Raw genomic sequence first — 53,030 nt, forward strand, 5'->3', positions numbered from 1 at the left:
CGAGGTTTCGCTGCTGGCCGGCACGGGCGCTGGCGGCGACGCGGCGGGTGACACGCTGGTCGAGATCGAGAACGTCGTCGGCTCTTCCTTCGGCGACACGCTCGTCGGCGATGCCAATGCGAATGCGCTCTACGGCCTCGCCGGCAATGACCTCCTGAACGGCGGTGACGGCAATGACCGGCTCGAAGGTTCGGCTGGCAACGACACGCTGGTCGGGGCGCCGGTGCCGACATCATTGGCGGCGGTCTCGGCATCGACACGGCGAATTACGCCTCCTCGGGCGGGCGGTGCAGATCTCGCTGCAGGCAGGCACGGCTGCCGGTGGCGATGCGACCGGGGACGCTCTCTATTCGATCGAGAACCTCGTTGGCTCGACCTTCGGCGACATCCTGGCCGGCGACGGCGGCGCGAACGCGCTCTACGGTATGGGCGGCGACGACACGCTGATCGGCGGCGCGGGTGCGGATACGCTGAATGGCGGCGGCGGCACCGACACGGCCAACTACGCCTCGTCTGGCGCGGCCGTGCAGATCTCGCTGGCGGCCGGCACGGCTTCCGGAGGGCATGCCACCGGAGACGTGCTCACCTCGATCGAGAACCTCGTCGGCTCGGGCTTCGGCGACATCCTGATCGGCGACGGCGGCGCGAACGCGCTCTACGGCATGGGCGGCAGCGACACGCTGATCGGCGGCGTGGGGGCGGACACGCTGGTCGGCGGCGGCGGCATCGACACGGCGAACTACGCCTCGTCCTCGGCCGGCGTGACCGTCGCGCTGTGGAACAACACGGCGGCCGGCGGCGATGCGGCCGGCGACGTGCTGACCTCGATCGAGAACCTCGTGGGCTCGGGCTTCGCCGACCTGCTGGCGGGGGATGCGGGCGCCAACACGCTGTTCGGTCTCGGCGGAAACGACACGCTGAACGGCGGCGCGGGCAACGACTCCCTGTACGGCGGCGGCGGCAGCGACAGTCTGATCGGAGGAGTCGGCGACGACACGCTGGCGGGCGGCGTCGGCAACGACACGCTGAACGGCGGGGCGGGCAACGACGTCTTCCTGTTCGACACGGCGCTGAACGCCGCGACGAATGTCGACCAGATCACGGGCTTCGTCGTCGCCGACGACACGATCTGGCTCGACAACGCGGTCTTCGCCGCGCTGTCGGTCGGTGCCCTGTCGGCCTCCTCCTTCCGGATCGGCGCGGCGGCGGCGGATGCCGACGACCACGTCATCTACAACCAGGCGACGGGCGACCTCTTCTACGACGCCGACGGCTCGGGCGGCGCGGCACAGATCCGCTTCGCCACCCTGAACACCGGCCTCGCCATGACGGCCGCCGACTTCATGGTCGTGTGACGGCCACCCTGCGAATGAAGAGGGTCGGCGCCTCCGCGCCGGCCCTCATCTTGCTGAAGCGCCCGGAGAGGGCGTGTCGACCGGCGGGGAGCCGCCGGGCCTGAATCTTGCCGACGGCCTGCGTGGCCGTCGCGCCAACCGGGGACAGCTGCCGCGCGCGTCTCACCTGTCCTGCCGCACGGACCGGGTCACCGTCGGTGACGCGCCGCAGGGAAGCCCCGTCGTCGTGAGGCGCTCGATCAGTATCTCCCGGAACACGGCCGCGGCGTGGCCCTCGACCGCGTGGTCGGGCCTCAGGAGGCCGAAGCTGAAGCCGATCTCCGGCACGAAGGGCCGCGCCACGATACGCCGCCCGGCGCAGAAGGCCGCGGTGTAGGGCTCGACGAGCGCGATGCCCGTGCCGAGCTCGACCTGTCTCGCCGCCACGATCGACAGCGGGGTCTCCACGCCGGGCTCGAGCCGAACCCCGGCCTCGTCGAACGCCTGCTGCAACCGATGGCGCGTCAGCGAGTTCGACAGCGAGATGATCCGTTCGCCGTCGAGGTCGTCGGCCCGGATCTCGCGCTTGCCCGCAAGCCTGTGCTCGGGATGGAGGATGCAGAGAAGCGGCACCTCCACCGCGAGGTCGCAGGCGACGCCCCGAACGTCGTAGGGCGGCGTCGCAAGGCCGATGTCGGTCTGCTGGGCGATGATCCAGTCGATCACCTGCCGAGAGCTGCGCGCGTGCACCGCGACACGCGCCTTGGGATAGGCCGCGAGGAAGTCCGACACGGCGAGCGGCACCAGGTCGAGGCAGAGCGCCGGCATGGCAGCGACCGCGATCTGGACGTCGCGAAAATCCCGAAGGTCGGCCGCGAACTGAAGGACCGAATCCAGGCTGCGATAGGAGCGCTCGACGGCCTCGAGCAGCCTCAGGCCCTCCTTCGTCGGGGCCACCCGCCCGTGCCGTCGGTCGAAGAGGCTCAGGCCCAGGGAGCGCTCCAGATCGGAGATCATCCGGCTGACGGCCGGTTGCGAGGTCCGCAGCACGCGACTCGCCTCGGTCATCGTCCCGGTGGTCATGACGGCCCTGAAGGCCTCGATCGCGCGGTGGTTCACGGGCAGTCTCGATATATCACCGGCGCATATTACCCGCTGAAGATGATATTCGACAACATGTCCCTGCGGCAGTTAGCATCATCTGCAGCGCGCCGGAGAAGCGCGCGGCCACCCCCCGTCTCTCTGCCCCGGCTGGCGCCCGCACGCGAGAAAACGTGGTGAACTCGCCCGTCGCCCTGGGGAGACGTCGAACTTCCAGGAGAACAGCATGAATATCGGACGTTGCCTTCTTGCCTTCATGATGGTGGCGGGACTCTCGCTTCCCGCCCATGCCGAATGGCCGGAGAAGCCGGTCGAGCTCGTCATCTCGTTCTCGCCGGGCGGCGGCATGGACCAGACGATGCTGCCGCTGAAGCCGCTCATGGAGGCGGAGCTCGGGCAGCCCTTCGTCTTCAACTACAAGGCGGGCGCCGGCGGCCGCATCGGCTTCGAATACGTCTACATGAAGGGCCGCGACGGCCACGTGATCGGCGCGCTGAGCGAGCCGCACTTCACGAACACCACCGTCTTCGACACGCCGCGCTACACGCACGAGGATCTCGTGCCGGTCGGCATCATCGGCCGCGACGTGCCGATCTGGTTCGTGAGCAACGACTCCCCGTACCAGGACATGAACGACCTCATCGAGGCGGCGCGCGAGCGGCCGGGCGAGATCACGGTCGCCACCGGCAGTTTCACCGGCGAGCAGTACCTGTCGCTCGCGATCCTGGAGGAAAAGGCGGGCGTGCAGTTCCGCGCCGTCAATGTCGGCGGCGGCGGCCCGGTGATGTCGAACGTGGTCGGCGGGCATTTCGACGTCGGCATCTCGCGGCCGGCTTCGATCGCCGTCATCAGCGACGAGATCCGCGGCCTCGGCGTCGTCGCGAAGGAGCGCACGGACCTGTTCCCCGACACTCAGATCTTCGACGAGCAGCTGCCGGAGGAGATGAAAATCCCGCATTTCAGCTCCTCGCGCGGCCTGATGGTCACGAGGGTCTTCGCGGAAGAGAACCCGGAGGGCTTCGCGAGGCTCGAGGCGGCCTTCGAGAAAGCGGTTCACTCGCCGGAGTATCAGGAGGCGCTCGAGCGCATGGGCTTCCCCTTCGAGTGGGTGGGCCCCGAGGACGCGCAGACCGAGATGAACGAGACGGCCGAGCTGATGCAGCAGTACAAGGCGCTCGTCGACGCGGCGAAGACCCGCGAGTGACCCTGCCGGTCGCGCGAGCAAGGAGTCAGGTCACGTGGCATGGTTGCGCGAGGCGTTCCTGCCGATCATCGGGATCGTCTACTCGATCCTCTATATCGCCCTGACGGTGGGGCTTCCGGCGGAAAGCACGATCTTCCCCCGCACCATCCTGACGGTGCTCTGCATCCTGGCAGTGCTCATCGTGCTGGCCGAGTACCGCAAGAGAGGAGGGGAGGCGGCGAAGGCCGCGCCCCCCTCGCAGGCGCCGCTCGTCTACGGCCTGGCGGTCGTCTTCGTCATCGGCTTCTGGCTCTTCGGCTTCATGGCTGCCGCGCCCGTGTTCCTCGCCGCCGCGATGCTGCTCCTCGGCCAGCCGGTCGTCAGGGCTCTCGCCGTGGCGGTGCTGCTGCCGGCCGGCATCTACCTCCTCTTCACGTGGACCTTCGGGGTCTCGCTGTGACGGCCGCCATCGCATCGGCCGAGACGAAACCGGACATCCGCCCGTGATCGAGATCCTGTCCAACGTCGACTTCACGACCTTCCTCGTCACCGTCGCCGGCATCTTCGTCGGCATGTTCTTCGGCGCGCTGCCGGGCTTCGGTGGCAGCTCCGCGATGGCGCTCGTCCTGCCGATCGCGATCTCGATGTCGCCGCTGAACGCCATGGTGTTCCTGATCGGCATCTTCGGCGGCACGCATTACGGCGGGGGCATTCCTGCCGTGCTCGTCGGCGTCCCGGGCGACGCGGGCGCGGCCGCGACGGTGATCGACGGCTTCAAGATGACCCGGAAGGGCAGGGCGTCGGAAGCCCTGGCCATGGTCGCGATGGGCTCGGCCATCGCCGGCATCGTCAGTGTCATCTGCTTTCATTTCCTCGCGCCGGTCCTCGCGAAGGCGGCCTTGAGCTTCGGCCCGCCCGAGCTCTTCGTGCTCGTGATCTTCGGCCTGTCGATCGTCGGCTCGATCGACCTGGAGCGAATGCTGAAGTCGCTCTTCGCCGGCGCGCTCGGCCTCGGCATCGCGGCGGTGGGTGTCGACCCCTACTGGGCGGAGCCGCGCCTCGTCTTCGGCTCGCCGCATCTCTACGAGGGCTTTCCGTTCATCCCGGCGCTGCTCGGCCTGTTCTGCATCGCCCAGATGCTGTCGCTGATGGCCGAGAAGGATCTCGTGCAGACCGAGGAGGTGGCGGCGCCGACCTTCCGTCGCACCGTCGTCGGCATGTTCGAGACGTTCCGCTACTGGAAGGCCCTCTTGATCGGCACGATCTCGGGCACCTTCATCGGCGCCTTGCCGGGCGCCGGGGCTTCGATCGCCTCCTTCGTGTCCTACACGATCGCCAAGAGCGTCTCGAGCAAGCCCGAGGAGTTCGGCAAGGGAAGCCCCGAGGGCCTCGTCGCCCCGGAATCCGCGAATAACGCGGTGGTCGGCGGCGCCCTGATCCCGACCTTCGCGCTCGGCATTCCCGGTTCGGGGGCGGCCGCGGTGCTGATGGGCGTCATGATGTATATGGGGCTGCGGCCGGGCCCGCGGCTCTTCGTCGAGCAGCTGCCGCTGATCCAGACGCTCGTGACCTACCTGCTTCTCGGCAATATCGTGATGATCGTGTTCGGCGCGATCGCCGCGGGCACGTTCTACCGCATCACCCGCATCCCGATTCCCGTCCTCGTGCCCTGCGTCATAGCCGCCGCCTCCGTCGGCGCATATGCCTATCGCGGCGAAGCCTTCGACCTCGGCGTGATGATGGGCTTCGGGCTCCTCGGCTTCCTCCTGCAGCGCTGGCAATACCCGTTGAGCGCGGTCGTGCTGGGCCTCGTTCTCGGGCCGATGGCGGAGCAGTACTTCGTGCAGAGCCTCGCGATGTCCGGCTGGAACTTCATGGTGTTCTTCGACCGCCCGATCACGATAGTCCTCTGGCTCCTGATCGCTGGCTCCGTGCTCTCCTCCGTCGTCCTTTATAGGCGGAACAGGTCGGAGCGTCTCGGCGCTGGAGCGGGAGCGGGGTCGTGACCGGGGGCAGGGATCGGACGGGAGAGTATCGGGACATGTCAGCACCACACCGCGCCCGCATCATCGGCCGCAAGCACATGGCGGCGGCCGGACACTATCTCGCGGCGCAGGCGGCCTTCCAAGCCCTCGAGGCCGGCGGCAACGCCGTCGATGCCGGGGTCGCCGGCGGCATCGCGCTCGGTGTGCTCCAGAGCGAGTATGTGAGCTTCGGCGGCGTCGCCCCGATCATGATCCGCATGGCGGAGACGGGCGAGGTCGTCACGCTGAGCGGGCTCGGCCACTGGCCGGCGCTGACCGATGTCGAGCATTTCCGGCGCAATGGCGGCCGCATCCCGAAGGGCATCCTGAGGACCGTCGTGCCGGCCGCGCCCGACGCCTGGATCACGGCGCTCGAACGCTTCGGCACCATGTCCTACGGCGAGGTCGCGCTCGCCGCGCGGCGCTTCGCGCGCGAGGGCTTCGCGGTTCCCTCGCTGATGACCGACATCATTGCCGCTCATGCGGAGGAATATGCGAGCTGGGAGACGAGCGCGCCGATCTTCCTGCCGGGCGGCAAGCCGCCGCAGCCGGGCGATCTCTTCGTCCAGTCCGACCTCGCCGACACGATCGACCACATGATCGCCGAGGAGGCGGCCGCGGCGGCGCGCGGCGGCCGGCTCGCGGGCCTACAGGCGGCGCGGGACGCCTTCTACCGCGGCGACATAGCGAGGACGATCGTCGCCTATCACGAGACGAATGGCGGCTGGCTGCGCATGGACGACCTCGCGAACTTCCGCGTCGAGCAGGAGACGGCCCGCCGCGTCTCGTTCCGGGGCATGGAGGTTCACAGCTGCGGCGCATGGTGCCAGGGGCCGGTGCTCGCCCAGACGCTCGGCATGCTCGACGGGCAGGACCTCGTCTCGCTCGGCCACAACAGCTCAGCCTACATCCACCGCATCGTCGAGACGCTGAAGCTCGCCTATGCCGACCGCCACGCCTATTTCGGCGATCCGAACTTCGTGGACGTGCCGCTCGACGAGCTTCTTTCGCCGGCTTACATGTCCGACCGGGCGAAGCTCGTGGATACGGCACGGGCCGCGCCGGGCATGCCGGAGCCGGGTCTGCCGCGCGATTTCGCCGCCCCGGCGCCGCACGCCGCGCGGCCGGAGGATGCGGTGAGCGAACTCGACACGTCGTATGTCTGCACCGTCGACGCCGCCGGCAACGCCTTCTCCGCGACGCCGAGCGACGGCTCGGCCGCGGCGCCGGTCATCCCGGGGCTCGGTTTCGTCCCCTCGAACCGAGGCATGCAGTCCTGGGTCGAGGCTGATGCGCCGGCGGTTCTGGGGCCGGGCCGCCGGCCGCGCCTGACGCCGAGCCCGGCGATGGCGGTGAAGCCCGGCGAGTGGGTGATGCCGTTCGGCTCGCCCGGCAACGACGTGCAGCCGCAGGCGATGCTCCAGACCTTCCTCAACATCCATCTCTGGGGGATGGCGCCGCAGCAGGCGGTGGACGAGCCGCGCTTCGCGACATTCTCCTACCCCCGCTCCTCCGAGCCGCATTCCTACGATCCGGGTCTCCTGCGCGTCGAGGCGCGGATCGGCCCCGACACACAAGAGGAGCTTCGCGCGCTCGGCCACGACGTGCGCGAATGGCCCGAATGGGAATATGCCGCCGGCGCCGTGTGCACGATCGTCGCGAACGAGCGCACGGGCATGCGCGAGGGTGCCTCCGACCAGCGACGGCCCACCGCCGTCGCCGGGTGGTAGCGGCCGGGCACAGCGGACAACACGACAAATGAGGATGTCTCCGATCATCGTGTCCGGCGCGGACACCCCCTGCCTTTCCTCGTCCGGCTGCGGCCCCGTCCCGGCCGCCGGCCGAAAGGCGTGGCCATGAGGCGATACGACACGATCGTCGTCGGCGGCGGGCTCGTCGGCGCCGCCGTCGCATACGGGCTCGCCCGGGAGGGCGAGAGCGTTGCCGTGCTCGACGAGGGCGACGTCGCCTTCCGCGCCTCGCGCGGCAATTTCGGCCTCGTCTGGGTGCAGTCGAAAGGCGACGGCCGCCCCGAATATGCCCGCTGGACGCGCCGCTCCTCCGATCTCTGGCCCGGTTTCGCCGAGCTTCTGGCAGAGGACACCGGCATCGCGCCCGACTACCACAAGCCCGGCGGCCTGCATTTCTGCTTCAGCGAGGCGGAGATCGAGGCGCGGCGCGCTATGATCCACCGGATGCACAACGTCCATGGCCCCGGCGGCGACGGCACGCGCATCCTCGATCGCAAGGAGGTTCAGGACCTCGTGCCCTCGATCGGTCCAGACGTACTGGGCGCGAGCTATTCGCCGCATGACGGACATGCGAGCCCACTCCGCCTGCTGCGCGGCCTGCATGCCGGGCTCGCGAAGCGGACCGGTGCCTATTTCGCCGATCACCGGGTGCAGCGTATCGAGAAGGATGGCGGCGGCTTCCGCGTCGAGGCGGGCGGCGAGACCTTCTCCGGGGGCAAGGTCGTCCTTGCCGCCGGCCTCGGCAATCGCGAGCTCGGCGCGCAGGTCGGGCTCGACGTGCCGGTGCGCCCGCTCAAGGGCCAGATCCTCGTGACCGAGCGCACGAAGCCGGTGCTGACGATGCCGACCCATGTGATCCGCCAGACGGAGGAGGGCACGATCATGATGGGCGACAGCCAGGAAGACGCTGGCTTCGACACGCGCTCCGGCACGGGGGTGATCTCCGCCATCGCGGCGCACGCCGTGCGGACGCTACCCTGGCTCGCGACTGTCCGCGTCGTACGCTCGTGGGCGGCGCTTCGCGTCATGACGCCGGACGGCTACCCGCTCTACGAGCAGTCGGAGAGCCATCCCGGCGCCTTCACCGTCAACTGCCATTCGGGCGTCACCCTTGCCGGCGCGCACGCGCAGGCGCTCGCGCCGATGATCGCGCTCGGCGCGCTCGGCGAGGAGCTGTCGGCCTTCACCTCGGGGAGGTTCGATGTTCGAGCGAACTGACGCAGGGGCCGGCGGACAGGTCGGATTCTTCTTCGAGGGCAGCCGCGTCGAGGCGCGGGCAGGCGACACCGTCGCCGCGGCGATCCTCGCCCACGGCGAGCGCAGCGTCCGCACGACGCCGGCGAGCGGCGCGCCGCGGGGACCGTTCTGCTTCATGGGCACCTGCTTCGAGTGCCTGGTCGAGATCGACGGCGTGCCGAACCGGCAGGCCTGCATGGTCGTCGTGGCGGAGGGCATGGATGTCCGCCGCCAGGAAGGCGCGCGGGAAGCCACGCCATGAGGAGGGTCGATCTCGCCGTCATCGGCGCCGGTCCCGCAGGCATGGCCGCGGCCGTCGAGGCCCGGACGCACGGTCTCTCCGTCCTCGTCGTGGACGAGCAGCCGACGCCCGGCGGCCAGATCTGGCGCGGCATCGAGGCCGCGAACGCGGCTCGCCTGCAGGTTCTCGGCGACGACTACGCCGCAGGCCTGGCCGCCGTGCGGGCGTTCCGCGACAGCGGTGCCGACTATCTCCCCGGCGCGCTCGCCTGGCAAATCGACCCCGAGGGCCTGATCGACGTCTCGGTCGGCGGCCGCTCCCGCCGGGCCGCCGCCGGCGCGGTCGTGGTCGCGACGGGCGCGGTCGAGCGGCCGACGCCGCTGCCCGGCTGGACGCTTCCGGGCGTCATGACGGTCGGGGCGCTGCAGATCCTCCTGAAGACGAGCGGGCTCGCCGACGACGAGGCCGTGCTCGTCGGCAGCGGGCCGCTGATCTGGCTCGCCGCGAGCCAGCTCTGCGAGGCCGGCCGGCCGCCGCGGGCGATCGTCGAGACTGTGCCGTGCGGCCGCTACCTCGGTGCGGCGAGGCACGCCTCTTCGCTGTTCGGCGCCTCGGACTACGTGTCGAAGGGCTTCAAGATGATGCGCCGGGTGCGGGCGGCCGGCGTGCCCGTCTATCGCGGCGCCTCCGACGTCCGGATCGAGGGACGCGAGCGCGTGTCCCATGTCGCGTTCCGGACAGGGCGGCGGGAGCATCGCCTGGAGACGGCGTGCGTCGCGCTCCATCAGGGCGTGGTGCCGAACCCGCAGGTCGCACGCCTCATGCGCTGCGCCCACGAGTGGAGCCCGGCCCAGCGCTGCTTCCTGCCGCGGCGCGACCGCTTCATGGAAACGAGCGTCCCGAATTTCTTCCTGGCGGGCGACGGCGGGGGCATCGGCGGCGCGAAGGCGGCGGCGCTCGAGGGCCGCATCGCCGGCCTGCGGGTGGCGGAGAAGGCCGGGCGCGCCACCGGCTCGGGCTACGGCGAGATCGAGCGCGCGCTGAAGCGCGACCTCGCCGTGCGGCCGCTCCTCGAGCACCTCTACGCCCCTTCGCCCGAGATCCTCCAGCCCGCCGACGCGACCGTCGTGTGCCGCTGCGAGGAGGTGACGGCCGGCGACATCCGCCATGCGGTCTCGCTCGGCGCGCCCGGCCCGAACCAGCTCAAGTCGTTCCTGCGCTGCGGCATGGGGCCCTGCCAGGGCCGTGTCTGCGGCCTCCCTGTGGTCGAGATCGTCGCGGCCGGGCGCGGCGTGGCCCACGATGCCGTCGGCTATTACGGCATAAGGCCCCCGCTCAAGCCGCTCACGCTCGGAGAGATCGCGGCGGCGGCGGACGACGGGGAAGAGCTCGCCGCGGAATAAGTCACCCCTTCCTCGACCGACCAGATGAAAAGGACCGCCTCGAGATGATCACCCGCCACTTCCAGACGAAGATCAACCACCGCGTCGTGGAGCATAACGGCGTTCTTCATTTCGGCGGGCTCGTCGCCGACGACCTGTCGCAGGACATGAAGGGCCAGACCGCGCAGATCTGCGGCAAGATCGACGATCTGCTCGGCAAGGTGGGCTCCTCGAAGGAGCGCCTGCTGACCGCCATGATCTATATCAGCGACTTCTCCCAGAAGGACGGCATGAACGAGGCCTGGCTCGAGTGGCTTCCGGCCGAGCACCTGCCGACGCGCGCCACGATCGGCGTGGCGGAGCTCGGCAAGGACGTGCTGATCGAGATCGTCGTCTCGGCCGCGAAGTAACGCGGTATGTCCGGCGGCGCGGCAAGGGCGGGCGCGACGGCGCTGGTCGTCGGGGCCGGGGCGATCGGCACCGCCACCGCCCTCTGCCTGTCCCGCAACGGCTTCGCCACCACCCTCGTCGACGGGCTCGATCCCGGCCGCGGCTGCTCCTTCGGCAATGCCGGCTCGCTCAGCGAGCAGGCGATCACACCGATGGCGCTGCCCGGCATGCTGCGCAAGGTGCCGGGCTGGCTGAGCGATCCGGAAGGGCCGCTGCACGTGCGCTGGGGCTACCTGCCGAAGGCGCTGCCATGGCTCGTGCGCTGGGTGCTGGCGAGCCGTGAGAGCAGGGCCGCGGAATCCGCTGCGGGCCTGAAGCCACTGCTCGACGGCGCCGTCGACGGCTACCGCTTCCTCCTCGGCGAGGCACGCTTTCGCGAGCTCGTGACGCGGCGCGGGCAGCTCATCCTCTGGGAATCGCCGGCGCCGTCGCGCTCGGAGGCCGCGGGCCACGCCCTGCGCGAGCGCCACGGTGTCGAGATGCGGTGGGTGAGCCCGCCGGAGATCGCGGAGCTCGAGCCGCGTCTCGCGCCGATCTTCGCCCGCGGGATCTTCCTGCCGCGTCACGGCCAGCTTCTCGATCCCGGCGCGGCGGTGGCCGCGATGGCCGACGGCCTGCGCCGCGGCGGCGGGACGGTCGAGCGGGGCGAGGTCGTCCGCCTCGCGCCGCGGGAGGGCGGCGGCGGCCGCGTGACCCTCGGCGACGGCCGAGTCCTCGGGGCCGACATCGTGGTCGTGGCGGCCGGTGCCTGGTCGCATCGGCTCGTGGCGCAGATCGGAATCGGGGTCCCGCTCGAGACGGAGCGCGGCTACCACGTCCGCTTTCCCGGCGCGACCGGCCTTGCGAGCCGGTCGATCATGAACGCCGATCGCAGCTTCATCGCCGCGCCCATGGCGGAGGGCCTCAGGGTCGGCGGCACCGTCGAGATCGCCGGCGTCGACGCCGCGCCCCGCTACGAACGGGCCCGGCCGCTCGCGCGCGAGGCCTGCCGGATGTTCCCGGACCTGCCGCAGGCCGAGCCACTCGAATGGATGGGCTGCCGGCCCTCGCTGCCGGACAGCCTTCCCGTCATCGATCGGGCGCCCGGCCATGCCGGCATCCTCCTCGCCTTCGGTCACGGCCATCTCGGCATGACGGGGGCTCCGATGACCGCCCGCCTCGTCGCGGACCTCGCCGCCGGCGCGCCGCCCACGATCGACCTAGCGCCCTACCGGGTGACGCGGTTCTGACGCGAGGCGTGCTGTCGCGGGAAGGTTCGGCACCGCTCCCTGTGGGGCCGATCGGCCTCTGTCAGATCAAATCGGCGACAGGAGAAGGCCGCCCGGCTCACGAAAGGGCCCGAATCCCGTATGATCCGGTGTTGCGGCAGGAATTCGTCGGAGGAGGACACAACGCCATGCAGCGCATCGCGATCGGCACGCTGGTCATGCTCGCCTTGATGAGCCAGGCATCAGCGCAGGGCTTCTCGTCCTGTGTCGCCAATCTGCGGGACCAGGCGGCGCGTGCCGGCGTCGACCGCGGCATCATCGCGCAGGCGCTGAACATCCAGGCGCCCGACGAGAAGGTCGAGCGCCTCTCGCAGGTCCAGCCGGAGTTCAAGACGCCGATCTGGGACTATCTCGGATTTCTCGTGGACGACCAGCGCGTGGCCGACGGGCAGGCGATGATGCGGCGCTACGACAACGTCCTGCGGGCCGCGGAGCAGCGCTTCGGCGTCGATCGCCACGTCATCGCCGCCGTCTGGGGCGTCGAGACCGATTACGGCCGCGAGGCCGGGGACAACTTCCTGCCGCACGCGCTGGCGACGCTGACCTGCCGCGGCGGCCGGCGCGAGGCGTTCTGGCGCGGCGAGCTGATGGCCGCGCTGAAGCTCGTCGACCGGGGCGACCTGCGGCTGGAGAAGCTCCACGGCTCGTGGGCGGGCGCGTTCGGACAGACGCAGTTCATCCCGACGACCTACGAGCGTCTCGCCGTCGACTTCGACGGAGACGGCCGGCGCGACCTCGTCGACTCGGTGCCCGACGCACTCGGCTCGACCGCGAACTACCTCCGCCGCGGCGGCTGGACGCCCGGCGCCTCGTGGATGATCGAGGTGAAGGCGCCGAACAACTACAACGGCCCGACCGGCCGGAAGAACCGCGCCTCCCTCTCGACCTGGGGCCAGCGGGGCGTCGTGCGGGCGGACGGCTCGCCGCTTTCCGGCGGTGCACAGGCGGGGCTCCTCCTGCCGGCGGGGCCGCGGGGCCCCGGCTTCCTCGTCTTTCCGAACTTCGACGCGATCTACTCCTACAACCAGGCCGAATCCTACGCGCTGGCGATTTCGCATCTGGCCGACCGGCTCGCCGGCTATCCGCCGCTCCGCACGCCCTGGCCGACGGATGACGGTCCGCTGAACCGGGCGGAGCGGCTGCAGCTCCAGCGGCTTCTCATCGCGGCCGGCTACAATATCGGCGAGCCCGACGGCAAGATCGGCCCCGCGACCCGCGAGGGCATCAGGTCGGCGCAGCAGCGCTTCGGCATGGAGCCGACCGGCCGCGCCGGGCAGAAGCTCTACCGCGCGCTCGGCGGGCGGTAGAGCGCGGCCTCACCTGAAGAGGCCGCAACCGCTGGTGGCGACACGGAGCCAGCCGCCCGAGACGGAGCATTCGGAAACCGACTTCCAGACCTTTGCGAGCACGGTCACGCATTCGCCCCGCTGCAGGATGAAAATGGCCGGTGCGCTCGCCGAGGGCCCGTCTCTGAAATACTTGAGGCTCGCGGCCTGCAGCTTGTCGCCGAACCCGATGCTGTCATAGTCACGAGAGCCGGTCCTGATCAGGTAGAGCTTGCCGGCTTGCGTCGGCTCGCCGTTCTTACCCACGCCGTAATAGACATAGCCCGTGGCACCGAAGCGCCAGGCGGTGAGGACATGGACCGCAGTGCCGAGCGGCGGGATCAGAAAGCCGGCGGCGGCGACGATGACGAGCGTGCCCGCGAGCACTTTGACCGCCACCTCGAACACGCCATACGCGTCCCTCAGACGTTCCATGGTGCACCCCCGACCAACGCCAGGACGGCAGGATAATCGTCATCTACCCTCCGTGCAACTTCAGGTTGAGTCAGCTAGAGCCGGATCTCCTCGCACCCCTCGAGGTCGCGGAGGAACTGCGCCTCCATCGTCTCCGCGAAGGCGCGGTCGAGCGCGATCACGTCGAGCTCGAAATTTATCGCGATGCCGAGCGGGTTGAAGTCGGTCGAGCCGATGCGCGACCACTCGCCGTCGACCACGCTCGACTTCGCGTGCATCATGCCCTGCTTCCACTCGTAGATCCGCACGCCGGTCTCGATCAGCGTGCGGTAGTAGGTGCGCGTCACCGGGCGGACCCAGCCGGGGATCGAGCGGCTCGGCAGGATGAGCCTCACGTCCACCCCGTCCCGCGCGGCCGCGGCGAGCGCGTCCGCCTCGGCTGCGGGAAACGGGGCGAAATAGGCGTCCCAGATCCAGAACCTCTCGTTCGCCAGCACCGAGAGCACCTGCATCGCCCGTGCGATCGTCCAGTGGCTCGGCGCGCCCTTGACGACCCCGACGACGCCGTCGCCCTCCGCGCGGCCCCGCCCCGGCTCGAGCTCGTCCGTCACGTCGAAGCGGTCCCAGCCGTTGCGGCCCGACCGGCTCCACATCGCGTCGAACGCCCTGGCGAGCTGCTTCACGGCCGGGCCGGCAATGAAGACGCCGTTGTCGCGCCACGGTGGCCGGTCGCCGTCCTCCCACATCGCGCCGACGCCGATGCCGCCGGTCACCGCCCGCTCGCCGTCGGCGACGAGCAGCTTGCGGTGGTCGCGCGGCAGGATCCCGAACCAGCGCCGCAGCGGGCTCGGTCGGTTGAACCATCGTAGCTCGCCGCCGGCCCGGCGCAGCCGGCCGAGCCGCCGCATGCCGATCGTCGAGGAGCCGAGCCAGTCGAGGATGAGCCGCACCTCGACCCCCCGCCTGGCTGCGGCGGCGAGGGCGTCGATGAAGCGGTCGCCCACCTCGTCCGGCATGAACTGGTACTGCTCCATCGCGAGCGAGCGCCTCGCCTCGTCGATCAGCTGGAGCATGCGGGGATAGGCAGTGCGGCCGTCGCAGAGCAGTTCGAGCCGGTTGCCCGCCGACACGTCGGCGGCGGCGAAGCGCTTGATGCGATCTCGCAGACCGTCCATCAGATGCGGGCTCCTCCGATGTGCGTTCTGTCCGGTTGATCATGCGGGGGGCGGTGCTAGTCTCGGGCGCATCGGCCACCACCCCTCCTGCCGCTCTCAAGCCTTCGACGGACGCGATCGTTCCGCGACCGCTGCGCGGGCGGGCGAGCAGGCTCCAGGATTTGAGGAGATCGAAGATGCACGCGCGTCAGTTCTACATCGACGGAGCCTGGGTCGAGCCCGCGGGCTCGGCCACGCTCGACGTGATCGACCCCTCGACGGAGGAGGCCTTCGAGACGATCGCCCTCGGCACACGGGCGGATGTCGACCGGGCGGCGGCGGCGGCGCGCGCGGCCTTCGATGGCTTCGCGGTCGTTCCCCTGGAGGAGCGGCTCGCGATGCTCAGGCGCCTCGTCGAAGCATACGAGGCGCGCTACGAGGAGATGGCGCAGACGATCAGCCGCGAGATGGGGGCTCCCATCACCTTCGCGCGCGAACAGCAGGCGGCCGCGGGTCTCGGCCACCTGAAGCAGATGGTGAAGAGCCTCGAGACTTTCTCTTTCGAAGAGAGCCGCGGCACGACGCGCATCGTGAAGGAGCCGGTCGGCGTGGTCGGCATGATCACGCCGTGGAACTGGCCGATGAACCAGATCGTGTGCAAGGTCGCCCCGGCGATCGCGGCCGGCTGCACGATGATCCTGAAGCCGAGCGAGATCGCGCCCCTGAACGCGGTGCTCTTCGCCGAGATGATCGACGGGATCGGCCTGCCGAAGGGCGTCTTCAACATGGTGCACGGCACCGGCCCCGAGGTCGGGCAGGCGATCGCCGAGCATCCCGAGGTCGACATGGTCTCCTTCACCGGCTCGACCAGGGCCGGCACGGCGGTGGCGATCGCCGGCGCACCCACCGTGAAGCGCATCCATCAGGAGCTCGGGGGCAAGTCTCCGAACATCATCCTGCCGGACGCCGATTTCGAGAGCGCGGTGAGCCAGGGCGCCTCCGGCATGATGGACAACACCGGCCAGTCCTGCGACGCGCCGAGCCGCATGTTCGTGCCGCGCGAGCGCATGGCCGAGGCCGCCGACATCGCGAAGGCCGTGGCCGAGGCGGTGAAGGTGGGCGATCCGCGCTCGGAGGAGACGGAGATGGGCCCGCTCGTCAGCCAGATGCAGTACGACAAGGTGCAGGGCCTCATCGACGCGGGCATCGCCGAAGGCGCGAAGCTCGTCGCCGGCGGGCCCGGGCGGCCGGAGAGCCTCAACCGCGGCTACTATCCGCGCCCCACGATCTTCGCCGACGTCGAGCCCGGCATGCGCATCGAGCGCGAGGAGATCTTCGGTCCCGTCCTCTCGATCATCGGCTACGCCGACGAGGAGCAGGCGATCCGCATGGCGAACGACACGCCGTACGGCCTCGCAGCGTATGTCCAGTCGACGGACATCGAGCACGCGCGCCGCGTCGCGCGCCGCATCCGCGCCGGCCTCGTCCACATCAACTACCCGAGCTTCGACCTCGCCGCTCCCTTCGGCGGCTTCAAGCAGTCCGGCAACGGCCGCGAATTCGCGGACTGGGGGCTCGAGGAGTTTCTCGAGACGAAGGGGATGGTCGGCTACGGCGTGGCGTGATCGCCCAGGTCGCCCCCGGCCCATGTCGAAGACGACGCAGGCGACGCTCGCGCTGAAGAGGGTGGGGGTCGCCTTCACGCTCCACACCTACGACTACGATCCGGATGCCCCGAGCATCGGGCTTCAGGCGGCGGCGGCGCTCGGCGAGCCGCCCGCCCGCGTCCTCAAGACGTTGATGGCCGAGGTCGACGGCAGGCCGGTCTGCGCCGTGGTGCCGTCGGACCGCGAGGTGAGCATGAAGAGGCTCGCGGCCGCATTCGGCGGCAAGTCGGCGCAGATGATGCGCCCCGCCGACGCCGAGAGGCTGACGGGTTACCACGTCGGGGGCATCAGCCCCTTCGGGCAGCGCAAGCGCGTGCCGACCGCACTCGAGGAGACCGCGATGGCCGAGCCGCATGTCTACGTGAACGGCGGGCAGCGAGGCCTGCAGCTGCGCCTCGCGCCCGGGGATCTTCGAGCCGCGCTTGGCGCGGTCGTCGTCCCGCTCGGGAGCTGAGTCACCCCCGGGTCATCGGGTGAGATGGCGCACGAGCACCCGGGCCATCGTGTCGATCGCACCCTTGTGGATCACCTCGAATCCGTGGGTGTTCTGCGTGGGGATGCAGATCACCGCAGTCTGGGGCTTCAGGCCGGAGGCTTCGCTGGCGCTCGCGTCGGAGGCGAAGAACTCGAGCAGCGCCAGCTGCGGCCTGATCCCCTCCATCGCCATCGTCTCCCTGATCTCGTCGATGAGATCGGGGCTGTAGAGGCCCTTCTGGTCGCCGAAGGAGATGATTGGCTGTTCCGTCAGCCAGGTCTGGTACTCCTGCGCGACCGGCCCCACCTCGATCGCGATCATCTGGTTCCCCGGCAGCGAGTGGGCGGCGAACTGGGCGCCCGAGTTCGTCACCTCCTCCTTGACGGAGCAGACATAGTAGACGTCACGGTTGAGCTCGCTCCGGCGCTCGCGCAGGCGCCTCATCGCGATGATCCCGGAGAGCAGGAGCGCCCGGTCGTCCATGAAGTGGGCGCCCAGGCACTTGCCCACCTCCACCAGATGCCGCTCCACGCGCGACAGCACGACCCGCGTGCCGGGATGAACCCCCGCAGCCCCGAGCTCCTCGGGTGTGAGCCCGGTGAGAACGAAGACGTCTCCCCAATCGACGCCGTGATCGCGGATATGCTGCATCTCGGCACTCTTCCCGGTCCGGTGCAGGGACCCGAGCGACAGCGCGCCGGTCAGGTGCTGCTTGTCGGCCAGGATGTCGACGGCGCACTGCCCGAAGCTCATCGGGCGGACCCCGCCGAGATTGGTGACCTTCAGCGTGCCGTCTTCCTCGATGCGCTTCACGATCATCGCGATCTCGTCCATGTGGGCGACGATCGAGAGTGGGTCGCGCTTGGGGCTCGTGGCCTTGACGAGGCCGATCAGGTTGCCCGCCGCGTCGTCCCACGTCTCGTCGCAGATCGGCTCGAGCGCTCTGTGGCAGACCTCGCGCACCTCCCGCTCGTCTCCTGACGGTCCCCGGGCTTGCAGAAGCTCCTCGAGAAGGCGCACGTCGTTCTCGGTCAGTCCCTCGATCTGCATCCCCGGCTCCAGCTTGGTTCGGCCGCCTGTCGTGGTGGCACCCTTCGCCAACGCGGGGACCGCTCGTCGGTTCTGCGCAGGTGGCGGCAGCACATATTCGATTTCCGTCAGTATTCGAGAGGGAATAAAGGTCGTTGTTGTCGTCCGGAAGAATTCGCGCTATCGATGACTTGAGGTGCGGTTCGGGCGGGCTGGGGTGAAGCGTCTGGTCGCCGTCTTTCTCTTCGAAAGGCGGTCCCCGGGAGGTGCGACATCTCCGCAGTCGCCGGTCGCGGAGCCGTGCCTTCGTATGCGTAGGATCGCAACCGCCCTCGGGCTGCCGGCATTCGCCGCAGCCGTCGCCGTCTCGCTCGCGACTCCCGCCACGGCCGGCGCCTGGACGCTGCCGCAGGGCGAGGGGCAGGCGATCATCACCACCACCGCGACCACCGCCGTGCGGCAGGGCATCGGCCTGCCGGACATCTCGAAATCCGAGCTCGAACTGCTCGTCGAATACGGGATGACGGACGATTGGACGCTTCTCGTGAAGTCGCAGATCCAGTCGCTCGAGCTCGGGCCGCCGGTCTCGCGGGAGCGGCGCGGCTTCGGACACACCGAGATCGGCGTGCGCCGCGCGCTCTGGCGAAGCGACAGGTCGATCCTGTCGATCGAGGCGCGGGCCCGCCCGCTCGGCACCCGCGACGAGAACAACCTCTTCTCCTCGGAGGATCTCGATCCCGAGGTCGAGCTGCGCCTTCTGGGCGGCCGCAGCTTCACCTTCGTGAAGCGCGACGCCTTCGTCGACCTGCAGCTCGGCTACCGCGCGCACTTCGGCGGCGCACCGGGTGAGGCCGTGACCGACGTCACGTTGGGCTGGAGAGCCCGTCCGCGTCTCGTCGTCATGCTGCAGTCGTTCAACACCTTCACCGACACGAGCGCCGCGCGGCCCTACGACGATGCGCGGCGGCACAAGCTGCAGATCTCCGGCGTGTGGGAGGTGTGGCGTGGCTGGTCGCTTCAGCTCGGGGCCGTCTCGACGGTGGCGGGCGAACGCCGCGCCCAGGAGATCGGCGCGATCGCGGCCGTCTGGCGCCGCTTCTAGGACCGGCAGGGGCGCCCCCGCCTTCGCGTCCGGTCCGAACGTCTATAAGGTGCGCGAGGGAGCGGGAGCGGTGGCTGGACCGAACGATGCAGCCTCCTAGATTCACCGCCTCGAACGAAGAGGTGACGTCGAGGGGCGGCCGATTGCCGGGCTCGACAACGGGGAGAACGAGAATGCGCAGGATCATCACCGCCGCGGCACTGGGCCTTGCCCTGTCTGCCGGAAGCGTATCGGGGGCGGTCGCCCAGGTCGTGGTCGCCTCCAAGATCGACACGGAGGGCAACCTGCTCGGCAACATGATCAAGCTCGTGCTGCAGGATGCGGGCATCGAGGTCAGCGACCGCGTCGGGCTGGGCGCCACGCCGATCGTGCGCCAGGCGATCACCTCGGGCGAGATCGACCTCTATCCCGAATACACAGGGAACGCGGCCTTCTTCTTCAACAAGGCCGAGTCCGACGTCTGGCGGGACTTCGACAAGGGCTACGAGGAGGCGAAGCGCCTCGACATGGAAGCCAACGACATCGTCTGGCTCACGCCCTCGCCGGCGAACAACACCTGGGCCATCGCGGTCCGCCAGGATCTCGCCACGGGCGAAGGCCTGGGGACGATGTCCCATCTCGGCGCGTACATCGCCGGCGGCGGCGACATCAAGCTGGCGGCGTCCTCGGAGTTCGTGAACTCCCCCGCAGCGCTGCCCGCCTTCCAGGAAGCCTACGGGTTCGACATGTCCTCCGACCAGCTCCTGATCCTCTCCGGCGGCGACACCGCCGCCACCATCCGCGCCGCCGCCGAGCAGACCGACGGCGCGAACGCCGCCATGGTCTACGGCACCGACGGCGCGATCGCGGAAGTCGGCCTCAAGGTCATGGAAGACGACAAGTCGGTGCAGCCCGTCTATGCACCCACGCCGATCATCCGCAAGGAGGTCCTAGACCAGCACCCGGAGATCGAGGGCCTGCTCGCCCCCGTCTTCGAGAGCCTCGACCTCGAGACTCTGCAGTCGCTCAATGCCCGCATCCAGCTCGGCGGCGAGAGCGCGCAGGCCGTCGCCCAGGACTATCTCGCCTCGAACGGGTTCCTGAACTGACCGAAGACCGTTGGGCATTTCCGTTCCACTGCAGCGGCGCGCCGGGAGCGGCGCGCCCTTTTCGCATGCGGCCCTCGTCTACGCGGTTCCGTGCGTGCTCGCGCTCCTTGCGCTGCCCTTCCTCAGCTTCCGGCCGAACCGCATCGTCTCCGGAGAGGGCGTGCAGGTCTGGGACGTCGCGGAGGGCTGGGGGCTCGTCGGCACCGCCGCCCTGTTCGTCCTAGCCGGCGCGACCGTCCTTGCCGGCCGGCAGGCCGCACGGGCGCTGCTCGGCTTCCTCGGTGTCGCCCTGGCCATGGCGGTCGCCGGCGCCGGAGCGAAAGACCTGATGGCCGACGCACCGCAATTCGCCAGGGTCTCGCTCGGCGGTGGCTTCTGGCTATCCTGTGCGTTCTTCGCGCTCGCGGCGGCAGACGCGCTGATGCGGCTCGATCTGCGCCCGCTCGTCCGGCTCGCAGTCGCGGGGTTCGTGGCGGCGGCGCTCGCCGCGGCGCTCGCCAGCGGCTGGTTCGACAGCCTCTCGCTCATGCAGGAATACCGGGCCAACGCAGACACGTTCGCGGCCGCGTTTCGCGGGCACCTGATCCTCGTGGGCGGCAGCCTCCTTCCCGCGCTCGCCATCGGCTTGCCGCTCGGCTGGCTGTGCCACGTCTCGTCCCGCGCCCGGGCCGTCGCCGTGCCGATCCTGAACATCCTCCAGACGACGCCGTCGATCGCGATGTTCGGCCTCCTCATGATCCCGCTGGCCGCGCTCGTCGCCGCCATTCCGGAGCTGAGGCGGTTCGGGATCGCGGGGATCGGCGTGACCCCTGCGCTGATCGCCCTGACGCTCTACTCGCTCCTGCCCGTCGTGGCGAACACGATGGCGGGCTTCCGGGCCGTTCCGGTCGAGACGCGCGAGGCCGGCCGCGCCATGGGGATGACGCGCTGGACGCTGCTGCGTCAGGTCGAGCTGCCGCTTGCGGCGCCCGTCATCCTCACGGGCGTGCGGATCGTCGTCGTGCAGAATATCGGGCTCGCCGCTGTGGCGGCGCTCATCGGCGGCGGCGGTTTCGGGACGCTCGTCTTCCGCGGCATGGGGCAGACCGCCATGGACCTCGTGCTTCTCGGCACGCTCCCCATCATCGCGATGGCGATCGTCGCGACGATCCTCTTCGACGCCGCGATCGACACGATGCAGCGGAGGCGCCCGTGATCGAGGTGCGAGAGCTCACGAAGCGCTTCGGAGACCGTATCGCCGTGGACGGCATCAGCTTCGAGGTCAGGGACGGCTGCGTCCTCGCGCTCGTCGGCACGTCCGGCTGCGGCAAGTCGACGACATTGCGCATGATCAACCGGCTCGTCGACCCGAGCTCCGGCGAGGTCATGATCGACGGCCGCAACGCGCTCGACATGCCTCTCGAGCAGCTTCGTCTCGGCATCGGCTACGTCATCCAGGGGATCGGGCTGTTCCCGCACTGGACCGTCGCCCGGAACGTTGCGACCGTGCCGCGGCTCATGGGCTGGGAGCGGGAGAGGATCGAGGCTCGCGTGAGCGAGCTTCTGGAGCTCTTCCAGCTCGACCCGGGCGAGTTCGCCGGCAAGTACCCTTCGGAGCTCTCGGGCGGCCAGCAGCAGCGCGTCGGCGTCGCCCGCGCCATCGCGGCGGAGCCTGCCGTCCTGCTGATGGACGAGCCGTTCGGCGCGCTCGATCCGATCACCCGGCAGCGGCTGCAGGCCGAGTTCGCGGCGATCCAGCGGCGGCGGCGCATGACCGTGATCCTCGTGACCCACGACATGGACGAGGCGTTCAAGCTCGCCGACACCATCGCCGTCATGGACGAGGGCAGGATCCTGCAGATCGCGAGCCCGGAAGAGCTTCTGCGCGAGCCGCGCCAGGGCTTCGTGCGCACCCTTGTCGGGCTCGACGACCGGGCCCTGCGGATCCTGTCGCTCCACACCGTCGACGAGATCCGCCGCGAGCCGACCGGGCGCTGGGAGGTGCGGGGCGAGACCTTGATCGACCGCGAGAGCGGTCGGGCCGTGAACGGTCTCGGCGCCGGCGACACGCTGCGCGAGGCGGCCTCCCGGATCATCTGGGAGGCCGTGGAGACGCTGCCTGTTTTGGAGGCAGGATCGGTCGTCGGAGAGGTCCGCGCGGACGACGTCTGGGCCGCCGGCGGCCGCCGGGCATGAGGCGGGGGCGTCTCATCGGCCTCGCCGTGGCGCTCGCGCTCTTCCTGGCGCTCGCCCTCCAGCCGGGCCTGTTCACGCCGCTCCTGTCGCTCCTCGTGGAACCCGGCACGCCGCTCGTCTACACCAGGCAGTCGCTGATCGCGCTGGCGGTCTGGCATATCGCCGTCGTGGCGAGCGCGGAGGCCGTCGCGGTGATCGTCGCGGTGGCACTCGGTATTCTCGTGACACGGGAAAAAGGCGCCGAGTTCATGACGCTCGCGCGCATGACCTCCAATCTCGGCCAGACTTTCCCGCCCATCGCGGTGCTGGCGATGACGGTGCCCCTCGTCGGTTTCGGCTTCCAGCCGACCTTCATCGCGCTGGCCGCCTATGGCCTCCTGCCGGTCTTCGAGAACACGGTGGCGGGCCTGCGCGGCGTGCCGGCGACGACGCTCGAGGCGGCGCGGGGCATGGGCATGTCGAAGCGGGCCATTCTCATGCAGGTCGAGCTGCCGCTCGCCGCTCCCGTCATCCTCGCGGGCATCCGGATCTCGACGATCATCAATATCGGGACTGCGACGATCGGCAGCACCGTCGGTGCGAAGGGCCTCGGCGAGGTGATCATCGCCGGCCTGCAGGCCGGCAACGCAGCCTATGTGCTTCAGGGAGCTATGCTTGTCGCGCTGATGGCGGTCTGCTTCGATCTCGCCTTCCGATCCCTCGAGCGCCGCGCCTTCGCCTGAGCCCGGCCCGTCGGCACGCCCTGCCTATTGTTTGCCGTTTCGCTGCGCGCGTTGTTTCGACAGAATGGGACGGGCCGGGACCTCGAAGGCAGGCGAAGGAGACTTCCCGATGCTTGGAAAGCATGGCGCAACGACTGCACACGCTGCTTTCTGTCAGCTTTCCGACCAAGCATTTCGGGAACCCTGCTCACCCGCCGCCTGTTTAGCATCCGTGACGGTCCCGTCGCACCTTGATGGCATGCTCTCAGCCTGCCCAAGAACGTGGCGATAAGAATAGGTGGGGAAATGCGGCTTGTAGTTGTGTCGAATCGTGTGGCGCTACCCCAGAAGGGCGCTCAGCCCGGCGGGATGGCGGTGGCTCTGAACGACACGCTGAAGGCCGACGGTGGCATCTGGTTCGGCTGGGGAGGGGACTTCGCCGCAAGCGACCAGGCGAGTTCGGTTCAGGTCCAGAAGGCGGAGGGCGTCACCTACATCACGGTGTCCCTGACGAAGGAGCTCTTCAACCAGTACTACGCCGGCTATTCGAACTCGGTCCTCTGGCCCCTCTGCCATTCCCGCACTGACCTCGTCGACTATGGCTCCCGCGACCTCGCGGGCTACCGGCAGACGAACAAGCTCTTCGCGCAGTGCCTGAACCCCTTCCTGCAGGAAGACGACCTGATCTGGATCCACGACTATCATCTCATCCCGCTCGCGGCGGAGCTGAGGTCGTGGGGGATCCAGAACCGCATCGGCTTCTTCCTCCACATTCCCGTGCCGCCGCCCCAGCTGATGCAGACGCTGCCGGATCACGAGGTCATCGCCCGGACCCTCGCGGCGTACGACCTGATCGGCCTGCAGACCGAGCGGGACTGCCGCAACCTCATCGAGTATTTCCAGATGCAGTTCGGCGCGGTCGAGCTGTCGGCCACGCGCATCTCCGTCTTCGGCAAGACGCTCGCCATCCAGGCCTTCCCGATCGGGATCGACGTCGAGGCTTTCCAGAAGGCGACGGAGACGACGCCGCCGGACCACTCGGTGGAGCGCTTCCGCAAGCTCGCCAGCCGTCACGGCATGCTGATCGGCGTCGACCGACTGGATTACTCGAAGGGCTTGCCCCAGAAGTTCCGCGCCTTCGAGCGGTTCCTCTCCGATCCCGCGAACCTCGCGGGGCGCGCCGTGCTGACGCAGATCGCGCCGCTCTCGCGCGCCGACATCGACGCCTATGCGAGCCTGCGGGAGGAGCTCGAGCAGATCACGGGCCGCATCCTGGGCTCCTATGGCGACCTCGACTGGACGCCGCTCTTCTACCTCAACAGGGGATACAGCCGGGAGTGCCTCGCGCATTTCTTCCGCATGAGCGACGCCGCGCTCGTGACGCCCCTGGCGGACGGCATGAACCTCGTCGCGAAGGAGTTCATCGCCGCCCAGGACCCGAAGGATCCGGGCGTGCTCATCCTGTCGCGCTTCGCTGGCGCGGCGGAGCAGATGGACAGCGCCCTCCTCGTCAACCCCTACGACGAGCGGGAGATCGCGAACGCCATCGGCGAAGCGCTCGTGATGCCGGTGTCGGAGCGGCGGGAGCGCTATTCGGACCTCATGGAGGTCGTGCGCAACACCGACGTGCGGAAGTGGGCGCGCGAGTATCTGGCCGTGCTGAAGTCCCCCGGTAATCCTCGGATCAGGCTCATCTCGCCCGGCGACTCCGGTTCGTCCGGCCGCGTGGCCTGAGCATCGCCCGCTTGTTGCGCTGCAGCCACGGCTGCTGTCGGCCTTCGCGGCGGACGCGGTATGGTGATGCCCGGTTAACCAATCCGGCCTAAATACGCTTCCGGGCACCGAAGGGGGCGTTCAACATGAATTCTGACCAATCCACGCCGCGCCATCCTGGCCGGCGCATGTTCCTGGGCGGCGCGCTCGCATTCGCGGCGGCTGCCGCGGCCTGTACGCCGCAGCAGGGCGGCCTGACGAGCTATGCCGGGCTCGACCCGCGCTTCGCGCGGCGCCAGGTCGACTATGCCGGCAAGGAGAAGCCGGGCACGATCGTCGTCGACACGTCGGAGCGGTATCTCTACTTCGTGGAGCCGGGCGGCAAGGCGACGCGCTACGGCATCGGCGTCGGCCGCGAAGGCGCCGCCTGGGCCGGCACGGCCTATGTCGGCCGCAAGGAAGAGTGGCCTCGCTGGACGCCGACCGCGAACATGATCGCGCGCGATTCCCGGCTCCTGCAATATGCCGGCGGCGTGGAGGGCGGCGAGCACAACCCGCTCGGCGCCCGCGCCCTCTACCTCTATCGCGGCGGACGGGACACGATGTACCGCCTGCACGGCACGAACGCGCCCTGGTCGATCGGCCAGGCCTCGTCCTCGGGCTGCATCCGGCTCCTCAACGAGGACGTGATGCACCTTTACGAGCGCGTGCCGATGGGCTCGAGGGTCATCGTGCGTCGCTGACGCCGGTCGGGCGGCGGAGCCGGCTCCGCCGCCAACTCACCTGGGGCCGCCACGGCCGCGGCCGGAAACGCGGCCTATAGCCGGTCGGCCTCGACGTCGGCGCACGAGAAGCCGAGCATGTCGAGCCCCTGCTCGATATAGTCCGCCAGAAGCGGCATCTCCAGGAGGTAGCGGCCCGTGTGGTTGCTGTGGGCCTCGCTCGCCTGGCGCACGAGATCCTGCCAGTCCTCGCGGGTGTAGTCGCCGCGTCCGAGCCACGCGATCGCCACGAGCTCGACCTGCGCGTCGATGTTCAGCCCGTCGATGAAGCCGACGAGCTCGTCTTCCACCGGGTCGCTCGGCGCGTCCTCGAGGGTCGAGATCATGTTGTCGTCGATGGGGTTCGAGCCGTCCTCGGTTTCGGAGTCGACGTCCTTCGCGTCGAACTCCCGCGCCTTCACAACAACGTAACATGCCTGTTCGAGAGATAAGGAGATCATCGTGGGCTATTGCGTCCTGTCTTGATTCGCCTTCGTCGTGGGCAGAGATATGGGCGAGCAGCCGGTGCCGCCAAGGGCAAGCTTGGCCGCCGGTCCAGCAGGAGTCGATCGTGACACTGCCGTCCGAATCCAGTGGATCCCGTGAGGCCCGGCCGACCGGAAGCCCGCGCCTTCGCCTGGCGGTCGCGCTGGGCGCGATGGCGGGCCTCTTCCTGCTGCTCATGCTCTCCGGGGCGCTTCATCCCTGGATCGCCGTCTTGTCTTTCTTGACTGCGGCCGCGGTCGTCTCGGCCGCATGGCCGGTGCTCGGCGGCCACATCCCGGCCACCGCGCCTACTCCGAACGTGATCGCCGGCACCGACCGTTCCGATCTCCTCGCCTTCGCGGAGGCGCTCCCGGACCCGTGCCTGCTGGTCGACCGCTACATGCGTGTGCGCCACCAGAACGGCGCGGCGGCCGAGCTTCTCGGCAAGGTGGAATCCACCCAGCCGCTGAACTTCGTCTTGCGTGCGCCCGAGGTGTCCGAAGCCGTGCTCGAGGTGGTGAAGGGGCGAGGGCCCCGCGTCGTCACCTATTTCGAGAAGGTCCCGGTCGACCGCTGGTTCGAGGCGACGGTGCGCAGGGTGACGCGCGAGCAGGGCCCGCAGGAGTTGTTCCTCGTCCTCCTGCGCGACCTGACGGAGGCGCAGCGTGTCGAGCGCATGCGGGCGGATTTCGTCGCGAATGCGAGCCACGAGCTCAGGACGCCGCTCGCTTCGCTGATCGGCTTCATCGAGACGCTGCAGGGACCGGCACGGAACGACGCGAAGGCGCGCGAGCGCTTCCTCGAGGTCATGGCCGTCCAGGCCCGGCGCATGTCGCGCCTCATAGACGACCTCATGTCGCTGAGCCGGATCGAGCTGAAGGCGCATATGCGGCCGGGCACGGTCGTCGACCTTGCGCCGATCGTGGAGCACGTCGCCGAGGCGATGCAGCCGCTCGCCGCGGGACAGGGCGTCGAGATCCGGGTCGAGGTGCGTGAGCGGCCGGTCCAGGTGGTGGGAGATCGCGACGAGCTGGCCCAGGTCTTCCAGAACCTCATCCACAACGCCGTCAAGTACGGCCATTCCGGTGGCTCGGTCGAGATCGAGCTGCGTCGCCAGGCGCGGGGGGGCACGCGGCCCGAGGCCGCCGTCGTCACCGTGCGCGATCACGGTCCGGGCATACCGCCTGAACACATCCCGCGCCTGACGGAGCGCTTCTACCGGGTGGACGTGGCCTCGAGCCGCGACAAGGGCGGAACCGGCCTCGGCCTCGCCATCGTGAAGCACATCATGACGCGCCATCGCGGCCAGTTGACGATCGAGAGCGAGGTCGGGAAGGGGGCGGCCTTCTCCGTGTTCCTCGACGTCGCCGGCGGGAGGGGGAAGGACGTCGCCGCGGCGACCCCGATGGCGGCCGAGTGACCGAGGCCGGGTGAGCGCTCCGGCTGCCTCGGGCACCCGTCCTCGAGCTTCATCGAGGGCGCGGACGCCCCGTCATCCGCATGCCGCCGGGCTTGACGTCCCCGCGAGGGTCGAAGCGGATTATGTCCGGGAACGGAGCGCGGCCCGGCCTCCGCTGGCCGGGCCGCCGACACTCTGGGCCGCCTGGGCTTCAGTGGGCCTTGCGCCGGCGGTCGGTGACCGGCTGGTAGGCCTGCGCCGCATGGCGCTCGCAGTAAGGCGAGCCGGCCTTCGAGCGGCAGCCGCAGAAATGGAAGTCGCTGCTTGTGGGATCGCCGATCGGCCACTTGCAGGTGTGCTCGTTGAGGTCGAGGATCGTCGCGCGCCGCTCCGACGGGACCGGAAACTCCTCGACAGTCGCCGGGGCGCGGAAGGGGCGAACCTCGGCCTCGGGCTGCGGCTCGGCATAGGCGAAGGTCTCGGCCTTGAGCGCCGTGTTCCCTACCATCCGCGCGGCCATGGCCGGCTGCGGCACCGCCGCCTGCGGCCGGGGGACGGAGGGGCGCCGCGCCTTCTGCGGGCGCGGCGCGGTCGGACGGACCGCCTTGGCGCGGCCGGAAAGGCCCAGGCGGTGCACCTTGCCGATCACCGCATTGCGCGTGACGTTGCCGAGTTCCGAGGCGATCTGGCTCGCGCTCAGCCCGTCCGTCCACAGTTTCTTGAGAAGCTCAACGCGTTCCTCGGTCCAAGACATCCGCCGCTCCATCTTGCTCATCCGAGGGCGGAATCCGTTCCCGTTGCGGGAGATGCCTCTGCCGCCGCCACAGGAGCCTCATTGTCGAGGAGATGATCCGCCGCACAAAATATCGTGTCTTACAGCAGAAAACCTACTATATGCCCGGACTCGCCGACAACCCTGCCTCAACCTTTTCGTAACGTTTTCCCCCAGAAAGCTCCCGAGGTGATTCGCAAGAGCAACAGGTGACGTAACGGCATTTCCGCTGCATTGACCGCCAACCGGGGATTCCCGTATTCTCTCCGCCTTTCGTGCCGCGCGTTTGCGGCACGTTTCGTTTCAAACTCTGGGACATTCCGCCGTGACGCACGCTCTTTACCCGACCTTCGCGCGGGCTCCTCTGTCGTTCGAGAGGGGCGAGGGAGCGCGATTGTTCACGGCGGATGGTCAGGAGTATCTCGACTTCGCGGCCGGCATCGCCGTCAACTCCCTCGGTCACTGCCATCCCCACCTCGTCGAGGCCCTGACGGAGCAGGCCCGCAAGGTCTGGCACGTCTCCAACCTGTTCGAGATCCCCGACCAGACGCGGCTCGGCGAGCGGCTCGTGGCCGCGACCTTCGCCGACCATGTCTTCTTCTGCAATTCGGGCGCGGAGGCGCTCGAATGTGCGATCAAGACCGCGCGGCGCTACCACTATGCGTCGGGTTCGCCCGAGCGGTACCGCATCGTCACCTTCGAGGGCGCCTTCCACGGCCGGACCATGGCGACGATCGCGGCCGGCGGGCAGCCGAAATATCTGGAAGGCTTCGGCCCGAAGCTCGAGGGCTTCGACCAGGTGCCGTTCGGGGACCTCAAGGCCGTGCGCCAGGCGGTGGGGCCGGAGACGGCCGCCATTCTCGTCGAGCCGGTGCAGGGAGAGGGCGGTCTGCGGCCCGCGGACCCGGCCTTCCTGCGGGCCCTGCGCGAGATCTGCGACGAGAACGGCATCCTCCTCGTGCTCGACGAGGTGCAGTCGGGCGTCGGGCGGACGGGCAAGCTCTTCGCCTATGAGTGGGCGGGCATCGAGCCGGACGTCATGGCGATCGCGAAGGGCATCGGCGGCGGCTTCCCCCTCGGGGCCTGCCTCGCCACCGAGGAGGCCGCAAAGGGCATGCAGCCCGGCACGCACGGCACGACGTTCGGCGGCAATCCGCTCGCCATGGCGGTCGGCAACGCGGTGCTCGACGTGGTGCTCGAGCCGGGCTTCCTGCAGCACGTCGCCGATATCGGCCTCAGGTTGCGCCAGGGCCTCGCCCGCCTCGTCGACACCCATCCCGACCTGCTCGAGGACGTGCGCGGCACGGGCCTGATGCTCGGCCTGAAGGCGCGGATCCCGAACAAGGACCTCATCGCCGCGCTGCGCGACCAGCACTTCCTCGCGGTCGCCGCGGGCGACAACGTGGTGCGTCTCCTGCCGCCCCTGACCATCGGTCAGGCGGAGGTCGACGAGGCGCTTCAGAAGATCGATCAGGCGTGCGAGGCGGTCCGGGCCGCCCCGGCCGCCCAGGGTGCAGCATGATGACAAAGCCGGTTCGCCATTTCGTCGACCTGACAGAGATCGCCGCCGAGGATCTGCGGGGCATTCTCGACAACAGCCTCGCGATGAAGAAGCGCGGCCGCAACGGCGCCCGCCCGCTCGAGGGCCGCACGCTCGCGATGATCTTCGACAAGCCGTCGACGAGGACGCGCGTCTCCTTCGACGTCGCCATGCGCCAGCTCGGCGGCGAGGCGATCTTCCTCACCGGCAAGGAGATGCAGCTCGGCCGCGGCGAGACGATCGCCGACACCGCGCGCGTCCTGTCGCGCTACGTCGACGCCATCATGATCCGCCTTCTCGAGCACGACGACGTCCGCGAGCTCGCCCGCCACGCCACCGTGCCGGTGATCAACGGCCTGACGCGGCTGTCGCATCCCTGCCAGATCATGGCGGACGTCCTCACCTTCGAGGAGCATCTGGGGCCGATCACCGGCCGCACCGTCACGTGGTCGGGCGACTGCAACAACGTCACGGCGTCGTGGATCCACGCGGCCGAGCGCTTCGACTTCAGCCTGAGGATCGCGGCGCCGAGGGAGCTGCGGCCCAGTCGGGAGCTGATCGACTGGATCGAACGCGAGAAGGTGAAGGTCTCGCTGTTCGACGACCCGTTCGAGGCCGTGGACGGCTCCGACTGCGTCGTCACCGACACCTGGGTCTCGATGGGGGACGAGGAGGCCGAGCGCCGCCACAACCTCCTCAAGCCCTACCAGGTGAACGAGAGGCTGATGAAGGCTGCGAACCCGCAGGCGATCTTCATGCACTGCCTGCCGGCCCACCGGGGCGAGGAGGTGACGGACGGCGTCATGGACGGGCCGCAGTCGGTCGTCTTCGACGAGGCGGAGAACCGCCTGCACGCGCAGAAGGGCATCCTCGCCTGGTGCCTGGAAGGCGGGGCCTGATGGTTTCACCGGCTGAGCTGCCGGAGATCGTCCTCGACACCTCGGCCGACGACCTCGTCCTGCCGTTCTCGGTCGAGGGGCTCGACGTGCGCGGCCGCGTCGTCCGTCTCGGCGGCGCGATCGACCAGATCCTCGGCCGGCACGGCTATCCGGAGCGCGTCGCGGCGCTGCTGGCGGAAGCCGTCGCGCTGACGCTGCTCCTCGGCTCCTCCCTGAAGATCGAGGGGCGCTTCATCCTGCAGGTCCAGACGGACGGGCCGGTCTCGCTCCTCGTGGCCGATCTGACCGTGCCCGGCACGATCCGCGGCTATGCGAGCTTCGACGCCGAGGCCGTTGAGGCGGAGCCGGCGGGCGACGACCTGCCGCAGCGCCTGCTCGGCCGCGGCAACCTCGCCATGACCGTCGACCCCGGCGCCGGGATGCGGCGCTACCAGGGCATCGTGGCCCTCGACGGCGTCACGCTGCAGGAGGCGGCCCACACCTATTTCCGCCAGTCTGAGCAGATCCCAACCACCGTCCGGATCTCGGCCGGGCCGATCTACCATGGCGGCAGGGACCCCGGCACCGGCTGGCGCGCCGGCGGCATCATCATCCAGCACATGCCGGAGGGCGGGCCGGGCCGCAGCGCCGATCTCCATCCGGGCGATGCTCCCGAGGGCGCCGAGGTCCACGAGTGGGAGGAGCCCGACGAGTGGACGGAGGCGCGGCTTCTTCTCGAGACGGTCGAGATGCACGAGCTGCTCGACCCCTCGATCGCCGTCGGGCGGCTGCTTCTGAGGCTCTACCACGAGCGCGGGGTGAGGGTTTACGACCCGGTCGAGGTCATGGAGGACTGCTCCTGCTCGCGCGAGAAGATCCTCGGGGTCCTGCGAGGCTTCCCGGAGGAGGAGCGGAGCGAGATGGTGACGGAGGACGGGACGATCGAGGTCACCTGCGAGTTCTGCTCGACGCGGTACACGGTCGATCCGTCGGAGCTCTGATAGATCGGGCCACGGCGCGGCGCCTTGGCGCTACCTTCCGCGGGCCGTCTCGATCACCCGGTCGAGGAAGCGCTCGCAGGCGTGAAGCTGCGAGATCTCGATGAACTCGTCGGGCTTGTGGGCCTGCGCGATGTCGCCGGGGCCGCAGACGATGGTCGGCGCGCCCTGGGCCTGGAACACGCCCCCTTCCGTGGCGAAGGAGACGGTGCGCGTGTCGTTGCGGCCGGAGGCGCGCATCGCGAGGCGCTCGGCGGGCGAGCCGGGCTCGGGCCTCAGGCCCACGACGTGCACCATCCGCTCCGTGACGATCTCCGCCTCGGGCGCGATCTCGCGCAGCCCGGGCAGCACCTCGCTTTCGGCGAAGCGCTCGAACCCTGCCCGCATCGCCTCGGGATCCGCGCCGGGGAGGCCGCGGATCTCCCAGCTGAAGCGGCACTGGGTCGGCACGATGTTCATCGCCGTGCCGCCGCGGATCGTGCCGACATGGACGGTCGTGTAGGGCGGATCGAAGCGGCCGGAAGGATCACCCGCCGCGATCGCCGCGTCCCGCATCCTCACGAGCTCGCCGATCAGCTCGCTGGCTGCGATGATGGCGTTCGCGCCGAGATGGATGTTCGCGGAGTGGGCCGCACGGCCGGTGATCGTCGTCACGAAGTCGGAGATGCTCTTGTGCGCGTCGACGACATCCATCGTCGTCGGCTCGCCCACGATCACCGCGGACGGCATGGGCTCGCTCTCGCCCAGCGCCTTCACCAGGCTTTCGACGCCCTCGCAGCCGAGCTCCTCGTCGTAGGAGAAGGCGAGGTGGACGGGCCTCGACAGAGGTGCCGCGACGATCTCCGGCACCTTCGCGAGGCAGCAGGCGATGAAGCCCTTCATGTCGGCCGAGCCGCGACCGTAGAGCCGGCCGTCGCGCTCCGTCAGCGTGAACGGGTCGCTCGCCCAGTCCTGGTCGGCCACCGGCACGCAGTCGGTGTGGCCGGACAGCGCGATGCCGCCGTCTTCCCGGGGGCCGATCGTCGCGAAGAGGTTCGCCTTGTCCTTCTCCGGGCTCATGAACAGCCGGGAGGCGACGCCGTGCCTTCCCAGATAGGCCCGCACGAACTCGATCAGCGGCAGGTTCGACCTGCTGCTCGTCGTGTCGAAGGAGACAAGCTTCTCGAGAAGCTCGCGAGATGAAAGCGCATCGGTCGTCACGGGGAGCGTGTCCGGCTGGATTGAAGACCCGCGCGACAGTAGCGATCGGGGACCGACCGTCAATCGTCGGCGACCGTCTCCTGGCGCGGGACGGGCTACCCGACGAAGGCGCGCTCGACGACGAATTCGCCCGGCTCGTTGTTCGCCCCCTCGCGAAGACCGGCGTCGATCATCAGCTGCTTGGTATCGCGCAGCATCTCCATCGAGCCGCAGATCATCGCGCGGTCGGTCGCCGGATCGAGGGGTGGCAGGCCGAGGTCGGAGAAGAGCTTGCCGCTGGTGATCAGGTCGGTGATGCGGCCCCTGAAGGGATACTCCTCGCGCGTCACGCTCATGTAGTGGCGCAGCTGCTTCCTGGCGTAGTCCTCGCCGATCAGCGGGTCGTCCATCGTCGCGGCCACCGTCTCCTCGCCGTATCTCAGTTCGGCGACCTCGCGGCAGGTGTGGGTGAGGACGACCTCCTCGAACTTCTCGTAGGTCTCGGGATCGCGGATCAGGCTCGCGAAGGGAGCGATGCCGGTGCCGGTGGAGAACATATAGAGGCGCTTGCCGGGGATCAGCGCGTCGTTGACGAGCGTGCCCGTCGGCTTCTTGCGCATGAGGATGCCGTCACCGACCCTGATGTTCTGGAGGCGGGAGGTGAGGGGCCCGTCCGGCACCTTGATCGAGAAGAACTCGAGCTCCTCCGCCCATGCCGGGCTCGCGATCGAATAGGCGCGGTAGAGCGGCTTGCCGTCGATCATGAGGCCGATCATGACGAACTCTCCCGAGCGGAAGCGGAAGCTCGAAGGCCTCGTCGTGCGAAACCGGAACAGGCGGTCGGTGTAGTGCGTGACCTCGGTGACGCCGACGACCAGCGTGCCTTCGGGTGCCGCCGCGGCGAGTTCGTCCGCGCTGGAGGTGAGGGTCATCGTCATCGTCATCGTCTCGCTGCCTCCGTCGAGGGTCTTCCGGCGTCGAATAAGGGGCGGGTCGCGGACACTTGCCTCAGGCGGCCTCACCCGCCTTCTCGCTCAGATGTCGCTGCTTGTCCGGCCGCCCGTTCCACTCTTCGGCGTCGGGCAGAGGGTCGGTCTTCTCCGTGATCACCGGCCATATAGCAGAGAACTTGCGGTTGATCTCGAGCCAAGATGAAGCACCTTCGGCGGTGTCGGGAATGATGGCGTCGGCTGGACATTCCGGCTCGCAGACGCCGCAGTCGATGCACTCGTCTGGATGGATCACCAGCATGTTCTCCCCCTCGTAGAAGCAGTCCACGGGGCAGACTTCCACGCAGTCCGTGTACTTGCAGCGGATGCAGTTGTCGGTGACGACGAAGGTCATGGCCGCTCCAGTGCTTCGGTGGCATGGCGCCGGTGTAGCGGCCCTGGGGGCGGTGGTCTGTCAAGTTGTTGCTATCGGATCGCCCGATCGGCTGGTGTCTTGATCGTCCCACAAGGAGGACTGAGGCCATGAACACGACGGCAATCGACGCGGAGGGCGGGCGTTATCCGCTCGAGATCAGGGTTTCGAAAGACCGGGCGACGCTCACGGTGCTCTGGGACGACCGGCGCAGCGACGCGATCTCCGCCCCGAGCCTCCGCGACGCCTGCCAGTCGGCAGGCGCGAAGAGCCTGCGCCTGAAGGGCCTCGACGTGCCCGCTCGCGGCGACCTGACGGTGACGAACGTCGCTCCGCTCGGCCACTACGCCGTGAACATCACCTTCTCCGACGGCCACGACCGCGGCATCTATCCCTGGTCGCTGCTGCGCGAGCTCGGCCGTGCCCGGCAGCCAGCGGAGGCCGATGCAATTCCTTGACCGACACGCTCGCCCCGATCCGCTCGACTCCGAGTGAGGATTGAGGATCTCTTTGAGGAGGCGAGAGTGGACGAGATCAAGGACGGTCTTTCCGAGATCGAATGCGACGTCCTGGTGATCGGCGGCGGCACGGCCGGGCCGATGGCCGCCTACAAGGCGAAGATGAAGAACCCGGACGCGAAGGTCGTTCTCCTCGAGAAGGCGAACGTGAAGCGCTCGGGCGCGATCTCCATGGGGATGGACGGGCTGAACAACGCCGTCATCCCGGGCCATTCGACGCCCGAGCAGTACACGAAGGAGATCACGATCGCGAATGACGGCATCTGCGACCAGGCCGCCGTCTACAAGTACGCGCAGCACTGCTACGAGATCATCGAGGAGCTCGACAAGTTCGGCATCCGCTTCCAGAAGGACGAGAACGGCGACTACGACGTGAAGAAGGTGCACCATATCGGCACCTACGTCCTCCCGATGCCGAACGGCGAGACGGTGAAGAAGGCGCTCTACCGCCAGCTGCGCCGCGCCCGCATCCTGATCTCGAACCGGTTCATGGCGACGAGGCTCCTGAAGGGCCGGTCGGGGCGCATCGCCGGCGCCGTCGCGGTCAACACGAGGACGGCGGAGTTCCTCGTCGTGCGCGCGAAGTCCGTGATCATGAGCATGGGCGCCGCCGGCCGGCTCGGTCTGCCGACCTCCGGCTACCTCTACGGCACCTACGAGAACGCGGCGAACTCGGGCGAGGGCTATGCGATGGCCTACCACGCCGGCGCGAAGCTCGCGAACCTCGAGTGCTTCCAGATCAACCCGCTCATCAAGGACTATAACGGCCCCTCCTGCGCCTATGTCGCGGGGCCTTTCGGCGGGTTCACCGCCAACTCCCGGGGCGAGCGCTTCATCGAGTGCGACTACTGGTCGGGCCAGATGATGCAGGAGTTCTACAACGAGCTTCTCTCGGGCAACGGGCCGGTCTTCCTGAAGCTGAACCACCTGCACAAGGAGACCGCCGACCACATCGAGCAGATCCTGCACACGGTCGAGCGGCCCTCGCGCGGCCGTTTCCACGAGGGCAGGGGCACGCGCTACCACGAGACGATGATCGAGATGCACATCTCGGAGATCGGCTTCTGCTCCGGCCATTCCGCATCGGGCGTCTTCGTCGACGACTGCGCACGCACCACCGTGCCGGGCCTCTATGCCGCCGGCGACATGGCGAGCGTGCCGCACAACTACATGCTCGGGGCCTTCACGAACGGCGCCTTCGCCGGGGAGGACGCGGTCGCGTTCGCCGGCGAGGTCGACTTCGAGGACTACGATCGCGAGGAGGTGGCGCGGGAGCAGGAGCGCGTGCTCGCGCCGACGCGGCGGGAGGACGGGATTCCGCCGAACCAGATCGAGTACAAGGCCCGCCGCCTCGTGAACGACTACCTCCAGCCGCCGAAGGTCACCCGCAAGTACGAGCTCGGCCAGGCGCGGCTGGCGGAGGTGCGCGACGACATGGAGAACCACATGGTGGCGCGCGACGCGCACGAGCTGATGCGCGCGATGGAGGTGACGAGCATCCTCGACTGCGCCGACATGGCCGCCTTCGCCTCGCTCTACCGGGAGGAGAGCCGCTGGGGGCTCTATCACTGGCGGACGGACCATCCCGAGCGGAACGACGAGGAGTGGAAGTGCCACGTGCTCCTGTCGAAGCAGGACGGCCGGATGACCTGCGAGAAGCATCCGGTCCAGCCCTACATCGTCCCGATCTCCGAGGAGGAGAAGGACGCCTACTACAAGCAGCGCATCAAGGCCGAAGCCTGATCGACATCCAGAGGAAGAGGAGGCGAGCCATGCCGCTGGCCAACACATCGACGACCGTTCCGGTCCTCGTCGACGAAGGAAAGTGCATCGCAGACAAGGGCTGCACCGTCTGCGTCGACGTCTGCCCGCTCGACGTGCTCCGCATCTCGGAGCTCACGAACAAGGCCTACATGAAGTTCGACGAGTGCTGGTACTGCATGCCCTGCGAGGCCGACTGCCCGACCGGCGCGGTCACCGTCAACATCCCCTACCTTCTCAAGTGAGGCCCGCATGACCTTCGAACCGTTCGAGGCGTTCAGCGACGTCGAGGACCTCGCCGGGAAGCTGCGCGACCCCGATCCGAGCGTCCGCCGCGTGGCGGTGATGGAGCTTGCCGACACCGCCGATCCCGAGGCGGTCGCGCTGGTCGGCGGGGCCCTGAAGGACGGGAGCGCCGAGGTGCGCCTGCAGGCAGCCATCGCGCTCGGCGAGTTCGACGGCGCGGAGACGGCAGCCTGCCTCGTGGTCGGCCTCGTGGACGACGACCCGCGCGTCGCGCGCGCCGCCGCGGACAGCCTGGCCGAGCTGAAGGACCCGGTCGCCGCCGACCCGGTCTTTCCGCTCGTCGAGCACGAGCGTCCCTTCGTCAGGGCAGCGGCCCTCCGGGCCCTGAAGGAGCTTCGCCGGCGGGAATCGCTCGCCCATGGACTGCGCGCGCTCGACGATCCGGACGCGCACGTGCGGATCGAGGCGATCGGCGTGATCGGCTACCTCAAGGCGGAGGAGGCGCTGCCGGCGCTCATCGCCTCCGGAAAGGACGAGGTGCCGGAGGTGCGTCGTACAGCCGTCGGGGCGCTCGCCTTCGCGCGGTCGAGTCATGCGGGCGAGGCTCTCATGAGGGCGCTCGACGACGAGGACTGGTCGGTGCGCGAGGTCGCGGCCGAGATGCTCGGCAAGACGGGCGTCACGCGCGCCGTCGCGCCGCTGATGGCGAGGATGGACGACCGCGACTGGCAGGTGCGCGTGAAGGTCGTGCGCAGCCTCGGCCAGCTGCACGCCGTCGAGGCCGTGCCGCTGATCGCGGCCGCTCTCGGCGAGGAGGTCAGCAACCTGCGCAAGGAGGCTGCCGCCGCCCTCGGGGAGATCGCGCACCCGTCGAGCCGGCCGTATCTCGAGCGATATGCCGACGACCCCGATCCGGACGTTCGCAAGAACGTGCGCTGGGCCCTCGGCCGCATCGGCTGAGACACGGCAGCTGCGCGATGCTGCACTTGCGATATAGTATCGAGGAGATCGGGTCGGGGGTGAGCCCCCGGCCGCTTCCGTCCATGCGAGGGACCCTGCCGGCAGCGACATGACCACGTAGAAGGACGATAGAGGCTGAAGAGAGATCGCCCCATCGCTTCAGGCCTTCGACCAGGACGCGCGACACGGGAGAACGAGCCCGTGAAGGCCGCGGGCGGTCGCGCGCCCAAATATCTGGAGCTCAAGTCATGGCTCCAGCGCTCCATCCTCGAGGGGCGCTTCGCCGCCGGCACCCGGCTCCCCAGCGAGAACGAGCTCAGCCAGCTCTTCAGCGTGAGCCGCATCACCGTCCGGCAGGCTCTGGATCTGCTTCGCGAATGCGAGCTCGTGACGAGCCATCAGGGCAAGGGCTATGTCGTGCGCCCGCTGAGCGCGTTGCAGGACCTTGGCCGCCTGCAGGGCTTCGGCGAGATGATGGAGCCGCTGGGGATCGAGACCAGGTCGAAGGTGCTGAGCGCGACCGTGATCGAGGCGCCCGCGAGGGTGGCCCGCGCCCTGGCGCTGAAACGCGGCGAGGCGATCGTGAAGATCGAGCGCCTGCGCATTGCGGCCGGCGTCACCATGTCGGCGGATGTGAGCCACTTTCCTCTCGATGTCGGCGAGCCGCTCCTGGAGCTCGATCTCGAGCGGGTCGACATCTTCAAGCTGATCGAGACGCGGCTCGGTCTCGAGATCGGCTTCGCCGACATCTCGATGAGCGTCGTCGAGGCGGGCGACGACATCTGCGCCCATCTGCCGCTCGACAAGACGCGCAGCGTGATCCACATCGAGCGGCTGACGCACACGGTCGATTGCCGGCCGATCGACTACGAGAACCTGTACGCGCCCCCCGAAAGCCACCGCTTCAAGGTCCGCATTCCCCGCTGGTGAGGGACTGCGGGTTCCACGCGATCACAGCCAGGCGGCCTGGGTGCAGCCCGGCACGATCGGGCCTGACGCATACGCGCCCAGCCTTCGCCACTTGTATTACTGCCGCACGGGACTCGCTGCTCAGGGCCGCGCCAACTGCGCTCGGGGTGAGCAGCCTCCTCTGTCGATTCCCCAGGCACCACCAAGCAGTGACCACGAGGTCGCGATGTCGTTCGCGTTGGAATCTGGAGCTTTTCCAAGTTTTCGGCCGTCCCCCCGCACGTCGTTGGCACGCCGGTTGCGCCTATGAAAGGGCCATCTAGGACAACCACGAGCCTTCAGGGGGTCAGACATGCGGTACACGTCGTTGCTCACGGGTGCGGCCTTGACGGTCGTAGCAGCACTGCCGGCCTCGGCCGAGACGATCGAGATCGGCATCGGTCACCAGAGCACGGTGACGAACACGGTTCCCGGCGGGATCATCCTCGAGAGGCTCCAGCTCCTCGAGAAGCACCTGCCGACGGACGGCCGGTATGCCGACGTCGACTACCAGATCGTCTACCAGGACTACACCTCCGGCCCGCCGATCACGAACCAGATGCTGGCCGGCAAGCTCGCCTTCGGCGTCATGGGAGACTACCCGCTGATCGTGAACGGGGCGAAATTCGAGGCGTCGGGCAACGCCGTGACGCGGTTCATCGCCGTGACGGGCTACAACCTGAAGGGCACGGGCAACGGCATCGTCGTGCCCGTCGCCTCGGACGTCTATTCGCTCGAGGATCTGGCCGGCAAGACGATCTCGACGCCGGTCGGAAGTGCCGCCTGGGGGATGACGCTGAAGGCGCTGCGCGACGCCGACCTGATCGACAAGGTGAGCATCCAGAACCAGGCGCCTCCGGTGGGCGTGGCGAACATCGCGCAGGGCAAGATCGACGCCCACTCGGACTTCTGCCCCTGGTCGGAGGTCATGGAGTTCCGGGGCACGGGCCGCAAGATCTTCGACGGCAGCGAGGCCGGCATCCCGACCTTCCATGGCACGGTCGTGCTGAAGTCCTTCGCCGACGAGTATCCGGAGATCGTCCAAGCCTATATCGACGCCACGATGGAGGCTCAGGACTGGATCAGCGAGGACCCGGTCAATGCCGCCACCCAGGTGTCGGAGTGGACCGGGATCGAGAAGGAGGTGCTCTATCTCTATTTCAGCGAAGGCGGCATCTCGACCTTCGAGGCCTCGATCAAGCCGCAGTGGGTGGAGGCCCTGAAATACGACCACGCCCTCCTCGCCCGTGAGACCGATCTCACGCCGCTCGACTTCGACAGCTGGATCGACCCGACCTTCGTTCGGGCCGGCTTCGAGGCGCGCGGCCTCGACTACGAGGAGCAGCTGACGGAAGTCGTCTCCTCCGAGCCGGGGGCGCCCGGTCTCGCGCCCGCCGAGATGTGGGTCGAGGGCGAGGGCATCGAGACCTTCGACAGCATCGAGGCGATGACGGAGGCGGCCGCGTCCGTGGCGGCCGAAGGCGGTACCGTCCTCGCCACCTACGTCTACGACAAGGCGTCGGGCCTCAAGCTCTTCGGCCATGTCGCCTTCTACGTGGAGGCCGAAGGCGGCGAGCTGACGGCCTTCATGAAGAAGGGGGACGCCGACGCGTTTGCCGCGGAAACCGGCGGCGCGGTGGTCGCCTGGAACGCCATCGCCTCCTGAGGCGCGCCGCGAACCTGGCGGGCGCCGGCGCGCCCGCCTTCGCCCCGCTATCACAGCTCCGGAAGCCCGCCCCATGCAGAAAGCTCTGAGAGAGACCGTCGCCTACACGGCTTCGCCGCCATCGGCCGGCCCGGCGCAGGCCGCTCACCCGCCGGTGGACGCCCCGCCGAAATCGGACGGGTCGCAAGCCGCTCGCTCGGTGCAGGCCGCGGTCACGCACGCCCTGGCCGCGCTCCGCGGCAATGCCTACGGCCTTGCCGTCGGCACGCTCGGCCTCTTCATCGGCATCGTCCTGTGGCATCTCGCCACGACCCACAGCGTCGACTTCTACGTCAACTTCGCCAACGTGCCGCCGCCCGTCCAGGTGCTCGACGCGTTGATCCGTCATTTGCAGGATCTGCGCTTCTACGTCCACATACAGGTATCGGTGCAGCGCATCGCGACCGGCTTCCTGCTCGCGACGCTTCTCGGCGTGCTCCTCGGAACGCTCATGGGGCGCTCGCGGCTCGGGCGGGCGCTGTTCTATCCCTATATCGAGGTCCTGCGCCCGATCCCGGCGGTCGCGTGGATCCCGCTCGCGATCCTGATGTGGCCCACCGACGAGGCCTCGATCGTCTACATCACCTTCCTCGGCGCCCTGTTCCCGATCGTCATCAACACGATGCACGGCGTGGAGCAGGCACCGGAGGTGCTGGTGCGGGCGGCGAAGTCGCTCGGCGCCTCGCGCATGCAGATCTTCTGGCACGTCATCTTCCCCTCCGCGCTGCCCAGCATCACGACGGGCCTGGCGGTGGGCATGGGGGTGAGCTGGTTCTCGCTGCTGGCGGGCGAGATCATCTCCGGCCAGTACGGGATCGGCTACTTCACCTGGAACGCCTACTCGCTGATCAACTACCCCGACATCATCGTCGGCATGCTGGTCACCGGCGCGCTCGGGACGATCTCGACCTATCTCGTCCGCCTCGGGGCGAGGCCGCTCCTGAAGTGGCAGCGCAAGGCGCGATGAAGGGCCCGCCGCGCCCCGTGGGGCGCCGCACGCAATGCCGGACGCAACGGAGAAGGGTGAGCCAACATGACGGAAGTGGTTTCGATCGCGAGCAGGGTCTCCGCCCATGAGACTCTTCGCGGCAGTGCCGGGCGCGGTCATATCCGCATCGACGGCGTCTCGATCGTCTTCGGCAGCGGCCGGGCGGCACATCAGGCCGTGACCTCGACGACGCTCGACATCAGGCCGGGCGAGTTCGTCTGCATCCTCGGCCCGTCGGGCTGCGGCAAATCCACCCTGCTGAACTCGATCGCCGGCTACGTGCGCCCGAGCACCGGCGAAATCTCGGTCGACGGCGAGGCGGTGAGCGGGCCGGGGCCCGACCGGGGCATGGTGTTTCAGCAGTACTCGCTCTTTCCCTGGAAGACGATCCGGGAGAACATCGCCTTCGGCCCGAAGGTCGGCGGCCGCAGCGCCACCGAGTGCGGCTCGATCGCGAACACGTTCCTCGAGATGGTCGGCCTCACGAAGTTCGCGAACGCCTATCCGGCGGAGCTGTCGGGGGGCATGCAGCAGCGCGTCGGCATCGCCCGCGCGCTGGCGAACTACCCCAGCGTCCTCCTGATGGACGAGCCGTTCGGGGCGCTCGACGCGCAGACGCGGCTCATGATGCAGGAGAGCCTGCTCAACATCTGGTCGGAGTTCGGCACCACCGTCGTCTTCGTCACCCACGACGTGGACGAGGCGATCTTCCTCGCCGACCGGATCCTGATCATGAGCGCCAGTCCGGGCTCGGTCATCGCCGACCTGAAGGTGCCGCTGGCGCGGCCCCGGTCGCTCGAGGTCGAGACGAGCGAGGCCTTCATGGAGCTCAAGCGAAGCTGCCACGAGAAGATCCGCGCCGAGAGCCTCAGGGCCTTCCAGCAGCAGGCGCAATGAACATGAAGATCCAGCATGAGGACCCTCCCGCGGCCGGCGGCGGAGCGGGATCCCCACGGCCGGTCACGTCGGCCGTCTTCCTGAGCGAGGAGCCGTCGGGCCTGAACGAGGGGGCGAGCTTTCTTCAGAAGCTGAGCGAGCCCGAGCTTTCGGCGCTCCGGGAGGCGGGGACGCCGCGCCAGGTCTGTGCCGGCGCGGGCGTGTTCCACCAGGGCGACGCCCACAGCGGCATCTGGCTCATCGAGCGGGGCGTCGTGCGCACGTTCTATGTCAGTCCGGCGGGTCGTGAGATCACCCTGGCGCTGTGGACGGCGGGTCACTTCGTCGGAGGCCCGGAGGTGTTCGGTGGCGGCACCCACATCTGGTCGGCGGACGCGCAGGAGGACTGCGAGCTTCTCTACCTCACCGGCGGCCGGATCCGAGGTCTGGCCGAGACGATGCCGCGCTTCGCGATCTGCCTGATCGAGGGGCTCGTGGCGAAGGGCAAGTGCTACTCCGCCCTCGTCCAGATGCTCGGCACGAGGTCGGTGACGGAGCGGCTCGCGCATCTCCTCCTCATCTTCGCCGACACCTCCGGCCGGCCGGAGGGCAACCGCCTCGTCATCGAGCGCAAGCTCACCCACGACCAGCTCGCCAACATCGTCGGCGCGACCCGGCAGTGGGTGACCATGACGCTCGACAAGTTCCAGAAACGCGGCCTGATCTCCGTGGGCCGCCAGCAGATCGTGGTCGAGAACTACGACCTCCTTCGGGCGGAGGCGCGGGCCTGAGAGTGCCGCCCGTCGCCCCCGCAACCAATCGACAGGCCCCGGGGGCGACAGGCCGAGATCCGGAAGATGAAGGCCCTCAGGACACGGGACCGGCGGATGCCCCCGTGTTTGTCAAGCGACGGTCTGCGTTCGGTCGCTCTCCTTCTGGCCGCGACTGATGACGGTGAAGAACTCGTGGGTGATGTAGCGCTTCATGTCTCTGATGGCGTCGAGTCTGGAACGAACGTGTAAAGATCCGTCTGAGGGTCTTTCGGGGCCGCCATCAAGTGCTCCGTCCAGCGCTGCCGCCACATGACCCTAGGCTCCGTTGCCGCTGTCCGCGATGATCTCGTCATCGGCTCGCCTGCCATGGCCGGCTGACGAACTCAACGCCTGCCGGAGATCACCCAGGCCCGCAGCGGGCCATGCCACTCGTGGGACCCGATCGTTACGGCCTTGGCAACATCGAGTGCCGGTGGTACTGGCAGAGATGTCAACGGGTGGTGCAGGTATCGATCGAGATGGCAATGGATTCCGCGATAGATCGTCCCGCTGCGGCACTGCAGCCGGGCGAGCGCATTGTTTTCCACCACATCCCCAAGACCGGCGGCACGTCCGTCCTCAATGTCCTGCACAGCCTGTTCTCTTCCGAGCAGATCGTGACGGACACGACCGCTGCCAAGGTCAAGGCGCTCCCTCCGGATCGGCGGCGCCAGGCCCGCATTTACAGCGGGCACATGGCTTACCATGACGTTGATGCCATTCCGGGCCGCAAACGCATCCTGACGTTCCTCCGGGAGCCGAGCGCGCGTATCCTGTCGCTCTACTACTTCTGGCGATCAATGACCGACGAGTTCGCCACCGGGCGTCCGGGGCCGCAGATCGCCAAGCGAAGCACCCTTCTCGATTTCCTGCGTAACGACGAGCCTATCGTTCGCAACCACATCAACAACGGCCTCGTCAGGTTCTTCGTACCTGGCGGGCGGAATGCCGCGTCAAAGCACATGTTGACCACGCCGCCGCAGGACCTCGCGCAGCAGGCATTCGACCGTCTTCGCACCTACCACTTCGTGGGCTTTCAGGAGCGCTTCGACGAGGACTTCGAGGCGATGCTACTGAGCGTAGGGAGGTCACGGCAGCCGGCGGTTCGAAAGAACGATCTGGTCAGCCTCCATGGGTCGGATCCCAACTTTCAGAAGGTGGAGCGCGAGCCCATCACTCCTGAGATTGAGGAGGAGATGGCGCGGCTGACAGCAGCCGACTCCCTCTTCTACAGGATGGCCTTTGAGGCGCGTGAGGAGTTGAGGCCCCAACTTGGCTAGGGTCGCCGTCTGGATCTCGGTCCTCTGGGTTTTAGCCCTCACGGTACCAGGGATCGGACACTCGGGGGAGGGCATTCCGGAACGCCCGAACACCGCCTTCGTCGTCTCAGATGGTGACATTTATGGCCCGGCCGGCGAAAGGTTCATCGTTCGCGGCGTCATCGCGTTCAACCGAGCCTTCGCAACCTTCCGTAATCATCCCCACGAGGACTGGGCCTACCGGTCAGCCACTGTACCAGAGGATCGCATCTCGCCTCCGACCGGCTTCCTCGACGACGTATATGTCGACAGCGATACCGCCTACCGGCAGCTCGCGGTGATGAGATCCTATGGGGTCAATCTCGTACGGATCTTTGTCGAGCCGGCGATTTTTAACACCGCCGCCTACACGGACGAGAGTAGCGGCCTCTCGTTCCCGCCAGAACCTGAAGTGCTGGACGACGTGATCGCGTCGGCCGCCCATCTTGGGATGGTGGTGCAGTTGCAGCCCGGCGAGGACAATGTCTCCGATGCCATGCTGGGTGGGTTCATGGGACGTTTGGCGGCGCGATATCGCGACCAGTGGAATGTCTGGCTGCATGCTTCGAACGAGCCGTACTCGACAGGAATGTGGAGACCGGACGGCCAGGAGGTCTATCCTCACCCTGACAACAGGAACAATGAAGCTTGGGCCGATCGAGTGGGGGGGCGCTGCGAGCAATTCGGGAGGCAGGCTTCCGGAACCCGGTCGTCGTCTCTCCCCTAAACCTATGGAAGATCCAGAACGTCGTGCAACGCCTGCGGCAGGAGCCCTTCGCTGGCGACCCTAACCTCGTCCTGGGCCCGCACATGTTCTACGTGCACCGCAACGACATCGTGAAATTCGAGGACGACGTGAGACGTCAGTTCCGGAGGGGCATCGCCGCGTACAGGGAGCAGTTCCCAATCGTGATCGACGCCTTCGGGTTCGCAAACACGACTCGGGCGCCGACGGGGGATCTTAGGGAACATCTTTTTACCGGGTGGGTGCCGGACGCTCTTCGTTGGTTGAGCAATCCCGCCTATGACGGGATTACCTTCTTCGTCTGGCCGCCCGCCTACAATGAGAGCCTCTATCTCGCCGAGGACGAACCAGGCTATCCTTTGACCGAGTGGGGCGAGATCGCACGGGATTGGTTCATGGAGACGCAGCGGCGCGTGAGCGGCGTACACTGAGCTGCTCAGGCCTTGGCCCTTCAAGCGATGCCCGTCGGACGGGCATGGAGCCTGTCCGGTTCCCTTATGGTCCAGTTGGAGAGATGAAATGACCACATCCAAGCTGCCGCCTGTCACGCAGGATCTGATCCGCATCGTTGCGATCCGGGTTGCTGGCCTTGAGAAGGGCCAGTGGAAGGATCTTTCTGCCGAGGAGCGCAATCGCCATCTCGCGACCGCGCGGCGGATCCTCAGTGCTGAGCGCAAGTACTTCACTCGGCGGCAGAACGCGGCGGCCTGACCTCCAAGCGTTCCAGTTGCACCCTCGTCGTGGCAGGCGCGGGTCGACGAGTTCTGCTGGCGTCACGGCATCAGTTCGGCGACATGTCTGATGCCCAGCGGAAGGCAGTCGCGGTATGGAGGCCTCTGACGCGAAGCGGCCCCGCGAGCTCGAAGTGGAGAACACAAGCTCAAGCGGATCGCTGCCGATCAGATGCTCGTCATGACGGCAATGAAGGAAGTGCGTGCATGTTTCGCGTGATCGCGGGACGCCTTCTGGGGGATGATGGACACGATTTCCACATGCTCGCGGGCGCATGTTCCACGCGATGGTCGGCAGGGATCCATGCCACCGGGGGCAGCCTGAAGCGGCTCACGCAGGCCGAGGCCGCAGCAGGCATCACGGAAGGCTCTACCCTCCCAGGAGTGCGAAAGCCTCGACAACTTCAGCTCCCTCTAGACCTACGCCTTCACAACCTCCTTCAGGCATCGCTCCAAGGCCGCCATGTCCAAATCGGGGATGAAGTTCGACCAGAGGAACTGGTGGCGCGGGAACATTCGCTGCACGTCCGAGAGGACCACGTGAGATTCAAGGTTTAGCGCGCCTGCGACGGGACAGAAATAGTCCTTGAAGGTCAGCTTCGTGCCGAGCGTAACAACCGTTGCGCCTTCCGGCAGAAAGAGCATGTTGGCAAGACCCGACCCCGCCTCGCACATGAAGACGCTGCAGTTTGACAGGACCTGGCGTTGCTGGCGGACGCTGAGCCTCATTGGATCGACGCAGCGGAAACCGTAGCGCTCGGCCATGTCGTTGACCAGTCGCCGCCGCTCCTCGCCCATCGCGCGGGCGCCAGTGCGCGTGAAGAATATCCTCTTGCCCGCTTGCGGTCCGTGGCTGGGGAAGCCCAGGCGCTGCCTGAGGAAGCGGACGATGGAGGGCGACACCGCGTTGTCCTGGCTCGGATAGGAGCAGACGATGGCATCCTGGAAGATGTTATTCCCGAAGCCCTGGTAGGTCTGGCACTGTGGGATCGACATCATCGAGACGATCTCGTTCTGCCACGGCAGCATGGGGCCGGGGCTGGGGGCTTGCGCGAACAGCGCGAGCCGATTCTTCCACTCGGTTGGCGGGACCATGGCCAATGCGCCAATCACGTCGAAGATGAAGTGGTAGTAGAAGCTTCCGAGCCCCGGAAGCAGGATCACTGGCCGTGTCACGATCGTCGGCTGGGGGAGATCGTAGGCGTAGCCTTCGGCACCGCTGGCGAAGAGATAGGGATCCCAGATCTCCCTCTCGTATCCGGTGAACATTTGCGTGTCCCGCAAAAGCCTGCCTTCGATCGCGACCGGGATGAGGGAGGGAGACAGGGGGCGTGCGTTCCTGGCGCGAAAGGCGAACAGGCGGCTGCTCGTCCGCCGTTGTTCGACCCGCCAGCTCCTCTTGGCATCGTGTGCGGTATAGGAATAGCCGAAGGGCTCCGACGCCGTCGCGCCGACATATCCTTCGCCAAGGCCGCCGGCCACGGCGTCGCGCCCATCCGTCGCCGTGAAGTCCTGCCGCGCCATCAGCGCGTCCTTTCCCATCCTGCGGATGGCCCCAGCGTCCTGCGCCAGCCGGGGGGCGAGGCGCCCCGGCCGACCGGCGACGCCTCCTCAACGCCCCCGCCATGGCCCCGAGCGCACACCAGTCGGTCCAGTTGAAGGTCGAGGGTCGGCCCAGCGCTCCCTGCAGCCGGCACCAGGCCCCGCGCATGCCGAAGGCTCGTCTCGGCCTCTTCGAGCGAACCCGTCAACTTGCGAAGGACGGCGAGCAGATAGTGCCCGAGCGGCACGGCGGGCGCCTGTTCAATCGCCTCGTGGATGAAGGCTTCTGCCCGCGCGAAGCTCGGTTCGGGCATGCCGGGCCAGGAGAGCGCCTCCTGCAGCAGCGGCTGGATGCCATAGGCCGCTGTCACGGTCGCTCCCTTCCGCTCATCCCGCACCAGGTGGCGCTCGTAGAGCGCCGCGCTCGCATGCAGATCGCCCTGTCCGATCAGCCCGTGCGGTCCAGCAATCGACTTATACGCCTCCTCCGCCGATCGATAGGAGCCCATGAACTTCGCGAGGCCCGCCGCAAGGAGAACGGACAGGAGCGGCAGGTCGACGCCCTCGTCCCTCTTCTGCAGCATCTCCAGGAAGGCGCGGTGGTCGAGCTTGTTGTGATCGTAATTGCCAGGAAAATGCAGCGTGGCGGGATCGCATACAGGCCGGAGCAGGTTCAGTAGAGAGTACCATATCGGCAGGCTGTTGCGCTCGACGGCAGCCTCCACGTCGCCGAGTTCGAAGTCCTTCGCTAAGCCCAACTCGTTGGACAGCGTGTAGACTGCCCGCAGGAGTTCAGGCTTGGCGCTCTCGGGAACCGCCAACTTCGTTCCTTCGCCCTCCGCCAGCTGTTGGAGCTTCTTGACGAAGGTGAGAACTGCCGGATGCTCGCGCCAGAGTTCGCGACGGCGGCGACGGAAGAGCATCATAGATCCGCATCCCGGAGCGCTTGGAGCGCGCCGATGTGCTTGAGAGCCGATCGAACATCTTGGCCGGCGACCGTGTAGTCGTCGTCGGCAGGATCCTCGCAGCCAGTATACTCCCGCGATCCGACGACGAAGCAGATGTCATGGCCGAGGCTCCCCGCAAGGTGCCGTAGATGGCGTGTGCGGGGGGCGGAAGGATCGCATGTCAGCACGATAAGCCGACTTCCCTTGGGCGAGAAGATCATGTTGGCCAAACAGTCGCCGGCAGCGGCGACGACGGTGGGCGACTGACTCCACCGCAGGATCGCGTAGTCGAAACTCGTCCGATCGAACTCCTCGATCATGAAGCCGTCCCGCGCGAGCAGGACTTCAATCTGCTCATTGTTCGCTAGTCGATGCGGAGCGCTCCGGCGCGTGGCGAACAGCTTCTGCCGCGGAAGCTCCGCCGGTGCCAGCCGCCGTTGGACGGTCTCGGCTGCGAGACATGTCCACCGGCGGCTGAACGCGAAATCCGCGGTCGTGCCGGCACTTCCAGCAACTCGCCTCGTCATGAGTGTCACGTTGCTGGGTATGGTCAGTCGGCCGACCTGATACGCTGCCCTGTCCCGGAGCCTGATCACGGGGCGGTCCTTGACGTTGGCGAGATAAAGGGCGCGGTAGAAGTCCGCCGGTAGGTCATCGCGCACTAGGAGCGGCCACTCCGCCAGGTGGGGCAGGGAATCGAGCATCGCAACCGCCGGCAGCGCCTCGAGGAGCCAGCGGGCGTAGCTCGTGTCGCATTCGCTTGTCAGGAGCACACCCTCTTCGATCCGGTGCACCGGACGCCGATCGAAATTGAGCAGCACCTGTTCCCCTGAGACGCGAGGCAGGAGATCCGAGGCGTCGATCTCAATCTCCGGATCGTGTGCGTGCCTTGCCGCGGCGTCATGCAGCACCGTTCCGTCGTCAGTGACGACGACCTTCGTTCCTGCGAGCACGACCGCGCCCTCGATCTGTGCGACGAAGGTTGAAAGTCCCGGCAGCCGCTCGGCGACAAGAGTGTCGTCCACGCGACCGAAGCAGCGGGTCTCCGGAATTGACGTTTCCTCGGCGGCGAACTCCTTCAGAAGACAGCCGTGTTCCTCCGCATAGCTTCTCAATCCGCGCAGCGGCAGAACGAGCCCACGCCGCGCCCACGCCCTTGACCGCGTCGAGAGCATGGCGTGCAGTGAGGCGGCGCGCTCAAGATCGCCCAAGGCGATCAGCCGGTCGATGATGCCGGAGATATCCTCCGCGGTTGGCCGCTTGTTGTCGCCACGGCCGTGCAGGAGAAAATGGATGAGAGGATTCGACCCGGCAGACTCCGGACACTGCGCCAGATAGAAGGCTGGATCGAACAGCACATGTGGGCGCAGCGCGTCCCGCCAGCCGCGCCTGACATAGTGCTCCAGCGGCGTGCGTTCACGCGCCCGGTCGGGATGCTGGTCGAGATAAAGGGAAGTGTCGAACAGCGGGTGCGGGTCCGCCGCCGCTTCCCACCCGCTCTCGGCGTAGTGCAGCAGGGGAGCCTTCTGCCCTATCTCGTCGCCAAGGAAATTGCGGAGGTAGAAGGCCGGATCGAAAAGGGGGTGTGGCTGCGCATGCCACCCCCGCGCAAGATAGTGGCTCAGGGGCTCCTGGGCGACCGGTTCGGTCTGCTTCAGGCGGTCGATGTAGTAGTCGGGGTCGAAGAGCGGGTGCGGGCTCCGCCCCGCTAGCCAACCTTCGGTCACGTAGTGCTGCAGGGGCGGAAGCCCACCCGTGCCGCCCGCCTCTTCCAGGTAAAACCGGGTGTCGAAAAGCGGGTGCGGATCGCCCGGCTCCGTGTCCCCCCGCAGCACATAGTGCATAAGAGGTTCGGTTCCCGCCATCACGAGATCGGCTCGCTGCTCGAGGTAATAATCCGGGTTGAAGAGGGGATGCGGCCAATGACGCTCGCGCCACCCGCTTCTCACGTAATGCGCCAAGGGCTCGTCGCCGGATTCTGCGACCGCGGGGTATCTAGACAGATAGAAGGCGAGATCGAAGAGGGGGTGGGGGCGCTTCCCTTGCTTCCAGCCCTCGCTCAGGTAATGCACGAGGGGTGCAATCGAAAGCTCTCCCCCTTCGCACTGCGACCGATAATGGATGGGTTCGAAGAGAAGATGCGGCTTCGCATCGTCGCGCCAGCCCAGCGTGAGATAGTGCGCCAGTGGGTCGACGCCCTGTCGTGCCACCTCCGGACGCTGCTGCAAGTAGAGCTCACGGTTGAAGAGCGGATGCGGCCATGCGCCGATCCTCCAGCCTATGGTCACGTAATGCGTGAGAGGATCCGGCGCCCGTGCTTCGATGTCGTGGCAGTGATCAACGTAGAATGAAGAGTCGAAGACGGGGTGCGGCGAGTGGCCCTGTTTCCAGCCTTCCACCAGGTAGTGCTGCAATGGCGGAAGGCCGGACATCTCTTCCACTTGCGCGAGATAGTACCGCGTGTCGAACAACGCGTGCGGGTCCTTCCCCGCCTCCTCGCTCTGCATGACGTAGTCCAAGAGAGGGTTCGACTGCGGCAATTCCGGATCGACACGATAATCGGCCCGGTGCGTCGGGTTGAACAGCGGATGTGGCCAAGCCCACTCCCGCCACCCGGCCAACAGATAGTGGGAGAGAGGTTCAACGCCGGCCTCGGCTACATCCGGACGGTGTGCCAGGTAGAAGCCGGGGTCGAAAAGCGGGTGAGGCTTCGTACCTTCCCGCCAGCCGTGCGCGAGATAATGCCTCAGCGGCTCCAGTCTTGCCTCGACGACATCCGGTCGCTGCTCGAGATAGAAGTCCACATCGAACAGGGGGTGCGGTTTCAGGCCCTCCCGCCACCCCCCTTCGAGGTAGTGTTGCAACGGCTCGACGCCGCTCCTCGCGAGTTCCGGTCGCTGCGAAAAGTAGAAGGTCGGATCGAACAGCGGATGGGGCTGGCAACCTTCCGCTCGGCCTGCCCTCAGATAGTGAAGGAAGGGCTCTACCCGGGCGGCTGCGACGTCTGGCCGCTGCGAAAGATAGAAGCGAACGTCGAAGAGCGGGCACGGATTGACCCCCTCCCGCCATCCATACTGAAGATAGTGGACGAGCGACTTGTCCTCCGTGTCTGCGGCGTCGGGGCGCTGCGCGAGGTAATATGCCGGGTCGAAGAGGGCGTATTCGAGCGCGGCGGCTTCTTCCCCCGGGTCCCAAGAGGGAAGGGGTTCGCTAGTGCTCACAGAAATGCGTCTCGCTCATGATCTGAAATAGCTCGGCCGGTCCGAACCCACGGCCCGCAAGCTCACGCGAGCGGTCCTCGTCATCGAGCCACGCTACCGCGCGTTCGATGCCGACCGACCGCACGAGTTGTTTCGGGTGATTGAGATAGAGGAAGAGGATGTCGGCCTCCCGAGCGAGCAGGTCGTCGCTGGACCGCGCCGACATGTCGTGAGGGAACGCCTCCCGAAGGAGGGAATGAGACGTTCCCTCCAGAATGTCTCGATAGATCGACACCAGCTCGAACGGGGTGCGGTTTTTGTTGCGGGGACCCGAGAGGTTTCCCTCACCGTCGCGCACGCGGTATCTTACAATCGGGTCTTCGAACCGCCGCATCCTCGCGCCTTCCCGGCAGGCGCGCACCCAGAGGTCGAAGTCCTGGAGCTGGATGAGCCCGCGTCGGTAGATGCCGTGGCGCTCGAAGAAGCTCCGCCGTGCCATCGCCGATGGCCCGCACAGGAAGTTCCCTTCTAGGAAGAGTGTCCGGAGCAGCTCGGCCTCGCTCTCGAAGTTCTCCCTGAAGAATATCGGAAACCTGTAGTACGGCAGCTCCCGGGAGCGGTCGTCGATCAGCCTTGGTAGGGAGAACACGATGTCGTATCCCCGCTCGATCTGGTCGAGCTGCTGCTCGACGCGATGCGGGAGCGATATATCGTCGCCGCCCAGAAGAGCGACATACTCTCCGCGGGCCATCCGAAGCCCGCGATTCGTGGCGTCGCTCGGTCCGGCATTCTCCTGCCAGACATAAGTCAGCCGTTTGTCCCGTATGTTCCCGACGACGGTGGACGTCCCGTCGGAGGATCCATCGTCGACTACGATCAACTCAAGGGTCTGGTGGGTTTGGCCGAGAACCGAGTCGATGGATTCCGCGACGAGACGCCTCTGATTGAAGCACGTGATGACCACGCTTACGAGAGGCTCGGGCATGCTCGCTCAGTTCCTCGGCGACAGCCATCAAGGTGTGTCTGCTATGAGGAGGGGGACACCGGGGCCTTGAAGCTACATTGGCATTGAGCTCACTGTCAATGACAGCAAGAAACCGGACAGCCGACCCGATTGTATGCGAGGCGGCCGGCGCGACGATCGGAACTCTGGCATGCCGTTGCCGACGTGGCGTGACGCCCACTCCTCATCCAGTCGGAGCCGGAACCCGGTGGTGATCAACGCCCTCTGCTGGCGCCAGGCAAGTTCGCCGCCGGAGGCGGTGGGCATATTCGTGTGGTGTGAGCCAGCCGGGGCTCGAGTGAGGCTTCTCGGTGTTGTACAACCCGACGACGGAACGCCCACAGGACCGAAGAACGTCAGCTTCTCTACCCGTGGCACCCTTGGGCTGGGCGGCAGGTTCACGTCCACGATGTGGTCGACAGGTCTGGGATAGTCCGTTTCCGGTGCACGTTCTCTGACGACGCCTCGGGCCGCTGGCAGGAAGTTCCCGCCTGGATGTTCGACCGAGCTTGCAGCACGAGCCGGCAGATGCTCGAGGCTCCCCAAGTCGAGCTTTCCGCGG

50 protein-coding genes and 1 pseudogene are annotated in these 53,030 nt (G+C 67.9%); 38 read left to right on the forward strand and 13 right to left on the reverse strand.

Going from position 1 to position 53,030, the window contains the following annotated elements; genetic code table 11:
• Window positions 1–64 precede the first annotated feature (64 nt).
• Window positions 65–217: pseudogene (locus N177_RS22345) on the forward strand (hypothetical protein); the annotation flags it as partial.
• Window positions 218–287: 70 nt separating this feature from the next.
• A complete protein-coding gene (locus N177_RS00380; RefSeq protein ID WP_023430234.1) occupies window positions 288–1,355 on the forward strand; it encodes a calcium-binding protein in 1,068 nt (355 codons plus the stop codon).
• Between the two features lie 162 nt (window positions 1,356–1,517).
• On the opposite strand, the gene N177_RS00385 is transcribed toward N177_RS00380, so the two are convergent.
• On the reverse strand, window positions 1,518–2,453 hold the full coding sequence (locus N177_RS00385; RefSeq protein ID WP_023430235.1) for a LysR substrate-binding domain-containing protein: 936 nt from the start codon (window positions 2,451–2,453) through the stop codon (window positions 1,518–1,520).
• 208 nt (window positions 2,454–2,661) lie between these two features.
• Between N177_RS00385 and N177_RS00390 the strand changes: the two genes are divergently transcribed.
• The 10 genes from N177_RS00390 (at window position 2,662) to N177_RS00435 (ending at window position 13,277) form a co-directional block, all read left to right on the forward strand.
• Window positions 2,662–3,639: a Bug family tripartite tricarboxylate transporter substrate binding protein gene (locus N177_RS00390; protein ID WP_023430236.1), complete on the forward strand. Its 978-nt coding sequence runs from the start codon at window positions 2,662–2,664 to the stop codon at window positions 3,637–3,639.
• A 34-nt stretch (window positions 3,640–3,673) separates the two neighbouring features.
• Complete coding sequence (locus N177_RS00395; protein ID WP_023430237.1) at window positions 3,674–4,078, forward strand: tripartite tricarboxylate transporter TctB family protein; 405 nt, start codon at window positions 3,674–3,676, stop codon at window positions 4,076–4,078.
• 43 nt (window positions 4,079–4,121) lie between these two features.
• A complete protein-coding gene (locus N177_RS00400) occupies window positions 4,122–5,624 on the forward strand; it encodes a tripartite tricarboxylate transporter permease (protein ID WP_023430238.1) in 1,503 nt (500 codons plus the stop codon).
• Between the two features lie 35 nt (window positions 5,625–5,659).
• Window positions 5,660–7,372 carry a gamma-glutamyltransferase family protein gene (locus tag N177_RS00405; RefSeq protein ID WP_023430239.1) on the forward strand — a complete coding sequence of 571 codons (1,713 nt, stop codon included), beginning with the start codon at window positions 5,660–5,662 and terminating at the stop codon, window positions 7,370–7,372.
• A gap of 126 nt (window positions 7,373–7,498) precedes the next feature.
• On the forward strand, window positions 7,499–8,611 hold the full coding sequence (locus tag N177_RS00410) for an NAD(P)/FAD-dependent oxidoreductase (RefSeq protein WP_023430240.1): 1,113 nt from the start codon (window positions 7,499–7,501) through the stop codon (window positions 8,609–8,611).
• Window positions 8,595–8,891, forward strand: a complete 297-nt coding sequence (locus N177_RS00415) for a (2Fe-2S)-binding protein (RefSeq protein ID WP_023430241.1) — start codon at window positions 8,595–8,597, stop codon at window positions 8,889–8,891. Before N177_RS00410 ends, N177_RS00415 begins: the two co-directional genes overlap by 17 nt.
• Window positions 8,888–10,273, forward strand: a complete 1,386-nt coding sequence (locus N177_RS00420) for an FAD/NAD(P)-dependent oxidoreductase (RefSeq protein WP_023430242.1) — start codon at window positions 8,888–8,890, stop codon at window positions 10,271–10,273. Before N177_RS00415 ends, N177_RS00420 begins: the two co-directional genes overlap by 4 nt.
• A 44-nt stretch (window positions 10,274–10,317) precedes the next feature.
• Window positions 10,318–10,662, forward strand: coding sequence for a RidA family protein (locus N177_RS00425; protein ID WP_023430243.1), 345 nt, complete (start codon window positions 10,318–10,320; stop codon window positions 10,660–10,662).
• Window positions 10,663–10,668: 6 nt separating this feature from the next.
• The gene (locus N177_RS00430; RefSeq protein ID WP_023430244.1) at window positions 10,669–11,931 is read left to right on the forward strand and encodes an NAD(P)/FAD-dependent oxidoreductase; all 1,263 of its coding nucleotides are present in this window, start codon (window positions 10,669–10,671) and stop codon (window positions 11,929–11,931) included.
• A 167-nt stretch (window positions 11,932–12,098) separates the two neighbouring features.
• Complete coding sequence (locus N177_RS00435) at window positions 12,099–13,277, forward strand: lytic murein transglycosylase (RefSeq protein ID WP_023430245.1); 1,179 nt, start codon at window positions 12,099–12,101, stop codon at window positions 13,275–13,277.
• 9 nt (window positions 13,278–13,286) lie between these two features.
• On the opposite strand, the gene N177_RS00440 is transcribed toward N177_RS00435, so the two are convergent.
• A complete protein-coding gene (locus N177_RS00440; RefSeq protein ID WP_023430246.1) occupies window positions 13,287–13,703 on the reverse strand; it encodes a hypothetical protein in 417 nt (138 codons plus the stop codon).
• A 101-nt stretch (window positions 13,704–13,804) separates the two neighbouring features.
• Entirely contained in the window at window positions 13,805–14,884 is a 1,080-nt protein-coding gene (locus N177_RS00445) for a phospholipase D-like domain-containing protein (protein WP_023430247.1), read from the reverse strand.
• A gap of 176 nt (window positions 14,885–15,060) precedes the next feature.
• Here N177_RS00445 and N177_RS00450 point away from each other — a divergent pair, with 176 nt between their 5' ends.
• Together N177_RS00450 and ybaK are read left to right on the forward strand one after the other, a co-directional pair.
• Window positions 15,061–16,488, forward strand: coding sequence for an aldehyde dehydrogenase family protein (locus N177_RS00450; protein ID WP_023430249.1), 1,428 nt, complete (start codon window positions 15,061–15,063; stop codon window positions 16,486–16,488).
• Window positions 16,489–16,510: 22 nt separating this feature from the next.
• Window positions 16,511–16,984, forward strand: coding sequence for a Cys-tRNA(Pro) deacylase (gene ybaK / locus N177_RS00455; RefSeq protein WP_023430250.1), 474 nt, complete (start codon window positions 16,511–16,513; stop codon window positions 16,982–16,984).
• A gap of 12 nt (window positions 16,985–16,996) precedes the next feature.
• Here ybaK and N177_RS00460 read toward each other — a convergent pair whose 3' ends face one another.
• Window positions 16,997–18,055 carry a hypothetical protein gene (locus N177_RS00460; RefSeq protein WP_023430251.1) on the reverse strand — a complete coding sequence of 353 codons (1,059 nt, stop codon included), beginning with the start codon at window positions 18,053–18,055 and terminating at the stop codon, window positions 16,997–16,999.
• Window positions 18,056–18,344: 289 nt separating this feature from the next.
• On the opposite strand from N177_RS00460, the gene N177_RS00465 reads away from it, so the two are divergent.
• From N177_RS00465 to N177_RS00495, 7 genes are all read left to right on the forward strand, one after another.
• Window positions 18,345–19,136, forward strand: a complete 792-nt coding sequence (locus tag N177_RS00465; protein WP_023430252.1) for a hypothetical protein — start codon at window positions 18,345–18,347, stop codon at window positions 19,134–19,136.
• Between the two features lie 173 nt (window positions 19,137–19,309).
• The gene (osmF, locus tag N177_RS00470; protein WP_040484872.1) at window positions 19,310–20,224 is read left to right on the forward strand and encodes a glycine betaine ABC transporter substrate-binding protein OsmF; all 915 of its coding nucleotides are present in this window, start codon (window positions 19,310–19,312) and stop codon (window positions 20,222–20,224) included.
• A gap of 94 nt (window positions 20,225–20,318) precedes the next feature.
• Complete coding sequence (locus N177_RS00475) at window positions 20,319–21,419, forward strand: ABC transporter permease (RefSeq protein WP_051402189.1); 1,101 nt, start codon at window positions 20,319–20,321, stop codon at window positions 21,417–21,419.
• The gene (locus N177_RS00480) at window positions 21,416–22,399 is read left to right on the forward strand and encodes an ABC transporter ATP-binding protein (protein WP_023430255.1); all 984 of its coding nucleotides are present in this window, start codon (window positions 21,416–21,418) and stop codon (window positions 22,397–22,399) included. Before N177_RS00475 ends, N177_RS00480 begins: the two co-directional genes overlap by 4 nt.
• Entirely contained in the window at window positions 22,396–23,121 is a 726-nt protein-coding gene (locus tag N177_RS00485; RefSeq protein WP_023430256.1) for an ABC transporter permease, read from the forward strand. The genes N177_RS00480 and N177_RS00485 overlap by 4 nt, the downstream gene beginning before the upstream one ends.
• A gap of 285 nt (window positions 23,122–23,406) precedes the next feature.
• Window positions 23,407–24,834, forward strand: a complete 1,428-nt coding sequence (locus N177_RS00490) for an alpha,alpha-trehalose-phosphate synthase (UDP-forming) (protein WP_081718296.1) — start codon at window positions 23,407–23,409, stop codon at window positions 24,832–24,834.
• 125 nt (window positions 24,835–24,959) lie between these two features.
• A complete protein-coding gene (locus tag N177_RS00495; RefSeq protein WP_040484873.1) occupies window positions 24,960–25,556 on the forward strand; it encodes a L,D-transpeptidase in 597 nt (198 codons plus the stop codon).
• A gap of 74 nt (window positions 25,557–25,630) precedes the next feature.
• Here the strand turns inward: N177_RS00495 and N177_RS00500 are convergent, their stop codons facing one another.
• Entirely contained in the window at window positions 25,631–26,035 is a 405-nt protein-coding gene (locus N177_RS00500; RefSeq protein WP_040484874.1) for a DUF3775 domain-containing protein, read from the reverse strand.
• Window positions 26,036–26,145: 110 nt separating this feature from the next.
• Between N177_RS00500 and phoR the strand changes: the two genes are divergently transcribed.
• Entirely contained in the window at window positions 26,146–27,480 is a 1,335-nt protein-coding gene (gene phoR, locus N177_RS00505) for a phosphate regulon sensor histidine kinase PhoR (protein ID WP_023430260.1), read from the forward strand.
• A 190-nt stretch (window positions 27,481–27,670) separates the two neighbouring features.
• Here the strand turns inward: phoR and N177_RS00510 are convergent, their stop codons facing one another.
• A complete protein-coding gene (locus N177_RS00510; RefSeq protein WP_040484890.1) occupies window positions 27,671–28,213 on the reverse strand; it encodes a GcrA family cell cycle regulator in 543 nt (180 codons plus the stop codon).
• A gap of 343 nt (window positions 28,214–28,556) precedes the next feature.
• On the opposite strand from N177_RS00510, the gene N177_RS00515 reads away from it, so the two are divergent.
• From N177_RS00515 to N177_RS00525, 3 genes are read left to right on the forward strand one after another with little or no spacing between them, the layout of a single operon-like run.
• The gene (locus N177_RS00515; RefSeq protein WP_040484875.1) at window positions 28,557–29,753 is read left to right on the forward strand and encodes an aspartate aminotransferase family protein; all 1,197 of its coding nucleotides are present in this window, start codon (window positions 28,557–28,559) and stop codon (window positions 29,751–29,753) included.
• The gene (gene argF / locus N177_RS00520; RefSeq protein WP_040484891.1) at window positions 29,753–30,670 is read left to right on the forward strand and encodes an ornithine carbamoyltransferase; all 918 of its coding nucleotides are present in this window, start codon (window positions 29,753–29,755) and stop codon (window positions 30,668–30,670) included. The genes N177_RS00515 and argF overlap by 1 nt, the downstream gene beginning before the upstream one ends.
• Window positions 30,670–31,650: an Hsp33 family molecular chaperone gene (locus N177_RS00525; protein WP_023430265.1), complete on the forward strand. Its 981-nt coding sequence runs from the start codon at window positions 30,670–30,672 to the stop codon at window positions 31,648–31,650. Before argF ends, N177_RS00525 begins: the two co-directional genes overlap by 1 nt.
• A gap of 30 nt (window positions 31,651–31,680) precedes the next feature.
• Here N177_RS00525 and argE read toward each other — a convergent pair whose 3' ends face one another.
• The 3 genes from argE to fdxA all read right to left on the reverse strand — a co-directional run bounded on the left by argE (window position 31,681) and on the right by fdxA (window position 34,170).
• On the reverse strand, window positions 31,681–32,847 hold the full coding sequence (argE, locus tag N177_RS00530) for an acetylornithine deacetylase (RefSeq protein WP_023430266.1): 1,167 nt from the start codon (window positions 32,845–32,847) through the stop codon (window positions 31,681–31,683).
• A gap of 95 nt (window positions 32,848–32,942) precedes the next feature.
• Window positions 32,943–33,758: a ferredoxin--NADP reductase gene (locus N177_RS00535; RefSeq protein ID WP_040484892.1), complete on the reverse strand. Its 816-nt coding sequence runs from the start codon at window positions 33,756–33,758 to the stop codon at window positions 32,943–32,945.
• Window positions 33,759–33,834: 76 nt separating this feature from the next.
• Complete coding sequence (fdxA, locus tag N177_RS00540; RefSeq protein ID WP_023430268.1) at window positions 33,835–34,170, reverse strand: ferredoxin FdxA; 336 nt, start codon at window positions 34,168–34,170, stop codon at window positions 33,835–33,837.
• Window positions 34,171–34,298: 128 nt separating this feature from the next.
• On the opposite strand from fdxA, the gene N177_RS00545 reads away from it, so the two are divergent.
• The 13 genes from N177_RS00545 (at window position 34,299) to N177_RS00605 (ending at window position 45,756) form a co-directional block, all read left to right on the forward strand.
• The gene (locus N177_RS00545; RefSeq protein ID WP_023430269.1) at window positions 34,299–34,646 is read left to right on the forward strand and encodes a gamma-butyrobetaine hydroxylase-like domain-containing protein; all 348 of its coding nucleotides are present in this window, start codon (window positions 34,299–34,301) and stop codon (window positions 34,644–34,646) included.
• Window positions 34,647–34,712: 66 nt separating this feature from the next.
• Window positions 34,713–36,449, forward strand: coding sequence for a fumarate reductase/succinate dehydrogenase flavoprotein subunit (locus tag N177_RS00550; RefSeq protein ID WP_023430270.1), 1,737 nt, complete (start codon window positions 34,713–34,715; stop codon window positions 36,447–36,449).
• Window positions 36,450–36,478: 29 nt separating this feature from the next.
• A complete protein-coding gene (locus N177_RS00555; protein ID WP_023430271.1) occupies window positions 36,479–36,712 on the forward strand; it encodes a 4Fe-4S dicluster domain-containing protein in 234 nt (77 codons plus the stop codon).
• 7 nt (window positions 36,713–36,719) lie between these two features.
• Window positions 36,720–37,673, forward strand: coding sequence for a HEAT repeat domain-containing protein (locus tag N177_RS00560; protein WP_023430272.1), 954 nt, complete (start codon window positions 36,720–36,722; stop codon window positions 37,671–37,673).
• Window positions 37,674–37,874: 201 nt separating this feature from the next.
• Window positions 37,875–38,603, forward strand: coding sequence for a GntR family transcriptional regulator (locus tag N177_RS00565; protein ID WP_023430273.1), 729 nt, complete (start codon window positions 37,875–37,877; stop codon window positions 38,601–38,603).
• A gap of 364 nt (window positions 38,604–38,967) precedes the next feature.
• Entirely contained in the window at window positions 38,968–40,287 is a 1,320-nt protein-coding gene (locus N177_RS00570) for an ABC transporter substrate-binding protein (protein ID WP_023430274.1), read from the forward strand.
• Window positions 40,288–40,360: 73 nt separating this feature from the next.
• Window positions 40,361–41,293, forward strand: coding sequence for an ABC transporter permease (locus tag N177_RS00575; protein WP_023430275.1), 933 nt, complete (start codon window positions 40,361–40,363; stop codon window positions 41,291–41,293).
• 66 nt (window positions 41,294–41,359) lie between these two features.
• Window positions 41,360–42,211, forward strand: coding sequence for an ABC transporter ATP-binding protein (locus N177_RS00580; RefSeq protein ID WP_023430276.1), 852 nt, complete (start codon window positions 41,360–41,362; stop codon window positions 42,209–42,211).
• Between the two features lie 2 nt (window positions 42,212–42,213).
• Window positions 42,214–42,981 (forward strand): Crp/Fnr family transcriptional regulator, encoded by a 768-nt coding sequence (locus N177_RS00585; RefSeq protein WP_040484895.1) that lies wholly within the window; start codon window positions 42,214–42,216, stop codon window positions 42,979–42,981.
• 482 nt (window positions 42,982–43,463) lie between these two features.
• A complete protein-coding gene (locus N177_RS00590) occupies window positions 43,464–44,282 on the forward strand; it encodes a sulfotransferase family 2 domain-containing protein (RefSeq protein ID WP_160170903.1) in 819 nt (272 codons plus the stop codon).
• Window positions 44,275–45,027, forward strand: a complete 753-nt coding sequence (locus tag N177_RS00595) for a hypothetical protein (RefSeq protein ID WP_040484878.1) — start codon at window positions 44,275–44,277, stop codon at window positions 45,025–45,027. The genes N177_RS00590 and N177_RS00595 overlap by 8 nt, the downstream gene beginning before the upstream one ends.
• Before the next feature lie 83 nt (window positions 45,028–45,110).
• Complete coding sequence (locus tag N177_RS00600; protein ID WP_152527804.1) at window positions 45,111–45,476, forward strand: hypothetical protein; 366 nt, start codon at window positions 45,111–45,113, stop codon at window positions 45,474–45,476.
• 88 nt (window positions 45,477–45,564) lie between these two features.
• A complete protein-coding gene (locus tag N177_RS00605; RefSeq protein ID WP_023430280.1) occupies window positions 45,565–45,756 on the forward strand; it encodes a hypothetical protein in 192 nt (63 codons plus the stop codon).
• 440 nt (window positions 45,757–46,196) lie between these two features.
• Here the strand turns inward: N177_RS00605 and N177_RS00610 are convergent, their stop codons facing one another.
• From N177_RS00610 to N177_RS00625, 4 genes are read right to left on the reverse strand one after another with little or no spacing between them, the layout of a single operon-like run.
• Window positions 46,197–47,300 carry a glycosyltransferase family 61 protein gene (locus N177_RS00610; protein ID WP_023430281.1) on the reverse strand — a complete coding sequence of 368 codons (1,104 nt, stop codon included), beginning with the start codon at window positions 47,298–47,300 and terminating at the stop codon, window positions 46,197–46,199.
• Window positions 47,300–48,244: a tetratricopeptide repeat protein gene (locus N177_RS00615; protein WP_040484880.1), complete on the reverse strand. Its 945-nt coding sequence runs from the start codon at window positions 48,242–48,244 to the stop codon at window positions 47,300–47,302. Before N177_RS00615 ends, N177_RS00610 begins: the two co-directional genes overlap by 1 nt.
• Complete coding sequence (locus N177_RS20350; RefSeq protein ID WP_023430283.1) at window positions 48,241–51,486, reverse strand: glycosyltransferase family 61 protein; 3,246 nt, start codon at window positions 51,484–51,486, stop codon at window positions 48,241–48,243. The genes N177_RS00615 and N177_RS20350 overlap by 4 nt, the downstream gene beginning before the upstream one ends.
• Window positions 51,476–52,450 carry a glycosyltransferase gene (locus tag N177_RS00625; protein ID WP_051402187.1) on the reverse strand — a complete coding sequence of 325 codons (975 nt, stop codon included), beginning with the start codon at window positions 52,448–52,450 and terminating at the stop codon, window positions 51,476–51,478. The genes N177_RS20350 and N177_RS00625 overlap by 11 nt, the downstream gene beginning before the upstream one ends.
• Between the last annotated feature and the right edge of the window lie 580 nt (window positions 52,451–53,030).

It is taken from the genome of Lutibaculum baratangense AMV1 (genome assembly GCF_000496075.1).
Lineage (GTDB): Bacteria > Pseudomonadota > Alphaproteobacteria > Rhizobiales > Tepidamorphaceae > Lutibaculum > Lutibaculum baratangense.

What these genes read in the sequence shown, in the direction of transcription:
- N177_RS00390 (WP_023430236.1), top strand. Translation starts at nt 2,662, where the DNA reads ATGAATATCGGACGTTGCCTTCTTGCCTTCATGATGGTGGCGGGACTC.
- N177_RS00405 (WP_023430239.1), top strand. Translation starts at nt 5,660, where the DNA reads ATGTCAGCACCACACCGCGCCCGCATCATCGGCCGCAAGCACATGGCG.
- N177_RS00410 (WP_023430240.1), top strand. Translation starts at nt 7,499, where the DNA reads ATGAGGCGATACGACACGATCGTCGTCGGCGGCGGGCTCGTCGGCGCC.
- N177_RS00415 (WP_023430241.1), top strand. Translation starts at nt 8,595, where the DNA reads ATGTTCGAGCGAACTGACGCAGGGGCCGGCGGACAGGTCGGATTCTTC.
- N177_RS00420 (WP_023430242.1), top strand. Translation starts at nt 8,888, where the DNA reads ATGAGGAGGGTCGATCTCGCCGTCATCGGCGCCGGTCCCGCAGGCATG.
- N177_RS00425 (WP_023430243.1), top strand. Translation starts at nt 10,318, where the DNA reads ATGATCACCCGCCACTTCCAGACGAAGATCAACCACCGCGTCGTGGAG.
- N177_RS00430 (WP_023430244.1), top strand. Translation starts at nt 10,669, where the DNA reads ATGTCCGGCGGCGCGGCAAGGGCGGGCGCGACGGCGCTGGTCGTCGGG.
- N177_RS00435 (WP_023430245.1), top strand. Translation starts at nt 12,099, where the DNA reads ATGCAGCGCATCGCGATCGGCACGCTGGTCATGCTCGCCTTGATGAGC.
- N177_RS00445 (WP_023430247.1), bottom strand. Translation starts at nt 14,884, where the DNA reads ATGGACGGTCTGCGAGATCGCATCAAGCGCTTCGCCGCCGCCGACGTG.
- N177_RS00450 (WP_023430249.1), top strand. Translation starts at nt 15,061, where the DNA reads ATGCACGCGCGTCAGTTCTACATCGACGGAGCCTGGGTCGAGCCCGCG.
- ybaK (WP_023430250.1), top strand. Translation starts at nt 16,511, where the DNA reads ATGTCGAAGACGACGCAGGCGACGCTCGCGCTGAAGAGGGTGGGGGTC.
- N177_RS00460 (WP_023430251.1), bottom strand. Translation starts at nt 18,055, where the DNA reads ATGCAGATCGAGGGACTGACCGAGAACGACGTGCGCCTTCTCGAGGAG.
- N177_RS00465 (WP_023430252.1), top strand. Translation starts at nt 18,345, where the DNA reads ATGCGTAGGATCGCAACCGCCCTCGGGCTGCCGGCATTCGCCGCAGCC.
- osmF (WP_040484872.1), top strand. Translation starts at nt 19,310, where the DNA reads ATGCGCAGGATCATCACCGCCGCGGCACTGGGCCTTGCCCTGTCTGCC.
- N177_RS00485 (WP_023430256.1), top strand. Translation starts at nt 22,396, where the DNA reads ATGAGGCGGGGGCGTCTCATCGGCCTCGCCGTGGCGCTCGCGCTCTTC.
- N177_RS00490 (WP_081718296.1), top strand. Translation starts at nt 23,407, where the DNA reads ATGCGGCTTGTAGTTGTGTCGAATCGTGTGGCGCTACCCCAGAAGGGC.
- N177_RS00495 (WP_040484873.1), top strand. Translation starts at nt 24,960, where the DNA reads ATGAATTCTGACCAATCCACGCCGCGCCATCCTGGCCGGCGCATGTTC.
- N177_RS00500 (WP_040484874.1), bottom strand. Translation starts at nt 26,035, where the DNA reads ATGATCTCCTTATCTCTCGAACAGGCATGTTACGTTGTTGTGAAGGCG.
- N177_RS00510 (WP_040484890.1), bottom strand. Translation starts at nt 28,213, where the DNA reads ATGTCTTGGACCGAGGAACGCGTTGAGCTTCTCAAGAAACTGTGGACG.
- argF (WP_040484891.1), top strand. Translation starts at nt 29,753, where the DNA reads ATGACAAAGCCGGTTCGCCATTTCGTCGACCTGACAGAGATCGCCGCC.
- N177_RS00525 (WP_023430265.1), top strand. Translation starts at nt 30,670, where the DNA reads ATGGTTTCACCGGCTGAGCTGCCGGAGATCGTCCTCGACACCTCGGCC.
- N177_RS00535 (WP_040484892.1), bottom strand. Translation starts at nt 33,758, where the DNA reads ATGACCCTCACCTCCAGCGCGGACGAACTCGCCGCGGCGGCACCCGAA.
- fdxA (WP_023430268.1), bottom strand. Translation starts at nt 34,170, where the DNA reads ATGACCTTCGTCGTCACCGACAACTGCATCCGCTGCAAGTACACGGAC.
- N177_RS00545 (WP_023430269.1), top strand. Translation starts at nt 34,299, where the DNA reads ATGAACACGACGGCAATCGACGCGGAGGGCGGGCGTTATCCGCTCGAG.
- N177_RS00555 (WP_023430271.1), top strand. Translation starts at nt 36,479, where the DNA reads ATGCCGCTGGCCAACACATCGACGACCGTTCCGGTCCTCGTCGACGAA.
- N177_RS00560 (WP_023430272.1), top strand. Translation starts at nt 36,720, where the DNA reads ATGACCTTCGAACCGTTCGAGGCGTTCAGCGACGTCGAGGACCTCGCC.
- N177_RS00575 (WP_023430275.1), top strand. Translation starts at nt 40,361, where the DNA reads ATGCAGAAAGCTCTGAGAGAGACCGTCGCCTACACGGCTTCGCCGCCA.
- N177_RS00580 (WP_023430276.1), top strand. Translation starts at nt 41,360, where the DNA reads ATGACGGAAGTGGTTTCGATCGCGAGCAGGGTCTCCGCCCATGAGACT.
- N177_RS00585 (WP_040484895.1), top strand. Translation starts at nt 42,214, where the DNA reads ATGAAGATCCAGCATGAGGACCCTCCCGCGGCCGGCGGCGGAGCGGGA.
- N177_RS00600 (WP_152527804.1), top strand. Translation starts at nt 45,111, where the DNA reads ATGTTCTACGTGCACCGCAACGACATCGTGAAATTCGAGGACGACGTG.
- N177_RS00605 (WP_023430280.1), top strand. Translation starts at nt 45,565, where the DNA reads ATGACCACATCCAAGCTGCCGCCTGTCACGCAGGATCTGATCCGCATC.
- N177_RS00610 (WP_023430281.1), bottom strand. Translation starts at nt 47,300, where the DNA reads ATGGCGCGGCAGGACTTCACGGCGACGGATGGGCGCGACGCCGTGGCC.
- N177_RS00615 (WP_040484880.1), bottom strand. Translation starts at nt 48,244, where the DNA reads ATGATGCTCTTCCGTCGCCGCCGTCGCGAACTCTGGCGCGAGCATCCG.
- N177_RS00625 (WP_051402187.1), bottom strand. Translation starts at nt 52,450, where the DNA reads ATGCCCGAGCCTCTCGTAAGCGTGGTCATCACGTGCTTCAATCAGAGG.